Raw genomic sequence first — 57,463 nt, 5'->3', positions numbered from 1 at the left:
CTGGGATTGCGGATTCCAGGCCTCAATGCCGTCCACATCATACTTTGCCAGCAGGATGGGCCAGAACTCTTCCGGGTGGGGGATAACCACGCAGCCGCCCAAAGAACGCGCTTCCTCGATCACTTCAGTGGCCCGGTAGAAGAATTTGAGTGAGAAGTCGGCTTTGACCAGTTTTTTGACTTCCTTGATGTAAGCTTGAATACGGTTGATCAGGGTATCGCCATATTTGGGGCGCATGGCGTCAAAGTAATTCTTGAGTAATTTATTTTTGATGGAATCTTTGGGCACGCTGGACCATTCTTCATCAAGCATGGTCTGGATTTTGGTCACGTAGACCCGGACCATTTCTACGAGATCCTCATCCGCGCCAGTGGCTTTGGCTGCTTTTTCCACCCGGGCTTCAATGGGTTTGGTGATGCTGTCCATGTATTCGAAAAGCTGAGAGGAGCGGTATTTAAAAGTGTGGGCCAGCATGGACTTGAGTACATGGGCCTCTCTTACCTTTTCATTTTCAAAGTGGAGGAGCAGCTGAACTTTTTGATTAAAGCCGCTGGCGTAACAATCCACCTCCACTCCGGTGTAGTCCCCGTAACTCATGAGCACATTGTGCTGGGTGGGGATCATCAGCTTATCGTGCACGTTAGGAAACATCTTTTCCACGCGCTGGGAGATGTACTTGAAGGGCACGAATTCCGGGTGCCAGTGCACGGCCAGTAAATTTTCCTGTCTGCGGTAAATCCTAGTGGGAGTTACTATCTGCTCGATCTGCCAGTCAGCAAGATCGGTGGAAATGACTTCACGAAACAGTTGTCGGTCTTCATCAGATATTTCAGGGGAAACTTTTACTGCCGCAGGGCAGGATGCTGCGCTATTCATTATGACCTCTTATTTGTACCGGGAATGGCAGTGGGCGGTGATGCTGTTGATTTCGTCACAGGCTTTGTGGGCGGCTTCTACATCTGACTCATCGCACGCCTGCTGGAATTTCTCGCATGCTGCCATGTATTCGTTGTAGTATTCGTCGCCGTAGCCCTCAAAGCTGACCATAAGCCGGGAATCAGCTATGAACTCTTCCACTACTTCCGGCGGAGGCAAGGTTCCCGCATGCACGGATTTAAAAATAATCTTGAAGGATGCCTTCATCTGTTTTTTGAGATTTTTGAATTTAGGTTTACTGCTGTCTGGTTCCGCAGGAGTCGCCACCTCTGATTCGGGACACTCGTCTTTTGCCATGTGCGCAGACATGGGTTTGGCTGTGACTTTCACGGCAGTGTGTCCGAACTCATTGCGGATGTTGATTTTCAGCTTTTTGAACCCTTCGATCATCACAAGGTAGGCGTCGTCTTCCGAAGCCTCGCCTTCAAGGGCGTCTGCGATTTTACGCAGGAAAGCCGGAAGTTCTCCGGGCTCAATATATTTTTCAATTTTGCTTTTTTTGGCCATTCGTATCTCCTGATCCGCAGCTAAATTTAGAATGGATATGCTAAGTGTTGAATTTAAAGGAGCTACATAAATTTTTCTGAATAAGTATCGCGAAACTATGCAAAGTTTGCAACTTTTTGGTTGAATTGTATTTTTTTGCGGAGCTAAAACAGAAAAGACCCGCCGCTATATGACATAGCCGCGGGTCCTAAAAATTATTTGCAGAAGCTTAATCTTCAGCAATGGCAAGCTCTTCAAGATTCTTTCCTGTTTCCTGCTCAATGGCGGTCTTGATGCGCAGGGCGGTTTCTTTGCACTGTTTCAGTTTTGCCAGCAGCTGTTCATCGGAACAGGATTCGATCTTATGGTCATACATATATATAACCGTGACCATCTGGTCGCCTTTGACCAGTTTATCGGCAATAAAGACGATCTCTTTTTCCGTGACCGGAAGATCGCCGGAATAATCCAGTTCATTATGAGCAGCCACAATGTCTGCAACTTCATCATAGCCGTTCTCGCGTATAATTGCCGCTCCGGCAGCAGCATGGTCCGGTTTACCTTTGGCAATGTCATGCAGCAGGGCAGCAGCCGTAATCAGGGCTAGATTGGGCCCCCGGTCACGCAGCCATTTTAAATCGCGCCCGATGCGGCGGGCAACATCGCGCACCATTCGGGAGTGGATAATAGTCGCTTCCGGGGTATTGTTGGAGGCGAGGAGGGTTTCGCATTGTTCTGGGGTTGGGATCATTTCTGTTTCCTTTATTATGTTATGCTAAATTGTAATTTTACAAGTCATTCCACACCACCCCATACCGCGTACTCCTACCCCCACTATTGCTCTTAACCAACACCCCCACATCAACAAGATATTTCAAGTCGCGAGTTGCTGTAGCAGGTCCGCACTTGGCGATGCTGACGTAATTCTTGTTGGAAAGTCCACCAACAAATCCGTCCGGTCCGGCATCTAGGAGCTTATTGATTACTTTGCGTTGGCGCTCATTCAGCTGGGTGGTGGCGTGTTTTTTCCAGAAATCGGCCTTCGTTAAAGTATGGGCGATGATGGTCTGCGAATTGAGGATTGCTTTTTCGAGCATGTCTATGAACCAGAGCAGCCATGGGGTGATATCTCCATCTCCTTTCTGGGTCTGCTCAAGGATTGTGTAATACCCTTTGCGGTTACCGGCTATCTGGGCTGAGAGTGAGTAGGCGCGCCTTGATGTTTTTTCATCCTGCGCCATGGCTTGGTCGGTGATTATTCTGGCTAGCCTGCCATTGCCATCATCAAAAGGGTGGATGGTCACAAAGCGGAAATGGGCAATTGCCGCGCGGATGATGCCGTCTTGATCTCCGGGGGTATTGAACCAGTCCATGAAGGCGGACATCTCCTTTTCGAGCCTTTCAGCCGGAGGTGCTTCGTAGTGGACTTTCTGCTTGCCCGGTCTGCCGGAAATGACTTGCATTGTTCCGTCTTTGTCTGATCTCCATGCCCCGGTAGTGATGGGGGTGATTCCTGAATATCCCGAAGGGAACAGGGCTGCGTGCCATGCGAAGAGACGTTCATTGCTGAGTTTACCTGTATGAACCTGCGTGGCATCCAGAAGAATTTCCACCAGATTGTCTTCGTAACGTCCGACCTTGGGTATGCCTGCGTCTTCGAGTCCCAGCTTGCGGGCAACTGACGAACGTACCGATTGCGGGTCGAGTTTCAGCCCTTCAATTTCGCTGGTGCGTATTACTTCTGATTCCAGCAGGGAGGCTTCCGCTTCAATGATGAAGTTTTCATCAAGCGTACTGATTCTGCTGAGCAGTTCACCCTGCTTGCGCCTGCAAATACTGAGGCGGGGGAGCAGGACTTGGGCATCAAATTTAAGCTCGGGCCAGTGTGGCGATTGCCATATGTATTTTGTCATGAGGTGAATATCCGGGTTATTCTAATCAAAACGTGATTAGAATATGGAAGATAATCTGATCAAAGGCAAGCAAAAACCTCACTCCCCAACCCGCCCCTTATAAAACTCAATAAAATTCCGCACCAGCGGGGTCATGCGCTCTGGATTCCAGACCATGCCTATCTCGAAGGGATGCAGCTCAATTTCAAGCGGTTTTAGGGCGATGCCGTCCGGGATGGTTCCGGCGGAATCGCTGTTGAGGACCGTCCAACCCAGCCCGGCGGCTACGAAGACGTTTCCGGTGTGCTTGCGTTCGTATTGCATGCCTATTTTAAGCTCCAGCCCTGTCTCGCTGAACATGCGCTGCATCTCTTTTACGCGCATGCGGCAGTATGAGTCCGTGCTGCATATGTAGGGCAGCTGTGCGAGGTCTTTGAGGCTTAGAACGTCCTTCTGGGCGAGAGGGTGGCTTGCGGGGATTGCCGCGCATGAGGTGGACCTGTGCACGATCATGCTTTCAAGCCCGTGCAGGTCGACCAGCTTCATGGTCACAAAGCCCACGTGACGCGTTCCTTCTTTTACCGCATTGACCTGAAAATAGGTGTTCTCATCATGAAGGCTGACATCTACATCCGGGTAATCCTTGATGAAATCCCTCATGATTTCCGGGAATGCCGAGGACAGGGCCAGATAGATGAAGCTTATCTTGAGCTTGCCCGCTGTTCCGTCTCCCATGGCTTGCAGAGTTGTTTTGGAGCGGTCCATGATCGCCAGCATCTCTTTGGCTTCCTGAAGGAAGTAGCAGCCTTCTTCGGTTAGTTCCACTTTGCGGTTTGTGCGCTTGAAGAGGATCACTCCCAGTTCTTCTTCTATGTTCTGGATCTGCCTGCTGAGTGGCGGCTGTTGGATATGCAATTTTTCCGCAGCCTTTCCGAAATGAAGCTCCTCGGCAACAGCTTTAAAATAGCGAAGTTGGCGCATACGCATGATGATACCTTTTTGATATTAAAACGAGGTTAAATGGTATTGGATTCGTATTATACCTTGTCGTAACTTAAATCAAACACAAGTTGGAGGTACTCAAAATGTACGGATTGTATTTTTCAGGTTTTACTCGTCGGAGTGCTGTTGCGGCAATGTTTGTACTGTTTGTTTTGGTCTTGATGGCGGAACCTTCTTCAGCCGGGATGCTGGTGGCGGAAGGTAAGCGCAGTCACTACATCGCCAAACAGGAGGAGGGCATCGTTTATGTTGTCTACGGTGATGGAGAGTGGGTTCGTTTCGCGGACGGATTCGGGTATATTAGCGGCTTGGCCTTGTGTCCTGATGATTCACTCTATGTGCTGTCCAGATCGCAGCAGCGGATAATCAAGGTCGGTCCTGATGGCAGGATTGTGGCTGTCAGGAAACTCAGTGTGGTCCCGGAAACGATTTATGTTGACCGGGACGGGGAGGTGAAGTTTGTCCAGCGTAACGGAGTTGTCGTGGGGATTAATTAGGCTGTCCGGGCTGGAAAGCAAAAAAGGATTGAATCTTTCGATTCAATCCTTTTTTTTGAAAAGTGGCGTCCCCAGGGGGATTTGAACCCCCGTCGCCGGCGTGAAAGGCCGGTGTCCTGGGCCAGGCTAGACGATGGGGACGCATTTTAAATATGCACCTGCTTCAGTGGCCTGAATCACTTTTTACGAAGCCGGTTTTATATAAAGACTTGGCTGGCAAGTCGTTTTTACTAGATGGCGTCCCCAGGGGGATTTGAACCCCCGTCGCCGGCGTGAAAGGCCGGTGTCCTGGGCCAGGCTAGACGATGGGGACGCATCTAAAATATGTACCTGCTTCAGTGGCCTGAATCACTTTTACGAAGCTGGATTTTATGGGACGACCAGTCTGGCTGGTTGGTCGTTTTTACTGATGGCGTCCCCAGGGGGATTTGAACCCCCGTCGCCGGCGTGAAAGGCCGGTGTCCTGGGCCAGGCTAGACGATGGGGACGCATCTGTATATAAAGACCCGCTTCAGTAGCCTGATACTTTTGAAGCGGGTAAAATTTTTGCTGGCTGGGACACAAGGACTCGAACCTTGATTAACGGAACCAGAACCCGTCGTCCTGCCGATTGAACGATGTCCCAGCAGCGAGAGAACCTTTTATGTAGAATTAAGATTACTGTCAACTAGAAAGTAAATCTTTTTTGAAAAAAGTGAAGAGGGGAAGGTTGATTACTTCCCCGCCAAACAAACCGCATACTGAAAAAATCCCCTCTTAGTAATCGCTTTGTCGATCTTTAAAGCTTGGGTAAGCAGCGGGGAATCCTCATCAATGTTAACCAGTATATCGTTCAGTGCGGTGTGATAAATGGTTCCGCCTGTGGGGATAATTTTGGGGTCTGGAAGCAGTTCTTCCAGCGCGGGGATGATTGAAGCTGAGTCGGCAGCTTCAGACGGGTCGGCGGCGATCATTTGTTTTAGGGAAGGTCTTTCAACTCTGCGTGGGAATTTTCCTCCCAGCGGGTTGATGAAAATTTCATCGGGGAGATTTTTTCTGAAAAAGTTGATCTGCTCCAATTCCGCATCCGACCATTGGAACCGTGAACTTCCCACAAAGTCATTCATGTAGAATACACCGCCCGGACGCAGGCAGTCGTATGTCCGTGCAATGGCATCGCGGGCATTGAACATGTGGTGCAGGGAATTATCCCAGTGGATAAGGTCGAATTCTCTTGGCTGTGTTTCAAAAAAATCTTTATTGATGATGGTGACTCGCTCGCCAAAGCCAGCGCTTTCAAATCTCTGCTTGGCAAGCTCGCAATTCTTTTTGCTCAGTTCGTAGAGATAGAAATGATCAACCAACCCTTGCTTCACAAACTCAAGCTCTTTATGCGCTCCACCACAGCCTATTGAAAGGGCTTCTCCAAACGATCTACCTTGGAGCATTTCTTTAAGTAGAGACATGGGGCCTTGGCTTACCCCGGCCAAGGGGGGGCCGCAAATAATGCTGTTGATGTGGGAAATGATTTTTTCAGATTTCCACCATCGATCACGAAGAGGATTAGAATTTGCCCGTCTTTCGTCCCAGTGCTGGCCGATAGCTTTATGGATTTGTTCTTTGCTCATATTTTGCCCAGTAGAAGTGAGGGGTGATTTTCATGAATTGCATGAACAAATTTGCGCTGTCAACTTTGAGGTAATTCATTGGTAAGGGTAGTGGGAAGAGATTGGAAGCAAGGTTTCTTTTTAGGCTTCAAATACGAAAAAGCCCGATTCTTGCGAATCGGGCTTAGAAATTTCGTGGCGTCCCCAGGGGGATTTGAACCCCCGTCGCCGGCGTGAAAGGCCGGTGTCCTGGGCCAGGCTAGACGATGGGGACGCATCTTGAATATGTACCTGCTTCACGTTGGCCTAAAATCAAAGTGTGAAGCCGGATTTTTGGGTCAGACTTGTTCTGGCAGTTCAAGTCTTAATTTGAGTTGGCGTCCCCAGGGGGATTTGAACCCCCGTCGCCGGCGTGAAAGGCCGGTGTCCTGGGCCAGGCTAGACGATGGGGACGCATCTCAAAAATATGTTGTTGTTGGCTGGGACACAAGGACTCGAACCTTGATTAACGGAACCAGAACCCGTCGTCCTGCCGATTGAACGATGTCCCAGCAACGAGAAGAGTGTTTATTTGGAATGACTCTTCTTGTCAACAACTATTTTCGGAATACTTGGAATGTTCCGAAAATAAAATTATTACAGAGCTCTAGCAAGCGCGCGAGTCTGCTTTTTCATTCTGTTGATTCTGCGACGAAGCTGGCTGCGCTTTTCGCGACCATCAACAGCTTTTTTCTCGATACGCATTTCTCTCATCTTTCTTTTGATAGAGATAATCTGATCTTTGTAAGGAGAGACTGCGCCTTCTTCGTCTTCAATTCCAAGGTATTCCTTGATGTTGGAGATGATGGTCTCTTTGTCCATACCGGAAGCACCAGCGATCAGGGGCATTTTGTCGATGCAGAGCTGACGCAGGTCCTTGGTGGTCATTTTGTCGAGGGGCTTTTTCAGTTCAAGACTCTCGAGGGTGGGTGTTTCTTCACTCATGTTATCCTCCTTAAGGTGGGCTTTGTGCCCTGAAATATTATGATTTTTCAAAAAGGCGGACGTATTTTAAATAACATCTTCCGACCGCCGATTCTGGATCAAATTTGTCTTTCATCCCGCCTAATTTGCCGGGCTTTTTGATCTTTGCGTCCTTGAACTCAGTACGGTTTAATTCGTACCCGTCCAATGGAACCCTGCCGTTTAGCAGTTCGAACAGCACCTTGTCAAAGACTTCTTTACCAAAAAATGAATTTATTCGTTCAAGAATCTCTGGAGCGAAATATGACAGCTCTTGCGCGGCAACGGAATCCTCGGATGCGAGGATCAGGGTCCGTTTGCGGTGGCCCAGCGGTTTGGCGAATTCGGCAAGCTCGCCCATGAGTTCAGGCCATGCCTTCCAAAGTCTTGGAATCATAAGCTTGTATTCCCCATCCAGATTCGAGACATAGTCACCCATGGCTTCACCCATGTGCCTAGTCTGGCGTTGCCGGGGGTGGAATACCCGCTTGCGGGGACCGTTATATTTTTTCTTTGCTGCCATATTATATGATATACTCGTAATGTTTCTTTGGTGAAGGTTCTTTATACATTAAATCTTATCTTGGCAAAAGCTTTCAGGAGGACATAAGACACCATTCTTTATATTTCTTGCATCTGGCAAATTCTGGACAGTCTGATGGATTTAATCAAATCATATTCTTTTATTGCTTGACGCTTGCTGATACTGCGGGTAGTGCAAATTGAGATTTCGTTATATAAAGATGTCGTTATGTTTTGCCGATGGGGTTTTTGATGGAAATTTTGAAATTCAGTAAAGCTTTGTCCGATGAGATCAGAATCAGACTTCTGGCCATGCTTCGGGACAACGAGCTCAATGTAGGTGAGGTTGTGCAGGTTCTGGGTATGTCCCAGCCCCGTGTTTCCCGCCATTTGAAAATTATGCACGAGAGCGGCCTTCTGGAATCCAGAAGGGAAGGGCTTTGGAATTTCTACCGTCTGGCCCGTTCTGGCAAGGGCAATCGCTTTGCGGAATCCGTCAGCTGGCTCATTGAAAACGAACCCGAAGTGGAAGAAGACCGTCACCGGGTAGCCAAGGTGTTGGCCGAGCGCAACCTTGAGACCCGCAAATTTTTTGATGAAATTGCTGAGGACTGGGAGCGTTTACAGCGCGATGTGTTCGGCGAGTTCAATATTGATAGCGAGCTGCTTCATCTGGTAGATCGTTGTTCGGTTGGAGTTGATCTCGGTTGCGGTAACGGCTCTTTGCTGGAAAGCTTGCTTGCGAAATGTGACACAGTTATCGGAGTGGACAGTTCGCCCAAGATGCTGGAACTGGCTGAAAAACGTCTTGGTAATCATCCCGACGTGAGCCTGCGTATTGGCGAGCTTACCCATTTACCCCTGCGCGATTGGGAAGCTGACCTGACTTTTATTTCCATGGTTCTGCATCATTTGCCACGCCCGGATAAAGCTGTTGCAGAGGCTGCGCGAACTCTTTCAAGTGGTGGGAAGTTGGTTATTGCCGATTTTCTGTCACACTCAAACGAGCGTATGCGCAGTGAATTCGGTGACCGCAGGCTCGGTTTTACAGAAGACGAGCTTGGCGGTTGGGTGAAGGATGCAGGTCTTGAATCCGTCAATATCCGTCGTTTTCCCGTAAATGAAGGACTTACAGTCCTTGTTTATATATCAGAGAAAAAATAGTTAAATTTTGGAGGATACAATGCTTAAAGTAGATTCTAAGCTTGATTACAAAGTTGCTGACATTTCCCTCGCTGACTGGGGTAACAAAGAAATGCAGCTTTCCGAGCGCGAAATGCCCGGTCTCATGTCTATCCGTGAAAAATACGGTAAAGAGAAGCCCCTCAAGGGCCTCAAAGTCATGGGTTCCCTGCACATGACCATTCAGACCGCAATGCTCATCGAGACACTGTACGCTCTCGGTGCTGACATTCGCTGGGCTTCCTGCAACATTTTTTCCACTCAGGACCACGCAGCCGCAGCCATTGCAGCTAACGGTACTGCAAAAGTATTCGCATGGAAGGGTGAAACCCTCGAAGAATACTGGTGGTGCACCGAGCAGGCTCTTACCTGGCCTGACGGTTCCGGTCCTGACCTCATCGTTGATGACGGCGGCGACGCCACTCTGCTCATTCACCACGGTGTAAAAGCAGAAGCTGACGCTTCCATCCTTGATGAGAAGACCGACAACAAGGAATTCCAGTGCGTTCTGGATCGTCTGAAGCTTTCCGTTGCCGAGAATCCCGGCAAATGGACTGCTATTGCTAAGCAGATTCGCGGTGTTTCCGAAGAAACCACCACTGGTGTACACCGTCTTTACCAGATGCAGGAAGCAGGCGAACTGCTCTTCCCCGCAATCAACGTTAACGATTCCGTTACCAAGTCCAAGTTCGACAACCTTTATGGTTGCCGCGAGTCCCTCGCTGACGGCATCAAACGCGCTACTGACGTAATGATCGCCGGTAAAGTCGTTGTTGTTGTCGGTTACGGTGATGTTGGTAAGGGTTGTGCTCAGTCCATGCGCGGCTTTGGTGCACGCGTTTTGGTTACTGAAGTTGACCCCATCTGCGCGCTTCAGGCAGCAATGGAAGGCTTCGAAGTATGCCCCATGGCTAAAGCAGTTGAGCGCGGTGATGTTTTCGTTACCTGCACCGGTAACTACCACGTTGTAACCGGCGAGCACATTTCCAAAATGAAAGATGAAGCAATTATCTGCAACATCGGTCACTTTGATAACGAAATCGAAATGGGCTATCTCGAAGACAGCAAGACTGCCAAGAAGATCGAAATCAAGCCTCAGGTTGATAAATGGGTTATGGAATCCGGCAAGTCCGTCATCGTTCTTGCTGAAGGCCGCCTTGTAAACCTCGGTTGCGCTACCGGACACCCCAGCTTTGTAATGTCCAACAGCTTCACCAACCAGGCTCTTGCACAGATCGACCTCGCTAAAAACGAGTACGAACCCAAAGTAATGATCCTCTCCAAGAAACTCGACGAAGAAGTTGCAAGACTCCACCTCGAGCGTCTCGGTGTAGAGCTTGAAGTTCTTACTGAAGAGCAGGCCGGTTACATCAACGTTGATGTTGAAGGTCCTTACAAGCCTGATCACTACCGTTACTAAGATTTAATGTCCCCTAGGGGATGTTGATTTGAATATAAGATTCCGCAGTGCTTTGGTGCTGCGGAATTTTTTTATTTAATACATTTCTCCTTTACATTTACCCCATAATAAGTCACTAACTCCCACCTCGGCGTGACTGGACGCATATAAAGATCGCATTCCTTAAATCGGAATTTTCGCTCCATTTTTCGGAGCCCTTATCCTCTACGTTCCAGAGATTATTAAGTATTCGGAATAATTTCCGCAGCACGGTTGCCGTCACGCGCAGCCGTCAGATACAGTCCTATCACCACGGATATATTTGTGAGTTTTAAACAATTTTCTTTTGACCGGCGCATCATGGCCGGAATCAATGCTTGCGGCTATGAAACGCCGACCCCCATTCAGGTAAAAGCCATTCCCGAAGTTATCAAGGGGCGCGATGTAATGGGCCTTGCCCAGACCGGAACCGGTAAAACTGCCGCTTTTGCCCTGCCCATCATGCAGCGTCTGCTGGAGAATAAATTCTCCGGTCAGGGACCTGTGCGTGTGCTGGTGCTTGCGCCGACCCGTGAACTTGCTTTGCAGATTCATGAAAATTTTATGGAGCTGGGCGTTGAGGCAGGAATCCGCAGTGCCGCTGTTTTCGGCGGAGTGGGAGCCATGCCCCAGATTCAGGCTGCCCGCCGTTCATCCGTTGTAGTCGCCTGTCCCGGCAGACTGCTGGACCTGCTGAATCAGGGCGTGATCAAGCTGGACAAGCTGGACACCCTTGTGCTGGATGAGGCAGACCGCATGCTGGACATGGGTTTTTTGCCGGACATCCGCAAGATAATGTCTCGTCTGCCTAAGCGCCGCCAGAACCTTCTTTTTTCCGCAACCATGCCCCACGATATCCGTGAACTGGCGGACAAGATTCTTTATAATCCGGTAACCGTGCAGGTGGCGAATACCGCCCCGGCCAAGACCGTGGAGCATGTTTTTTATCCGGTCAGCCAGCACTTGAAGAACAACCTGTTGTTCAGAGTTCTTGAGCAGACTAAATACGAGAGCATGCTTGTTTTTACCCGTACCAAGCACAAGGCCAAGAATTTGGCTCGCAGGCTTGCGGCGCGCGGACATAAGGCTACCTTTTTGCAAGGTAATATGAGCCAGAATCAGCGTCAGCGTTCTCTGGACGGATTTCGTGACGGAACCTTCAAGGTTATGGTTGCAACAGATATTGCAGCGCGCGGAATTGACTGCGATCGCATCTCCCACGTGATTAACCTTGATGTCCCCGATACCGCAGAGACCTACACTCACCGCATCGGCAGGACCGGCCGTGCTGGCCGTAGCGGCAGCGCATTTTCATTCGTTACTCGTGATGACCTGCGACTTATGCGCGAAATTGAAAAGGCTGTGGGCTACTCTATTGAGCACCGCGAACTGGAAGATTTTGATTACGATAAGCCTAACACCCATGCGGATCAGAAGAGAGGCGCTCCTCGCAGGGCCGGCGGCAACTCCGGTAGAGGGGGCGCAAAACGGTCCGAAAGAGGACCTGGAAGACGTTCTGAAAGGAGTTCTGAAAGAAGCTCGGAAAGAGGTTCTGAAAGAAGTTCTGAGAAAGGAGCCGGTGCAGGTGGTGGCGGGCGCAGTTCGCGTAGTTCGCAAAAACGAAAGTATGGAAAATCTTCAACAAGTAGTGAAGATAGCGGACAGCGCAAGCCGGGCCGTCCTCCAAGAAGAAGACGCCGTAACGTGCGGAGTTCTTAAGTATAATTTTTGATTTAACTACAGACGTGTAATGCTTTTTCAAAAAAACATTTTATTTTTGAAATATTTTTCTTGACTTTTGCATGGAAGTAGTCAAACACTGTTTTTAGTTTCCAACGGCCTCTTTGAAGGACGTTGGTTTTAGTTTGAACAGGTATATCAAGGAGCAGTGTACGCATCTTGTACGCTGCCCTTTTATTTATACCTGACGCACCTGCGTGAAAGTTTTTTACATTTTTTTAGGAGAATTTTTAATGTCCAAGAACATCTATGTCGGTAACCTGCCCTGGTCTGCAACTGAAGACGAAATCCGCGCTGCTTTCGAAGCTTTCGGTGAAGTTGTATCTGTTAAACTCATCGAAGACAGAGAAACCGGTCGTCCTCGTGGTTTCGGTTTTGTTGAAATGGAAGACGCTGGCGCAATGGAAGCTATCGACAATCTGGATGGTAAAGACTTCGGCGGTCGTAACCTCAAGGTTAACGAAGCGAAGCCCCGCGCACCACGCCCCCGCTGGTAGTCAATATATAGTTTGACTGTCTTTTTTTGAGCAAGCAATTGCTCCTAAGCCCGTTTTTCAGTTGAAAGGCGGGCTTTTTTGTATTTTTAGCTGATCTTCATTTCGTTATAATTTTCCCGGTTTCTGCGAATAATATTTCTCACCTGACTATCATCTTCGGAGTTTTTATATGTTGCGCAAGATCATCATATGTGTCTGTCTTTTGTGTATTCCTTCCATGGCTTATGCTCAGCCTTTCCATGTGCGCACATCATCCTTTGTGCCCATACAAGGCGAAACAGTCTTCAACGGTAAGTATCTTGCTGACGGAAACAGTACTACCGGGTGGATAGAGAACAGTGAGGGCAGCGGGGCCGGGGAGTGGGTTCAGTTTTTCTTTCCGGCACAGGTTATTGTGGATTCTGTTTACATTGTGAACGGGATTGATGCCGGGCTGGAACATGGTAAGGTTAACCGGGTTAAAGATGTTGCTATTTCATTTTCGGGGGGGCAGCGGCAGGAGTTTACCCTCATGGATTCAGATAAAAAGCAGAATCCCAGAATCCGTAAATTCCCCACTACCAGCCTCGGTTTGAATATCCGTTCTGTATACAAGCATGGAAATGTTGAGCAGGCAGGGGTTTCCGAGGTGCTCATCGAGTATCACCGAATCACCCCTGATGAGATTGCGGCTGCCTCCGCTTCCAAAAAAGGAAAGTTTGATACTTCCGCAGTTGGCGAAGCTGTGGTGGTCAAGCCCCGTAAGATGAGTACGGAGGAAAAGAAAGTCCTTTATGAAAAGATGAGTGATCTTGAGAAGAAGCAGGCTGTGCTTGATGAAATGAAAGTCTTTTTTGACAAGTTCTACACAAATTTTGTGACCATCAATGAAGAGTATCCGCGTATGTTTACGCAGGATCAATTTTTGCTTGAAAGCTCCACCTTTGAGAATTTCCGGGCCATGCTGCAAAAACGCAAGGTACTCGATAAATATCAGCAGGCGATAGTTTCAACTTCGGGTTTGCGCTTCAGTATCCGCACCCTGACCCCCACGCAAGTGGAACTTTGGGTTAAAGGAGATTACACGGTTATCTACAACATGCAATCGCATCAGATAACGGAAAATTCTCTGTTTCACTTGAAGAAAGAATATGGGGAATGGAAGGTCAAGAATAAGACCGAGTTTTAAGCAAAAATCCGGGGGATGATATTAAGTCATCCCCCGGATTTTCATTTTATGTAGCGAAGCTTATTAAAAGTTTTTGAAGAGTCCAGAGAAACTTTTTTCAAAAAGTTTCTTTGGTCCCCGAAGGGCCGCCGGAGGCATTACCTAGTATGATGGGACCAGTATTCCACATTCGGGCTGAGATGCAGCAGACCGAATTCCTGCCCAAGCTCAATGAGCAGTACTGCGGCGAAGCAGACAATTAACACCATGCCTGAATATTTGCGGATGGAGCCTTGGGGCGCATATCGCCAGACAATGAATCCCGGCAGGATTCCGAAAATGATGCATTCTCCGACTCCGCCTACCAGATTAATAGCTATGAGGAAAATATCTGGATAAAGCAGGCCGACCAGAAGCGGAGGTAGAAAGGACAAACACCAGACCGCAGTCTTGTTGCTGATACCGAAATTGTTGGAGGTGAGGTCGCGCATGAAGCTTAGCAGGGCGGTTCCGTTAGCCATAAAGGCGGTGGACATGGCCACAATGGCGAAGATCAAGGCTACATAGGTGAATACCGGAGTTTGCAGCAGCTTTTCCAGCGGGATGGTGGCTGGATCGTTATTGCCAAAGGCGGTAATCAGGTCGATGTGGGTTTCCGGGTTGGAGAGTGGAAGTGCGCCGAGTACCACCACCAGCCAGGTGATGTTCATGACCATGCCGATGGTTGTCCCTCCGATGATGGCAGTTCGGATTTTTTTTCGGTCATGCTCAAGGGTACGGCAGATACTGGGAATGATGTTGTGGAAATGGAAAGCCATGAGTAGCACTGGCAGCCCTGCTGGAATATAAGTCCAGTCCAGTTTTTCAAGATTCGGTGCGGAAACATCGGGAACAACCATAAAGACGAGCGCGCCGAAGGTTATCCACATGATGGTGACCATGTAGGGCGTGCATTTCTTCATCATTTTCATGCCGAAGGCAGTCATTCCGGTAACCAGCGCGAAATAAAGGATCATGACCACAGACTTGGGCAGGGTGGATTGCAGGCTCATGATAATGGCCGAAATGCCGCAGAGATAGGCCACCAGCACCCCGTAAAGAATTATCAGGTTGGCAACGATGGTTACCCATTTACCGGCGTTTCCCAGTTCCTGATGGAAAAATGTTGGCAGATCGGCGTCTTCGCTGGTGGTCAAGCTCTTCTGTTCTGAGTAGATCAGGGCGGTGTAGGTCATGAGTACCCACATAATCAGAGTGGCGGCAACGGAAGGGTAGAACCCTGCGGCACAGAGATTAACAGGCAGGGCGAGGATGCCCGCGCCGAGCATATTTCCCACAATCACGAACATCATAGACAGGGCGGAGGCTGATTTTTCCTGCGTCATTCGTTTCTCCTGATGCAAATATGTTTGAAAAAAAGCCCGCAGAGCAGAAGCTGTACGGGCTTTAGAATGGTTTTATTCAGCAGTTTTAATAAGGTTCAGCGGATGGGTGTGAACCATGGCTTCGGGTGAGAGGGCTTTATCAAGTGCTTCTTTGGACATATAGCCTTTCTCAATGACGATGTCATAGACTGAGCGTCCGGACTTGAGGGCCTCGTTGGCAACCTCGGTTGAATTCTCGTAGCCGATGTAGGGGTTAAGTGCAGTGACCAGTCCGATGCTGTTTTCCACATAGCCCCGGCAGACATCTTCATTGGCAGTGATGCCGGAGATGCAGCGGTCAGCCAGAGTGCGGAAACCCCGGCGCATGATGGTCAGAGAATTAAGCAGGCTGGCAGCAATGACCGGTTCCATTACGTTCAGTTCAAGCTGTCCACCCTCAGCAGCCATGCTTACGGTTACGTCACTTCCGATAACGGTGAAAGCTATCTGGTTGACCACTTCCGGGATGATCGGATTGACCTTGCCGGGCATGATAGAAGAGCCCGGAGCCATGCGTGGCAGGTTGATTTCATTGAGTCCGCAGCGCGGTCCTGAAGAAAGCAAACGCAGGTCGTTGCATATTTTAGAAATTTTTACGGCTACGCGTTTAAGTACACCGGAAAGCTGCACATAGGCTCCGGTGTCCTGAGTAGCTTCAACAAGGTCCGGGGCCAGTTCAAGGTCGAATCCGGTAATTTCTTTAAGCTTTTCGGTAACCATCTGGGCGTATTTGGGCGGTGCGTTCAGTCCGGTGCCGATGGCCGTGCCGCCCATATTGATTTCGCAGATCAGGGCTTTTGCTTCGCGCACGCGCTCAATATCTTCCCCGACCATAACCGCGTAAGATGTGAATTCCTGTCCAAGAGTCATGGGCACTGCGTCCTGAAGCTGGGTGCGACCCATTTTTAGGATATGGGAGAACTCCTTGCCTTTTGCAGCGAAGCTTTTCTGCAAATATTCCATGGACTCAATAAGTTGGTCCATTTTGGCGATTAGGGTCAGCCGCAGACAGGTGGGGTATACGTCATTGGTGGACTGGGCCATGTTGACGTGAATATTGGGGTGCAGGTTGTCGTATTCACCGCGCTTGAAGCCAAGTTTTTCTAGGCCTATATTGGCGATGACTTCATTGGCATTCATGTTCGTTGAGGTACCGGCTCCGCCCTGAATGATATCCACTACGAACTGTTCATGGTGTCTATCGGCGAGCAGTTCGTCACAGGCAAAAGCAATGGCCTTGGCTTTGTCGTCTTCCAGTTTGCCCAGATCAAGGTTGGTCAGGGCTGCGGCTTTTTTAATCTGAGCCAGTGAGTAGATTATGTGCGGATAGTGGGAGATGGGGATTCCGGTGATGCGAAAGTTCTCGGAAGCTCGCATGGTTTGAGCCCCGTAAAGGGCATCTTCGGGAACTTCCTTTTGGCCTATGCAGTCATGCTCATTACGAAATTTCATTTCTTTCTCCAAAGAATTGTATTGTGGGTGTTTTACGGGGTGGAGAAAGTACCGTGAAATAAAAAAGGCGGCACTATATCCTCCCGTTGATTTCGTTTTATCATATCGGCCTGCGGGGTCAATACAACTATTTGAAATCTTTATTTACACACGGTTCGTAGGAAAATGTGCCGTTTTTGTAAAAAATGTTGAAAAATTTAAAATGAAAATCCGTTTTTGCCTTTATTCTTGGCCTTGTACATGGCTTCATCAGCAATGCGGATAAGTTTTTCCTTGTTTTCGCTTTTGTCCGGGAAAATACTGATTCCGATGCTGACTCCGATTCTGTACACTTTTTCACCTACATAGAATGGTGCACGCATGGAATCAATTACTCGCTGGGCAACCACTTCAATTTCATTGCGTGTCCCTACATCCTGTAGGATAAAAATAAATTCGTCGCCGCCGATGCGTGAAAGGGTATCGCTTGTACGCAGGCAGTCGCTGAATCTTCCGGAAACTTCTTTGAGCACGCTATCCCCGGCCATATGCCCAAGTTCGTCATTTACCTGTTTAAAGTTGTCGAGGTCGGCATAGAGAATAGCAACTTTCATGCGATTGCGTTTGGCATGGGAAATGGCTTGCTTCAAGCGGTCATCAAAAAGGACCCGGTTGGGTAATCCGGTCAGGTTGTCGAACATGGCCAAACGGCGCATGGTTTCTTCGTGTTCCTTACGGTCGGAGATATCCATGAGAAAGCCGTCCAAGCGCAGGATGTTTCCGTTCTCATCTTTAATGGCCATGATGGTTTCGCTGGCCCAAAAGGTGGTTCCGTCCTTGCGTTTGTGTCGGGCTTCAAAATTGTTAGTGTGTTCGAATTTGTCGAGAATGGTTAAAAGTCGTTCCCGTTCCTCCGGCAAAAGATAGCAATCCGTTGAAATATCATTAGTTTCATTAAGGAACGATTTTGGTGAATCGTAGCCGTAATATGCAGCCATCTGGCTGTTGGCATTTATAAATTTTCCCTGTGGTGTAGTCTGGAAAATTCCCAGCGGAGCGGTGGTTACCAGTGCACTGTAATTTTCTTCAGCCTGTTTCAGAGCTTTTTCCTCGTTTCTGCGGTTAGTAATATCTATTATGAAACCGACCATGCTTCCTTCATCTGGAAGTCTGGTCCCTTTTTCATAAACCCAGCGTTCACTGCCGTCGCTGCGAATTATACGGTACTCATGCTCGAATGGTTTTTTTTGGCTGAGGGACTGGCTGATTCCGTTTTTAAGTCCAGTGCGGTCATCTGGATGAACCAGATCGTAGTACATACTTTTGCCGCCCTTGAGGAAGTCTTCTGGTTCATATCCAGTCACCTTGCGAACCTTGGAACTGATATAATGCATTTCATAGGGCTGGACTATTTCGCATTTATAAATGATGCCCGGTGCATTTCCGGCAATGGCTTCAAAAACATTGTCTTTGCTTTTGAGTTCCTTGTTTTGTCGGAGAAGAAGTTGTTGTGACCTGTGATAGTAAAAGAAAAAGATTATGGCAAAGAAGAGCAGGAATAAAAAGACAAGCATTGCCGATCTTATGGCCCTTATGGAAGACATTGAACTGGTCGCGTCTGTTTCAGGGGCGGAAATAGCGACAACTAGCTTCATTTCTCCGAAATGGACATTGTGCCATGCAACCAGTTTTCGTTCCACTCGCTTATTTCTTTTTACAGTGAAAGAGTACTCCCCGGTGCCGTAAGGTTCATGGAGCATGCGAGAGTCTATTTTGATCAAATCCTGATAACCCTTATGCAGGGAGAATACATTTTTACCTTGTATTTCAGTTTCTTGATCAAAGACAACCGTCCCGGATCCGTCGACAATGTATCCTGAACCAAATTTTCCTATTTGCAGAGGGGTAATGTATTTGTCCGTTAACTGGGCCAGATCAATCACAATAGTGAGAATTCCTGCAAAATGGTTGTCAGACCATATGGGCATAAGCAGTCCGGCGAAGCGTATTTTCTCATTAACCACAGGTTTAGGGGTAATGAATCCAGAGTGCATACCAGATACTGCTGAGTAATATTTTTCGGTCCATTCCTGTGCTATGCGATGAGCCTGGACTAGTTTCGGAGAATTGATTTCAGAATTGAGAGGTTCGATTTTATCTACGGGATTAAAGCTGATCAGGGTCAGGGCGGTTAGATCATTCTGTTTGATTTTAAACAGTTTCTTTATAGATTCTGCGGAACGGTTTCCATTGATGAAATCCACCAAGGAGTATTTGGCCATAGTTGAGGTTGATTCAATAATATTTCCTAGCTTGTCTTCCAGAGCTGTGGCTACCAGCTTGGTTTGCAGAGCCTGTTGTTCGTTGAAGATTCTTTCCTGATCGTGGATGGACATGGTGTCCAGTTTTATGCACAGATAGCTGGCTATGCTCAGGATCATAACTAGAGGGATTATAAGCCTGAGCGGAATCCATTTTTTGAAAAAGTTGTCTTTTTTTGCTGCTAGAATCAATTTTTTCTCCGACTGTACATTAAAATAAATCAGTTGTTTATCTGTGATTTTGTTTTTAAATTTCTATTTATTCCGTCTGCTACATATACTGCTATTCCGCTCCAGATAAAGGCGAAAGTGACCATTCTTGCCGAGCTGAAAGGCTCATTATAAACAAAGACACCTAACATGAGAGCCAGTGTGGGGGCGATATACTGCATCATTCCCAGTGTAATCAGCCGCAGCCTGCGTGCTCCATGGGCAAAAAATATGAGCGGCAGGGATGTTGCCGCGCCTGTTCCGAGTAGGAGTAAGTTCTCTATAGTATTTATTTTGTATATACTTATTTCCCCTGAAAAAGCCAGCCACACAAGATAGGCCGCAGAGGCCGGGGCAAGTGCTGCTGTTTCTATAAACAGACCCGGCAGGGATTCAACTTTCATTACCTTGCGCACCAGTCCGTAAAAAGAGAATGTTATAGCAAGAGTCAATGCTATATAAGGAATGTGTCCATAATCAATTATAGAATAGATGACTCCACAGGCTGCGAGTAAGATAGCGATAACCTGAAGCCTCTCCAGCCTTTCTTTTATAAAAATGAAACCGAGCAGCCCGTTCATTAGCGGGGTCATGTAATAACCCATGCTGGTATCCACTACGTGTCCGTGGTTAACTGCCCATATATATACGAACCAGTTGGTCCCGATGAGGCAGCTGCTTATGGTCAGCAGAAGCTTTCCTTTTCTATCCGCAAGGGCGTTTTTGACCTCTGCCCAACGGTTTTTGCAGGAAAGCAGAATTCCTACAAAAAACAGCGACCAGACAATTCTATTGCAGAGCAGTTCAAGGGCCGGGACTTCTTCAAGTGTTTTCCAATAAATAGGGAGGAGCCCCCACATAACGAATGCTGCGGCGGCATAAAAGAGCCCATCGTGAGTGTCTTTATTCATTTTCCGGTCCGGTATTATATTAATGAGGCCGGAAAGATATTCCAATCCCTTGTCTCTTGCAACTGGCTAATTGTTAAAAGGGGGCAGGAAGTAATATATTAGGTACTGATGTCGATGCAGAGGATTGGAGATTTGGGGGTGTCGTCCATTTTTGTGGAAACAGTGACGCAGTTGTTGCCGGAAGCCAGAGAGATGTATGGAGCAGTGGTATGCCACTGGGTTCCTGATCTAATGGTCAGGTAATATTCTTTCAGGGAATGGTCTGCACCTGCCGGGGCTGGCTGATAAATTAAGCGTCTGTTTTCTTTAAGCTTGCACGGATTGCAGATGGTCTCAGAGATCTGCACTCCGTTGGTATCAAGAATATATGCACATTCGATGTTCATATTTTCGGTGATGAAGGCTGAAAGTGTTGAATTTGCGGTGGCGGATGTTTTGCTTATGAGTGCTTCGCGCAGCTTTTCGGCCATTCTTTTGTAGCTGTTTTCCATTCTTTTCTGGCTGTTAAATTTTTCCAGAACATGGGTTTTGAAGCGTGAGGCTAGAAACTTTACAGGATTCATATCTGTGTTGATAGCTATGGCTGCGGGGGCTGGTTTGCTGAAGAAGAATCCCTGAAAGACATCTATGCCGAGGCTCATCAGGGTCAGGGCTTCTTCCGCTGTTTCAATTCCTTCGGCCAGCGGCAGACTTCCTGTTCTTTCGGCAAGGCTGATCAGGGAACGGGTTACTTCCAGATTATGAAATTTGGTATTGATGTCTGTGATGAGGGATCGGTCTATTTTGATGATGTCCGGCTTCAGGGACGGGATGCGGTCAAGGTTGGAGTGGCCTGTTCCTACGTCATCAAGGGCAATGAGAAATCCGTGTTCGCGGGATTTGCTTACAAAAGATGTGAGGGCTGCGTCGCTTCCGGCTTTTGATTCAATGATTTCAAGGATGATGTTGTTGGCGGGGATGCCGCATTCAGCAGCCATTTTTCCGGTTAATCCGTAACCGAAGGTTTTCTCATTGATGATGGCCGCGTCAATGTTTACGGACAGGAGTAATGACCGATTAGTTTTTGAAATGGGTGCAAATGTTTCAAAGGCTTTCTTGCGGCAGGCCCGGTCTAGTTCGGTCAGTGTTTCGATCTCATCGCACATGCGGAAAAGTTTCACCGGGGGGATGTTCTCACCTGTGTGTGGATTTATTGCACGGGTCAGGGCCTCGAATCCCAGCAATCCCTTGCGGTTCATGGAGATCAGCGGCTGCAATACGGTGGTTAGACAATCGTTTTCAATCAGTTCGGAAATAGATAATTTTGAAGTGGTATTCATACATGCAGTCGCTTTTTTATTGTTTACAGAATCCCCTACCCGATTATCACGGATGCAAAGAGTTACTAAGAGGTTTTGGAATTTATAAATCTTTTTTCAAAATTTTTCAAAAAACGGCCGAAAGGGTGGGAAGTCCCTTTCGGCCGATGGGTCCGATGGAGGTGGGCATCGGACCGGGTGACCGGGTTTGTCTGCCGATGATGAACCCGGTCTGCTGTACACTAATTGGGGTTAGAGTGATATTTTAAAGTGATTCTTCGCCTGTTCTGATTCTGATTGTCCGGTTTAGATCCTGTACAAAGATAACACCGTCACCTTCTTTTCCGGTCTGGGCGCCGGCCTTGATGGCTTCCAGTGCTCCTTCGACTTTGTCTTCGTTCAGTCCGATTTCAATGCGTACTTTTTTGAGCAGATTAACTTCCATTACTACGCCGCGGTAGGTTTCTGTGAATCCCGCCCCTCTACCGGAGCCGAGGATGTTGGTTACCGACATGGTGTAGATGCCTTTGGCGTAGAGGGCCTGCTTTACCGGGGTAAGGCATTCGGGCCTGATATATGTGATGATGAGTTTCATTATATTCTTCCTCTCTTTGTGATGGTTCGATTATTCATTGGAGAAGATCTGGAAACCGTTGTAGGATTCCATGCCGTGTTCGCTGATGTCGAGGCCCTTCATTTCTTCTTCTGCGGAAACTCTGATGCCCATGGTTACCTTGGCAATGGTGAAGGCGAGGAACCCTGCGCCGAATGCCCAGACAAAGCAGGCTGCAATACCGATGAGCTGGGGGGTGACCAGTGCAAATCCACCGCCATAGAAGAGGCCGCCTGCACCGTCGTTAAGGGCAGGAGAGGTGAACAGGCCGCAAGCCAGTGTTCCCCATGCACCGCAGACGCCGTGTACGGAAACCGCACCTACCGGGTCGTCGATCCTGAGAACTTTATCAATGAACTCAATGGAGAGTACTACCAGCATACCGGCGATGATTCCGATGATGATGGAAGCAGCGGGAGTTACAGTTGCACAGGCGGCGGTGATGCCGACCAGTCCTGCCAGCGCGCCGTTACAGGTCATGGAGATATCAGGCTTGCCGAATCTGAACCATGAGGTGAACATTGCGCCGAGGGTACCCGCACAGGCGGAGAGACTGGTGGTTACAGCGATGAGGCCGATGGAGCCGTCCGCAGTGGTGGTGGAGCCGGGGTTAAAGCCGAACCAGCCGAACCAGAGGATGAATACACCAAGGGATGCCAGTGGAATGTTGTGGCCGGGGATAGCCTTTGCTTTGCCGTCCGCAGTGTATTTTCCGATACGGGGGCCTAGAACAATGGCACCAGCCAGTGCGATCCATCCGCCTACGGAGTGAACTACGGTTGAGCCTGCGAAGTCCATGAATCCCAGACCTTCAAGCCAGCCAGCACCGGAATCGCCGAGCCAGAGAGAGCCCCATGCCCAGTGACCGGAGATGGGATAGATCAGCCCGGTCACTATGGCGGTTACGAGGATGTAACTGCTGAATTTAGTACGTTCGGCAATACCTCCAGAGACGATGGTTGCTGCGGTGGCTGCAAAAACAGACTGGAAGAACCAGAAGGTTAGGGTCCACTGGGAGCTGGCGTCGGTTAATCCGGTCCCGGACAGACCGAAAGCGGAGGTTCCGACAAATCCGCCTGCATCAAGGCCAAACATAAGGCCGAATCCGAACAGGAAAAAGATGATCGACCCGGCAGAAAAATCGAGAAAGTTTTTCATCAGGATGTTGCCTGCACTTTTGGCGCGGGTGAATCCTGCTTCAACACATGCAAATCCTGCCTGCATAAAGAATACGAGGATAGCAGCGAGAAGTGTCCAGAGAATGTTACCGTGTACCTGAGACATGGCTTCTTCAGCAGCGAAAGCTGCGGAAGGTGCCGCCAAGAGCATGAGAGTTGCGAGGGCCGGAATTTTGCGGCCAACCAGTGAACAGTTAGTAGTCATACAGTCCTCCTTAGGGATGTAGTTTGCTTCAAGGATGGATTTTTTAAAGCAGGGACTGTGCCAAAACTTTAAGTGTCTGAAATGATTAGTAAAGTTTTGGGTCAACCCAAGAAAGATGATTACAAAAATGTATTTTTGCACTTTTTTGTCGTATGTAGCTGGGGCGTAAATTACAAAAAGGTTAAATCTGTCTTTGGTGATGGTCTAAATGGCGAGAGTAAATTACAAACGTCGTCTATTATATTAATGATGGTAATAAAATAAAGAAAGTTGTTGACAATTTTTTCAGGACCCGGTTAGGTTACAGCCATGCAGACTTTTAACACCCTAGGCACCGGCCTCTCATATTTTTTCTACTTTTTTTATTTTTGGTGCACCCACGCTTGTGGTCTGGTGGAGGTTTGCTCGTTGGAAAAGTAGAAACGAAATAAAGCAAACGACCTCTACAAAAGGGCCGCAGGCGAGTTATCGCCGGCGGCCCTTTTTTTTTATTCGGGTCGCCATAAAGGGAAGCGGATCTTGGAGAACTTAGAGGCAAACTTCAGGAGAAATTAAAATGCAGATTGGTAAAAGTGTAAGAATGGAACGGATCATTAACCGCAATACAGGTCGGTCCATAGTTGTTCCCATGGACCACGGTATCAGTGTCGGCCCGCTCAAGGGACTGCGCAATATGCGCCGGGCGGTTAACGATATGGTCAAGGGCGGAGCCAATGCCGTGCTTATGCACAAAGGTCTTGTCCGCTGCTCTCACCGAGAAGAAGGTGGCGACGTCGGCCTTATTGTTCATCTTTCCGCATCCACCTGTCTTTCCCCTCTTCCCAATAAAAAAACTCTGGTCGGTACTGTCGAAGACGCACTTCGTCTTGGTGCGGATGCCGTATCCGTCCATGTAAATCTCGGTGATGAATCCGAAGCCCAGATGCTTTCCGATCTCGGTGAAGTTGCTTCCGCAGCTACCAGCTGGGGTGTTCCGGTACTGGCCATGGTTTACGCACGCGGCCCCCAGATCAAAGATGAATTCGATCCTGAAGTTGTGGCCCACTGCGCCCGTGCAGGTGAAGAACTGGGTGCCGACATCGTAAAAGTTCCCTACACCGGGGATATTGAATCTTTCAAAACCGTGGTCGAAGGCTGCTGCATTCCGGTTGTTATTGCCGGAGGACCCAAGCTTGATTCCACTCGCGACTTCTTACAGATGGTTTCCGATTCCATCGAAGCTGGCGGAGCCGGACTTTCCGTTGGTCGCAATGTTTTTCAGCATGAAAACCGCGTGAAACTGATGGAAGCCTTGCACATGGTTGTTCACGAAGACGAAACTGTTGATAACGCTCTCGCCCACATCGGTGAATAGTTGCCAGTATCTGGTTTAAATTTAGGAAAAGGAAAAATGAAAAAAATTATATTCAAAGCGATCCCGTTCGAAAAGAATCTTGTGAGTCTTGCTCTTGAATCGGGTGTGGACGCTATCCTGACCAGCCCGGAGCACAAGGAAACCATCGAGGGATTGGGCCGCGTTACCGTTATCACCCCGGAAGATATGCCCGAGGTTGCCATCAACGAAAAGGCTGACGAAGCTGTTGCGGTTGATCTTGACAAAAAAGGCAAAGATGTCTGCCTTTCCGCAGGTTGGGAAATTATCCCGGTTGAAAATTTGCTGGCCCAGATTGATTCACTGGCTCTCGAAGCTGAATCACTTGATCGCGCAAGGCTCGCTGCCAGCGTTATGGAGCGCGGCGCAGACGCTATCGTGGTTACTCCTGAAGGTGCTGCTGATCTTAAGCAGATTGTCGCTGAACTGAAACTTTCGCAGGGCAAGATGGAACTCCAGAAAGCAACCGTTACCAAAATCGAATCTGCCGGACTGGCTCACAGGGTCTGCGTGGATACCACCTCCAAGCTCAAGAAAGGACAGGGCATTCTGACCGGAAATTCTTCCGCCTTCACTTTTCTCGTGCATGCTGAAACCGAATCCAACCCCTACGTTGCCGCGCGTCCTTTCAGGGTGAATGCGGGAGCTGTTCATGCCTACGCGCTCATGCCCGGTGACAAGACTACTTATCTCGAAGAGCTTCGTTCCGGTTCCGAGGTTTTGGTTGTGGATAAAAGTGGTGAAACTTCCGTTGCAGTTGTCGGACGCAGTAAGCTTGAAGTCCGGCCCATGCTGCTCATCACTGCCGAGGTTGAAACCCCTGAAGGTCCGGTTTCCGGCAAGGTTTTCCTCCAGAATGCCGAGACCATCAGAGTTGTAAACGGTGACGGTGAGCCTGTAAGTGTGGTAACACTGAAAGAAGGCGACGAAGTTCTTTGCCGCATTGACGATGCCGGACGCCACTTCGGCATGCGCATCAAAGAAGAAATCTCAGAGGATTAATAGTAAAATGTCACAGTCCAGCAAAACAAATCTTGGCGACCTGCGGGTGGAAATTGATTCCCTCGACAGTGAAATTCTTGAGCTTCTCAACAAGCGTGCCGCTGCGTCTCTCGCAGTTGGAGCCATCAAAGCCGGATCTTCTGATCAGATTTTCAAGCCCTTTCGTGAACAGGAAGTGCTGCATGGTCTAATCAAGCGCAATCCCGGAACTCTCCCCCCTGAGCACCTTGAAGCAATTTATCGCGAAATTATTTCTTCTTCCCGCAGGCTGCAAAGGCCTGAGCGTGTGGTCTATCTAGGCCCCGAAGGGACATTTTCATATTTTGCCGGATTACAGCACATGGGACGTCAGGCTGACCTGCTCCCTAAAAACAATTTTGAAGATATTTTTGTGGCCGTATCCAAGGGCGAAGCCGACTTAGGCATCATCCCCCTTGAAAATTCGCTTAAGGGCACGGTCGGACAGAATGTTGATCTGTTCATGCGTTACCCGGTGTACATTCAGGCCGAGCTGTATCATCGCATCAGCCACGGTATTATGACCAAGGGTGCCGACATCAGCGAGATCAAAACTGTCTATTCACACTCCAAGGCACTAGAGCAATGCACCGGCTGGCTTCGGGCCAACATGCCCGGTGCAGAGCTCGTGTCTGTGGAATCCACTGCCAAGGCTGCTAAGATGGTTTCTGAAAGTGACGAGCCGGTTGCAGCAGTCGGTCATCTAAAGCTGGCCAATCTTTTTGGTCTGCATGTAGTAGCCGAAGCTATTGAGGATTTGCCCGACAACTGGACCCGATTCCTTATCATCGGGCCCAAGCCCGGACAGGAAGACAAGCGCGACAAAACTTCTCTGCTTTTCACCACCCCGGATCGGCCCGGTGCATTGGTTGAGGTCCTTAATGAACTTTCCGGGCACAGTATCAACATGACCAAGCTGGAATCCCGGCCCGCGCTCGGCGAAAAGTGGAAGTATATGTTTTTCGTCGATCTGCAAGGTGATCTCGGGGCCGAAGAGCATGAGTCGCTCATCGAAGATCTCAAGGCCCGCTGCCTGACTTTTAAAATTCTCGGCAGCTATCCAGCAGGGTCGCAAGACGGCAGTAAATTTTAAGTTTTTAATAAAGAATTTTTACTAGGCTTAATAAGCCAGGAATATATAAAATGACTTCTGAGAATGTGATCGTAATTAAAGCTCCATCATCCAAATCTTTGTCCCATCGGGCTTTGATTGCCGGGGCTTTGTCTGAAGGTTCCACTGTTGTTCTTGATCCTCTGGACAGTAATGACATCAACCGGACTATGGATTGTTTGACCACCATGGGTGCTCAGTTCAATATAGATGGTACTGCTACTACTGTGACAGGTATGGACGGTGGCCCCAAGGGCGGCGCAAAAGAACCTGCGGTTCTGGAAATGCGTGATTCCGGCACCACCTGCCGTTTGATCACTGCGCTGGCTGGCGCGGGTAAGGGTCTTTTCCGGGTGCAGGGAACCCCGCGCATGCATGATCGTCCCATCGGGGCACTTACCAGTGCGCTGGAATCTCAAGGCACCACGGTTACTTTTTCCGATAAAGATGGTTATCCCCCGGTAACCCTTGAAGCTGGCGGTTTCAAAGGTAAGGAAATGGATATTTCTCTTGAAGAATCCAGCCAGTACCTTTCCGGCCTGCTGCTCGGAGCACCGCTGGCGGATGATACTACCATCATTAATGTGACCGGTAAGAAAGCGGTTTCATGGCCTTATGTGGCACTGACCCTCAACGTAATGGAAGATTTCAGAGTAAAGTTTGAGGTTCAGCTTAAGCAGAATGGTGTATGGAAAAAGACCGATTGGAGAAAAGTTGAGAAGGTCACTCCCGGCGAAATCCGTTTTGTTGTCGAGCCTTCAAAGTTTGAGCGTGATGAATACCGGGTAGAGGGTGACTGGTCCAATGCTTCCTATTTTCTCGCAGCTGGTGCCGTAGGCAACAATCCTGTGAAGATTGAAGGAATGAACGTAAATTCCCTTCAAGGTGATCAGGCAATCATGTACATCCTTGAGTCCATGGGCGCTAAGATCGAAAGCGATGATCATAGTGTGACTGTCTATCCCTCACAGTTGCACGGCGTAGAAGTGGACATGGGCAAATGTCCTGATCTGGTGCCTACCGTAGCAGTGGTTGCAGCCTTTGCGGATAGCCCGACCACAATTACTAATGTAGCTCATCTGCGCATCAAGGAATGTGACCGCCTCGAAGCAAGTGCTGCCGAAGTCATGCGTGCGGGCGGAAAAGCTGAGATTACTGATGATTCCATCACCATTATCCCGGCTCCGCTCAAGAAAGGTGAGCGCATTGTTTTCACCACTTACGATGATCACCGTTTGGCCATGTGCACTGCGATTTTTGCCATGGCGGGCATTGAATCAATTCCCGCAGAACCGGGATGTGTAGCAAAATCTTTCCCCGGTTTTTGGGATGAATGGGAAAAAGTTAAAAAAGGAAATGGTTGTTAGCCATGGAGTGCGAGTTCGAAAAAATACATAGCGTAGCCGTCATCGGGTCCCGTGGACAGATGGGTGGTTTCCTTGCGCTTACTGCCGAACGAGCGGGAATGATGGTCTACCGTTTCGACACGCCACTCGATGAGGAAAAGATGGCCCGCCGTCTGCCCGATACCGATCTGGTGATCCTGTGCATTCCGGTGACGGTTATGGACGAGGTGCTGCCTGTCGTTATTCCGCACATGAAAAAAGGCGCAATTCTTTCTGATGTAGGCTCGGTGAAAGGCCGCCCGGTGCAGCAGATGACACGGTCTTATGACGGACCTGTGGTCGGGACCCATCCTTTGTTCGGCCCGGTGATTCCCACTGATTTCGAACCCACAGTAGCCCTTGTAGCCGAGCGCGAAGAGGATAGGCCTGCCATGCTGGCTGTGAAGGATTTTTTCGAACGTCTCAATTTCGGTGCTTTTGAATCTTCCATTGAAGAGCATGACAAGGCTATGGCTATGATTCAGGCCCTGAACTTCAGTTCCACAATTGCTTTTCTGGCCTGTTCACGGGAAATTCCCAATATCAAAAAATTCATAACCCCATCTTTCAAGCGCAGACTCGAATCCGCGCGCAAGATGGTCACTCAGGACAGCGATCTTTTCGGGACTATTACTGATGCCAATCAGTACAGTCAGGAAGCGACTCGTCTGTTCCGTTCTTTTCTTTCCCTAGCAGCAGCAGGTGATATGGATTTGCTTGCAGACCGTGCTTCTTGGTGGTGGCGTGACAACAATACCTAGGGAGAAGTGCATCTGAAAAAGATAAAGACCGCGTTCTCCCTGAACGCGGTCTTTTTTTTATATTAAAAATTGGTGTGAGCGATTACAATTAAAGATAAACGGAGAAATTTAAGATGAAGATTGAACTTACCCAGTACGGCAAATGGTTGCCTGCTGATACGCAAACTCCGATCAGTCTGTATCTAGGACTGGTAGGCGATGCGCCGGGGATTCTACTGGAAAGTGCCGAGGTTGATGGTAGGCTAGGACGATATAGTCTAATAGCCTGGGATTTCAGACTTAAACTTTCGCCCATGAACGGCAAGCTGTCTGTGGAATGTGCAGATTCCAGGCTTGCCGGGCTGGCAACTTATTCAGGTATGGATTTTCTGGAGGGAATGCGTGCGGTCATGAAGGCACTGCATTTGAATGCGCAGCCGGAAGTGGGTGAACTGCCTGCCCTGACCCGTGGTCTTTACGGAACTCTGGGTTACGGAATCGCCGGAATGCTGGAGCCGAAGCTCAAAGACAAGCTGCCTGCAGAAGATGCCGAGGTCCGTTTGGCACTGCCGGGTAAGGTTGTTCTTTTTGATCACCTCAAGCACAGCTGCTGCTTCTTATCCATAGATAAGGATGCTGAACTTGAATTCAGCCCTCCTGCTTTCGGTGCAACCTGCGCGCCCACCAATGTAGGTGATCCGGTGGCGGTTCCGGGTAAAGAAAAATATATGGAAGGGGTCCACAAAGTTAAGAATTTGATTGCCGAGGGCGAATGTATTCAGGTGGTTCTTTCCACTCGTTTTTCAGCACCTTTTAGCGGCAATTCTTTTGATCTTTACCGTAGACTGCGTCAGGCCAATCCTTCTCCGTTCATGTTTTATATGAAGTTCAGCCGTGAGGAAATCCTGCTCGGTTCTTCCCCTGAAGTTATGGCTCGCTGTGAAAAGGGCAGGTTGGAAGTTCGGCCCATTGCCGGAACCCGTCCGCGCGGTAAGGATGCTGCCGGGGATCGTAAATTTGCTGAAGAGTTGCTCGCTGATCCCAAGGAAATTGCGGAGCATGTCATGCTTGTCGATCTGGGTCGCAATGACCTTGGACGCATTGCCAAGCCCGGTTCGGTTTCCGTGGAGAAGTTCAAACAGATTGAATACTTCAGCCACGTTATGCACATCACTTCCTATGTGGAAGCTGATTTGCGTGACGACCACGATGCCATTGATGTGCTTCAGGCGACATTCCCGGCGGGAACTCTTTCCGGGGCACCCAAAATCCGGGCCATGGAAATCATTTCCGAGATTGAGGAAGTTCCGCGAGGTCCTTACGGCGGCTGCATAGGTTTTATCGGTCTGGATAAAGATACCGTGAACCTTGATACCGGAATTACCATCCGCTCCATGTGGATTCGTGACGGCAAATGCCATTGGCAGGCCGGGGCCGGGATCGTTTATGATTCCGATCCTGAAATGGAATGGAAGGAATGCAACAACAAAGCAAGGGTTCTCAAGGAAATTTTGCAGTCGGAGGGTGGTGATGTTTTTACTCGTGGATAATTTTGATTCGTTTACCTTCAATCTGGTGCAGGCTTTCCAGCAGCTAGGAGCTGATCCGCTGGTGCTGCGCAATGACCGCGAGGAAATCCTAGAGCTGGCCGAGTCCGGTAAGCTTGAGCGGGTCTGCCTTTCCCCCGGTCCCAGTACCCCGGAAAACGCAGGCCTTTCCCTTGAATTTTTGTCCCGGCTGCCCAAGGAAATCCCCGTACTCGGTGTTTGTCTTGGTCATCAGACTTTAGGTCATTTTGCAGGAGCATCAGTGGTGAGAGCCGGACGCATCATGCATGGCAAGACTTCCGACATTTATCACAAAAATGAAGGTCTCTTCACAGGCTTGGACAGCCCGTTCAACGTCTGCCGCTATCATTCCCTTGTAGTCAACGTGGATGAAGCACCGGACAAGCTGGAACTTACCGCATGGACAGATCAGGATGAAGTCATGGGCTTGCGTTACAAAGATCGTCCATGGGCCGGATTGCAGTTCCATCCGGAATCAATCCTCAGTCCGGATGGACCGAAGCTCTTAAAGAACTTTCTGGACGGAAAGATTTAAACTCTATCATTATATATAGAAGGAAATAAAAATGTCACAGATTATAAGCGAAGCCCTGACCGCTCTGTCGTCTGGTCAGGACCTGACCACCGAGCAGGCTGATGCGGTTTTCGAAGAACTTTTTTCCGGCGACATGACTAAAGCGCAGGCCGGAGCACTGCTCATGGGGCTGCGAACCAAAGGCGAGACAGCTGTTGAAGTTGCTGCGGGCGTACGCGCGGCCCTGCGTGAAGCCAAGTTGATTAAAGGCATCAATAGTTCGTGTATTGATACTTGCGGCACAGGCGGCGATGGCTCCAACAGTTTTAACTGTTCAACCGCTGTAGCAATTTACCTAGCCGATATGGGCTATCTGGTTACTAAACATGGCAATAGGGCGGTTTCATCTTCCTGTGGCAGTGCTGACGTGCTGGAAGATCTGGGTGTTTCGCTGGGCACTACAGTGAATGAAGCCCGCGATGTTCTGCTGCGGGACAAATTTGTGTTCATGTTTGCCCCCAATTACCACCCTGCCTTTGGAAAAATTGCCCCAATCCGTAAAGAATTGGGAATTCCGACCCTGTTTAACCTCATGGGTCCCCTGCTGAATCCCGCTCGTCCCACCCACCAGATTCTGGGCGTGGGCAGGCCGGAGATTCTGAGGCTTATGGCTGAAGTGCTGGTGCTGACCAATGTGGAAAAGGCTTACGTTATTCATGGCGCGGGTAACTTTGACGAGCTGACTCCGTTTGGTGTGAACGAAGCCATTCTGGTTGAAGACGGCAAACTGACTGAAGTACAGATTGATCCCGCTGCCTACGGATTTGCAGCAGCCAAACCCGAAGATGTGGCGGTTCAGGACCGTCCCGAAGCATTGGCGACTATTCGCAAAGTTTTGAAAGGTACTGCCCCGCAAGCCATGCTTGATATGGTTGCTCTGAATCTCGGTGCAGCCATATCAATTCTGGATGGTGTTTCCCTGGAAGAGGGTATGGAAAAATCCAAAGCCAAGGTCGCCAAAGGCGTGGACAAGGAATACTAGGCCATGCTTGATAAATTTAGAAAAGCAAAACAGGCCGAACTCGATATGCTTGCGCAGATGCAGGGTGAAGGAAAAAAGTTTACTCATTACGCGGGCGAGCGACTCTCTTTTGCCGATGCCATCCGCCGCGATGAAAACGGGCTGAAAGTCATTGCCGAGTATAAGCGTGCTTCTCCTTCAAAAGGTGACATCAACCTTGGGCTGAGCGCGGCAGAGGTTGCCAAGATGTACGCGGCTGGAGGTGCTTCGGCTATTTCCGTTCTTACGGAAGAGGAGTACTTCAAGGGTAGTCTTAGCTATCTTGATGAGATTAAATCCAGCGGATTGCCCATGTTGCGCAAGGATTTCCTTACCGACCTGATGCAGATTGAGCAGACTTTGGCTACCGCGGCGTCGGCACTACTGATCATTGTGCGCATGTTCGAGGATGACGGTTATCTCAAGGAGATGATTGAGCGCACCCATGCTGCCGGACTTGATGCGGTGGTTGAGGCTTTTGACGATGTTGATCTCAAAAGGGCCAAGCAGGCCGGGGCACGGATTATCCAGATCAACAACCGCGATCTTGATAACCTCGGCATCGATATGAACCGTTCCATTGAGTTCATTAAGCTTAAGGAAGAGGGCGAAATATGGATCTGCGCTAGCGGAATCAGTGAGCCGGAGGACTGCGCACAGATGAACGAGTTGGGTTACGATACGGTACTCATCGGAACCTCAATCATGTCCAGCCCGGACCCGCAGGCCAAGCTTGTCGCGCTGGTAGCCAGGGGCAGATCGTGAGTTTGCTGGTCAAGGTTTGCGGGATGACATCCGTAGAAGATGCAGCCATGTGCGAAGAGCAGGGCGCGGATTTTCTGGGATTTATCTTTCATCCCTCCAGCCCGCGCAATGTGGATGCGGATTTTGCCCGTTCTATCAAAACTGGCGGGGCAAAAAAAGTAGGCGTGTTCGTCAAGCAAAGCGCAGCGGAAGTTATTGAAATCCTGAAAAACGGTAGCCTTGATTTTGCGCAGCTTCACGGCGGTCAGAATGAAGAATTCTGCAAGGCCGTGGGCAAAGAGCGGGTAATCAAAGTGCTCTGGCCGCAGAAATATGAGTCGCTAAAAGAACTTCAGGCGGATATTGACCGTTTCGCTCCTTACTGCACTTACATGCTTTTTGATGCTGGTAAATCCGGCGGCGGGCAAGGGAAGTCTATGGAATTCGATGTGTTCAAAGATGTAACTATTCCGGTCCCGTGGTTATTGGCTGGAGGGCTTTCCGCAGAGAATCTGTCAGATGCTTTGAGCACAGCAAAACCGAACGGTGTTGATCTGAATTCCGGAGTGGAATCAGAGCCGGGTAAAAAAGATAAAAATAAACTGGGCGCGGCTTTTGCGGTCATGAATCGTTAGAAATAAATTGCCACATAACACGGCGAAGCCTAATAAAAAGTTTTGGGATTCTTAAACCCTTTTTCAAAAGGGTTTAAGGCCCCCGGCAGGGTCGCCGAAGGCATATAAAATAAGGATAAGATTATGAAACGTGGATATTTTGGAGATTTCGGCGGACAGTTTGTACCTGAACTGCTCATGCCTCCGCTGCTTGAGCTTGAAGAGGCCATGGAAAAAATCATGAAATCCGATGAATTCCAGCAGGAATTCACCCGCTTGCTGACTGATTTTGTCGGCCGTCCCACCGCACTTACTCATTGCGCAAATATCTCCCGTGAACTTGGTTTCAACCTCTGGCTCAAGCGTGAAGATCTCGCCCATACTGGCGCACATAAAGTTAATAACACAGTGGGGCAGGCCCTGCTGACCAAAATGATGGGCAAGCCCATGATGCTGGCTGAAACCGGGGCCGGACAGCATGGCGTGGCAACTGCAACCGCTGCCGCGCTGCTCGATCTTGAGTGCGAAATCTATATGGGCGCATTGGATGTGAAACGTCAATCTCATAACGTACGTCGTATGGAACTTCTCGGTGCTAAGTGCATTCCTGTGGAATCTGGAACTCAGACTCTTAAAGACGCGATCAATGCGGCAATGCGGGTCTGGATCGCCAATCAGCGCACCACCCATTACTGCTTTGGTACTGCTGCGGGAGCGCATCCCTTTCCTTTGCTGGTGCGTGAATTCCAGTCTGTCATCGGTCGTGAAGCCAAAGCCCAGTTCAAGGAAAAAACAGGTGAGCTGCCTTACATGGTCGTAGCCTGCGTGGGCGGCGGTTCCAATGCCATCGGTATGTTCCACGAATTTGTAGAAGAAGAATCAGTCAAGATTGTCGGTGTTGAAGCTGCGGGAACCGGGGAACCGGGTTGCACCAACTCCGCTCCTATCAACCTCGGAACACCCGGTGTGCTGCACGGCATGAACACTTTGCTGCTCCAGACCGAGGAAGGACAGATCCTGCCTTCACATTCCATTGCCCCCGGGCTTGATTATCCCGGCGTCGGTCCCGAACATGTTCATCTGCATGATATCGGTCGCGCCCAGTACGGCACGGTTAATGACCATCAGGCACTTAATGCATTTCAGATGCTTTGTCGCAAGGAAGGTATTCTGCCCGCACTGGAAAGTTCCCACGCAGTGGCATGGGTGCTGGAAAACCGGGATTCCATCCCCAAAGATGCAAACGTTATAGTCAACCTGTCCGGTCGCGGCGACAAGGACATGGGTATTCTTGAAGAATACCTCGCCGAGCACGGCAAATAGCAGGCTGTTGAAAAACAGCGATCTGCGTCGTTGCTTCAAAAAGTTCAAATTCTCACGTACGGGGAGTACGCTTCGGCCTTGAACTTTTCTCACGTCTAGCATCTCACCATTTTTGAACAGCCTGTGTTTTGTTTTTTCAACAGGCTAATGAGGGAAATATAAAATGAGTATTACCAAACTTGCAGATAAAATTAATGAAGCTAAAGCTGAAGGGCGCATCGGACTGATTCCGTTCCTGCCCGGTGGATATCCTAACCGTGAGCAGTTCTGGAAAGAAATCCTTGAACTGGATGAAAACGGTGCGGATGTAATTGAAATCGGCATGCCGTTTTCCGATCCCGTGGCGGATGGTCCAGTGGTCGAGGCCGCATCCCTCAAGTGCCTTGAGGACGGCATTAACCTGAAATGGATTCTGGCCGGACTTTCCGAGCATCGTGCCAAGATCGATGCCGGGGTGCTGCTCATGGGCTACTACAATCCGGTGCTGCAATACGGGCTGGAAAAGTTTGCCAAGGATGCACAGGCTGCCGGGGTCAACGGGCTGATCATAGCCGATCTTCCTTTTGAAGAAGGTGTGGAATTCCGTGATCTGCTCGCCAAACATGACATAGCGCTCATTCCGCTGGTGGGCCTCAATACCGAACCTGAACGTATGGCTCTTTATTCCAAGGGCGGCAACGGTTTCTGCTACTACGTATCAGTTCTCGGCACCACCGGGGGGACAGTTTCCATTCCTGAAGAAGTAAAAAAAGGTCTCGCCAAAGCACAGGATGTTTTTGACATTCCGGTTGCGCTCGGTTTCGGTCTCAAAGAACCTTCCCAGCTTAAAGAATTGGACGGGCTGGTAGATGCGGCGGTATTCGGATCTGCGCTGATTCGGCATATTGATTCCGGGAAGAGTAGTGCTGAATTTATGAAGGTTTGGAAGTAAGAATTGCCTCCGGCGGCCAGAGGAAAACCCTTTTGCAAAAGGGTTTTCCTCTGGACTCCTTTCCCAAAACCTTTTGATAGAGCTTCGCCGTTTTATTGGGCAGATTTGCTGTTAGCAGGAGAAATTATGAGTCAGGATGAATTTACCAGAAAGGCAAAGGAATGGGATAGTAACCCGGAACGCAAGCGCATTGCGGACGAATTTGCTGCTGAAGTGGAGCAGGCAGTTGACTTTACGGCTGAAAGCAAAGTTCTTGATTTTGGTTGCGGAACCGGACTGGTCGGCCTGCGTTTCGGTAAAAGAGTTAAGACTTTATTCGCACTAGATACCTCAGCAGCTATGCTGGATATGCTTAATGCGAAAATTCAAACTGAAGATTTCGGTAACGTGCGGGTCATCCCGGTAGCGCTCCACGAAGCGGGCATCCCGGAGGAATCGCTCGATGCGATCTTTACTTCCATGGCTATGCACCATGTTGAGGAACTGCCGGAAGTATTGGAGCTGATGGGAAAATTGTTGAAAAATGACGGACAGTTGGTAATCGGGGAACTCCTTCCCGAAGACGGCAGTTTCCATGGGGATAATGTTGTGCCGTACAATGGCTTTGAGCCGGAGGAACTGGCCGTGATGGTTGTTGAAGCTGGATTTTCTGCCGCAGAATATCATGAGCATGGCATCTACAACAAGCCCGATAAAGAAGGCGTTGTCAGACAGTACGGGACTTTTGTGCTGGTGGGGCGGAAGTAACTCCTACCCCTCCAAATACCCCCGCTCAACCATCCCGGCCGTATCCTTAAAGCAACCCATGGCGGTGAGCATGTGGGTGAATCCTAGCTTTTTATAAAATTTTTCCTTGCCCGGAACGGAGTAGAGGATAACATTGAGCGGCTTTAGCTTTTCCAGCATGGCGGTCATGATCTGCTTGCCGACTCCTTTGGATTGGTATTCCGGGAGGACGCAGAGGTCGTAGAGTGCGGCCTGAAATTCGCCGTCAGTGATGGCGCGGGCAAAGCCGATGAATTCATCGCCGTCCTTGGCAAAACAGACCAGCTCGCTGTTGGCTGCGGCCCGGGCCAGCTTTTCAGGATCACGTGTTCCTAATGGTGCTTTCTCGAATATTTCCGCTATTTTCTGCCAGTCTATATTTTCCAGTTCGAAGCTCAGGGTGATGTTCATCAAAACCTTCTTTTTCTATCCGTTAAGTCTGTTTTGTCGGAATCGTCATTATAATTTTGAATCCCTGCGTGCTGTTTTCAGCTTTAATTTTCCCTTCATGGATGCGGACTATCTTCTTGGCGGCAGCAAGTCCCAAGCCTGAACCGGGAACATCCTGCCCTTTGAGACGGTGGAAGGGATTGAATATTTCCTCAAGATCTTCCTGCGGGATGGGGGCGTGGGTGTTGGTTACTTCAATTCTGACTTCAGTTCCATAATGGTAAAGTTTTACCGCAACGGTTCCTTGCTGTTCAGTGTACTTGAAGGCATTGCCCAGAATGTTGTCCATGACGATATGTATGCCGCTACGTTTGCAATTGTTGAGTTTTATTTCGGCAAGTTCGGTTTCAAGATTAAGGCTGTTGCGCTCGACAATATGTTTATATTGCTCCAGCAGATCGGTTATCAATCCTTTCATGTCGGCAGTTTCGTTCAGGACCGGTGCTTTGCGCATGTCCAGTTTGGAGAATTCTATAATTTTGCCGATCAGTTCATCCATATGGGTTATTTCAGCCTGCATGCCGTTGACAAAAGTATCGCAGCCGGAAGTGTTGCCTCCCTCAATCCGCTCCTTGAGCATCTCAAGGGAAATTCGCATCCTCGCCAGCGGACTGCGCAGCTCATGGGAAACATTGGCGGTCAATTCCCGGCTGGATTTGACCATTTTTTCCAGTCCTTCGGCCATGCTGTTAAAAGCCTGTCCCAGTTCGGCGACTTCGTCTTTGCCTTTGATTTCCACTCGTTGCTTCAGGTCTCCCCGGCCCATTTTAGATGCTGATGCAGTCAGTTTCTTTAGCGGACGGATTACACGCCTAGAAACCGGTATAAGAAAGATTGCCGCCAGAATTGTGAGTACCAATTGCGCCCGCAGAAACCAGCTTTCTTCATCAAATTTGGGGAAGGAATGGAAAATATGGAAAGTAAATGGATATCCTTCAGGAAAGTTGGCCGTGTATACCCCATATACTTTTTTTAATCCTTTGTTGCGCCTTTTGTAGACGTAGGCCCCTTCATTCGATTTGGCTAGTTCACCGGAGGTATAGCTGCTTATGTTCGGGATTACCTTTGTGGAGGAAGCAATTGTTTTTCCATAGGGGCCGGTTATCCAGAGGTCTGCTTGCAGAGATTTGCTGAGAGTTTTCAGCAGCGGGGTAAGGGCTTCCCTTTCGTGTTCTGTGGAAATATGGGTGGGGCCGAGTTCCATTTCAGCTAGGTTTTTAACTGTGATCAGCTGCCGTTCTATGTGGTTGACTCTTGGGCTTTGCGACCACGACGCATGGATCAGCCCGAACAGAATCAGCTCGGAAAGAATTAAAACCAGCATGAAAGAGAGAAAAAATTTAAGGTAAATACGGCTTATTTTCATTATTCGCTCACGAACATGTATCCGGTTCCCCAGACGGTTTTGATGCGGGATTCATGATCCTGATAGGGCTTTAAAAGCGCACGCAGTTTGCTGATATGTACGTCAATGGAGCGGTCAAAGGCGTTGAAATCTTTGCCCCAGACCGAAGTCATCAGGTCATCGCGGGTCATGGGCTGTCCCGGATTTTCCATTAATGCTTTGAAGAGTTTGAATTCTGTGGATGAAAGCTCCACGGATTCCCCTTCGATTTCCAGTTTCTGGTGTGCCAGATGAAGGATTACTCCGGAGACTTTGATTTGCCCTGAATTTTGAGTCGCGGGCCGATCCGGCTCCTGCGCCCGGCGCAGCACTGCCTTGATGCGGGCCAGCAGTTCGCGGGGATTGAAGGGCTTGGAAATATAGTCGTCCGCACCAAGTTCTAAACCCACGATGCGGTCCGTGTCTTCACCTTTAGCAGTGAGCATGATTACCGGGACATTGGAATGGGGGCGCAGTTCGCGCAGAACCTCAAGGCCGTCCTTGCCGGGCATCATGATATCGAGGATTACGATTGACGGAGAAGAATTTTTTACTTCATCAATGATACCTTCCCCGGAAGGAAGAGTGCTGACCACGTAACCGTATCCTTCAAGGTATTGGGTCAGCAGGTCCCTGAGTTTTGCATCATCATCAACTATGAGTACGGGATATTGTTGTTCCATTTTTTCAGGTTACCCATGTCCGCCTGCGGGTGGAAGGGGCGGGCACTTATTTTTACATTTGTTTACATCTTTTAGCATCAAACTAATACTCTTTTGCTTCCTTGCAGGTATTAGAATTAAAAATGGAAAGCAACCGGACAGCGCATAAAGCACCATCCAACCTTTTTCTTGCGCCTTGCATCTGGCACTTTCTAAGCTGTCTGGAATTAAAATAGGAAGTAAAAATATGCCCTCATTCAAGTTGAAATTAACAGTGATCTGTATGCTGGCTGTATTCGGCCTTTCCGCATGCTCTCCGTTCAGGCCGGACCCGCGTCCCAATCTGACGCTAGGGGTTCCGCCTCAATATGAGCTATACTCCAGTGAACCGCGCGAGATGGGTAAATGGTGGGAAAGCTTTCATAATGAAGAGCTTAACCGTCTGGTGGAAGAATCTCTGCAAGCGAATTTCAATGTACGTGTTGCTTGGGCCAAGCTACGCCAGCTCAGAGCCACTGCTGTGAAATCGCGGGCTGATCTTTATCCCAAACTGGATGGTAAAGGGACTTACACCAACTCCCGCTCCGGCAATGACGGTACCGAAGGTTCCAAGGGATCGACTTCAACGGATTCCCATAAGCTGGGACTGGCTGCTTCATATGAATTAGATCTTTGGGGTAAGATTGAGGCCAATTCAGCTTCCGGTGAACTTGATTATCTTTCTTCACGTGAGGATGTTAATTCCGCGGCCATGACCGTTGCTTCCGAGGTTGTGAAACGCTGGCTGGAAATCCAATTGCAGCGCAAGAAAAAAGCGATCTATCAGAAGCAGTTGGAAAGTAATGAAACTTATCTTGAACTGATCGAACTCCGTTTCCGCAATTCTCTTTCCACAGCTCTTGATGTTTACCAGCAGCGTGAAACTGTAGCCCGTACCAAGGCTCTGATTCCACCGGTGCAATCTCAGGAACAGCTTAAGCTGCATGAACTTGCCTATCTGCTGGGCCGCCCGGCCGGAACTCTTGATATAGCTACTGCTGATTTTCCGAACCTTCCCGATCTTCCGGGATTGGGGATTCCTCTTGATCTCCTTGCCATGCGCCCGGATGTGCGCGCATCAGGCTTGAAGCTGCAATCTGCGGACTGGGCCGTAAGTGCTGCCAGAGCTGACCGATTGCCTTCCATATCTCTTTCAGCGGAGGCTATGCTTTCCAGTGCCCAACTGGCTAATATTTTTTCCGGCTGGATGACTTCATTGTCGTCATCAATCGTCGGGCCTATCTTTGATGGCTATAAGCGCAAGGCTGAGGTTGAGCGCACAAGGGCCGTGGTTGATGAGCGTATGCTTAACTATAAGGATACAGTCTACACTGCATTCAAGGAAGTTCAGGATTCGCTGGTTCAGGAAAAGTGGCAACATGAATATATCGTAGCCCGTAAGAAGCAGCTTGAAGCCGCAAAGCTCAATCTTGATGAAGCAGGGTCCCGTTATTTACAGGGGCTGGAAGATTACCTGCCTGTGCTCAGTGCTCTGGTCAGCGTGCATGATCTTGAAATTAATATTGCTCGGGATGAGGCTGATCTGCTTAGCTACCGGGTTTCCTTGTACCGTGCTCTCGGCGGAACATGGACCGGCTCTCTTGAAGACGGGGCTGAACTTAAGCCCGAAGCCGACGACGAAGCTGCAATTGTTGCTGTTGAAAAACTGGAAAAACAATCCATTCCTGCACAGGAGGGAATTTAGATATGGCTAAAAAAATATTTTATTACATAAAGCAGATAGGGATTAAGGGAATTCTTCCTTTGTTGATAGTCGGTGTGGCTGTTCTTGGGGCTAAGGCTTTGATCGCCACTAAGCCCGTGGCTAAGAAGAAAGCTCCGGTGGTTTCTGCACCTTTAGTTAACGTCAGTACGCTGGTGGTTAAAGATTTTCAGGTCTGGACTCCGGTCATGGGGACTGTGGAAGCTGCCCGTGAAATCAGTCTTGAACCGCAGGTTTCCGGAAAGGTTATCGCTGTCAGTGATTCATTTATTCCCGGCGGATATTATGAAAAGGGTGCGGAAGTGCTGCGTATCGATCCACTGGATTACGAATTGGCAGTTAAGCAGCAGGAAGCCGTGGTTACGGAGGCTGAATACAACCTCAAGGTTGAAAGCGGGCACCAGCGTGTGGCCGGACGGGAATGGAAACTGCTTAAGAAATCTTCCGGCGGAACCACTCAGGAAGCGGAACTTGCCCTGCGTAAACCCCATTTACAAAAGGCTCAGGCCGACCTGACTTCTTCCAAAGCCAAGCTTAAACAGGCTCGTCTTGATCTTTCCCGTACCCGTGTGAAAGCTCCCTTCGCCTGTATGGTGGTCAGTAAGAGTGCTGATCTTGGAGCGCACCTGAGTCTCAATGAAGCAATTGCATCGGTGGTGGGTACTGATGAATTCTGGGTAGTTGTTTCCGTTCCTGTGGACCGTCTGGGCAGCATTGATACCCCCTCTGCGGCAAACGGCTTCAAAGGTTCCAAGGCCCGTGTGGTCATGGGCAGCGGAAAGACTGCCGTCGAAAGGGATGGGGAGGTGCTTCGCCTTCTGCCTTCGCTGGAATCCAAGGGACGCATGGCCCGTGTGATTGTTTCAGTCAAAGATCCTTTGAATATCAAAGGCGGAGAAAAGCGTCCTTTGTTGCTGGGCAGCTACGTGAATGTTTATATCGATTCTGGAAAGCTTGAGGATGTTATTGCCATTCCACGTACAGCTTTTCGTGATAACAACACCGTCTGGGTGATGAAAGATGGAGGTCTGCTGGATATCAGGACTGTTGATCCGGTCTGGCGCGACCAGGATTATATTTACTTGGATACCGGTGTTGCTGCCGGGGAAAAGCTTGTTGTTACCGATATTTCAGCTCCTTTGCCGAATATGAAGCTTCGTGAGAACGGTTCCGGTGCCATGAAACAGAAAATGAAAGGCTCCAAATCCAAGAAGGTGAACAGCAATGGCTGAGCAGAATAAAAAAACAGGGCCTATTGCATGGATGGCCGGGAATCCGGTTGCCTCCAACCTGCTGATGATTGTCCTGCTGGTCGGCGGACTGGTCATGGGATTTAATATCAAGCAGGAGGTTTTTCCGGAATTCACTACGGATTCGGTTACTGTTCGGGTCACCTATAGCGGGGCCAGCCCGGAAGAGGTGGAGCAGGGCATTGTTCTGGCTATTGAGGAAGCCATTATCGGCGTCGACGGTGTTAAGGAAGTAGCTTGTACTGCGGCGGAAGGCAGCGGAACCGTTGTTGCTGAAGCGATTGAAGGTTACGACCTGTCAAAGCTTAATGATGATATTAAAAGTGAGGTGGATCGGATCACCTCATTCCCTGAAGAAGCCGAGGACCCGGTGATCAGCGTTTCTTCGCATAAACGCAGTGTACTTTCGCTGATGGTTTATGGTGATACTGACCAGTTGGCCCTGCGTAAAGTGGCTGAACAATTGCGCGAGGAGTTGATCGGCGATCCGGGTGTTACGCAGGTGGATCTTGCTGAGGTCAGCGGCTTACAGATTTCCATCGAAATTCCTCAAGATAAGTTGCGTGCTTATGGCTTGACCCTTACCGATGTGGCGGACTCCTTAGCTAAAACTTCCGTGGAACTTCCCGGTGGCGGCATCAAAACCGAGGGTGGGGAGATTCTTGTCCGTTTCAAGGAACGCCGGGATTATGCCCGCGAATTCGCACGGGTTCCCATTGTTACCGGGGATGACGGTACACAGGTGCTGCTGGAAGACATTGCTGTGGTCAAGGAAGATTTTCAAAATGAAGACATCATTACTACCTTTGACGGCAAGCCCGCAGTGAGAGTTGATGTCTACCGTATTGGTGAGCAGACCCCTATCGGGGTGTCTGATGCCGTACATGCCCAGTTGGAGACCTTTAACCGCAGCCTTCCCGCCGGGGTGCATGTCAGTGTACGTAACGATATGTCCGATGTGTATCGTGAACGTATGGATCTGCTGCTCAAGAACGCTTACATGGGGCTCGGTCTTGTCTTTATTTTTCTGGCCCTGTTTCTTGAACCCCGGCTTGCTTTTTGGGTTTCCATGGGAATCCCTATTTCTTTTTTGGGGGGGATGCTTATTCTTGCCCCGGCTGGTGCAAGTATCAACATGATCTCCATGTTCGCTTTTATTATTTCACTTGGTATTGTTGTGGATGATGCCATTGTGGTCGGTGAAAATGTTTATTCCATGCGTCAAGAAGGTATGAGCTGGATTGATGCGGCTTGCGAAGGGGCTAAGCGTATTGCTATGCCGGTTACCTTCAGTATTTTGACTAACATTGTGGCTTTTATGCCCATGTTTTTCGTACCCGGCGTAATGGGTAAGATCTTTAAGGTTATCCCGCTGGTGGTCATAAGCGTCTTCTTTATATCGCTGGTGGAATCCCTTTTTGTGCTTCCCGCCCACCTCGGACACGGCAGTGAGCGCAAGCCCGGCAAGATCATGTCGTTTATCATGCATTATCAGCAGAAAATTTCCAATGGCTTGCTCCGCTTTGTACATAATATATACAGGCCCTTTCTGGATCGGGCGGTAACTCTTCGGTACCTTACCGTGGCTCTCGGTATGGCCTGCCTGATCCTTGCCTTTGCTTATATTAAAAGTGGCAGATTGGGATTCACCATGTTTCCGAAAATTGAATCCAATTATGCCTATTTGACCGTAGACCTTCCTTACGGCACAGCCAAGGAAGTTACCCAGAAGATTATGGCGAGAGCTGTTTCCGTTGCCGAAGAGGTTGCTGCTGAAAACGGCGGTGATCAGTTAGTAGAAGGGATTTACGCCAAGGTAGGTGGCTCCGGCAGGCGGTCAACCAGCGGCAGTCATGTGTTCAAGGTACAGGTTTTTCTTACCGATGCCGACACAAGACCTATTCATACCGATGAATTCGTGCAGCAATGGCGGCGTAAGCTTGGTCCTCTTGCCGGGGCGGAATCTGTTTTGTTTGAATCCGACCGTGGTGGGCCCGGTTCGGGAAGCTCGCTTGAAATCGAATTGAGCCACAGTGATATTGAAGTATTGAAAAAGGCTTCCGCTGATCTGGCGCAGGCCTTGAGCGCCTATCCCAAAGTTAAGGATATTGATTCTGGCTATTCTCCGGGTAAACGGCAGCTGGATTTCGAACTTCTGCCCGCAGGACGCAGCCTTGGCTTGACTTCGCGTAATGTTGCCAACCAGATTCGTGCTTCTTACTACGGAGCTGAGGTCCTCCGGCAGCAGCGCGGGCGTAATGAAATCAAAGTCATGGTCCGTTTGCCTGAAAAGGAAAGGGCTTCAAAATATGATTTTGAAGAGCTGATGATCCGCACCCCGGACGGGATAGATGTTCCTCTGCGCGAGGTGGTAAAAATTAAAGACGGCAGGGCATACACTTCCATTGACCGTCGTAACGGACGCAGGATTGTTTCTGTGGAAGCGGATGTAAAGCCGCGGAAAGAAACGTCTCAGATTGTAGCTGACGTTGTGGCTAATGTTATACCGCAGCTTAAATCAAATTATCCCGGACTGGGCTACTCCCTTGAAGGGAAGCAGGCCGACATGCAGGAGAGTACCAGTGCTCTCATCTCCGGTTTGCTTATGGCAATGATGTGTATTTATGCTTTGCTGGCCATTCCGTTCCGCAGCTACTTCCAGCCGCTGATCGTCATGTTCTGCATTCCTTTCGGCATTGTCGGGGCGGTTATCGGTCATGCCCTGCTGGGCTACAGCCTGAGCTTGATGAGTCTGTTCGGCATTGTTGCGCTTTCCGGGGTTGTGGTTAACGACTCGCTGGTTTTCATCGATTACGTAAATATCCAGCGACGCAAGGGGCATTGTGCCTATGATGCCGTGCTTGAGGGGGGAACAGCCCGTTTCCGGCCTATTTTGCTGACCACCCTGACCACTTTCGGGGGGCTGGCACCTATGATCCTTGAAACTTCGCGGCAAGCCAAATTCCTGATACCCATGGCGGTATCCCTCGGGTTCGGTATTCTGTTCGCTACCGGTATCACTTTGCTGCTGGTTCCGGCATTTTACCTGATATTCGAAGATATACGTCTGCTTGTGCGCAGGATTTTACGCCTTTCAGATGAAAATCTACATGCTGACGGGGTCACCGAGCATTCTCCGGTCACCAAGTGTGAGCATAAACCTGAAAAGTATTAATTAAAAATCCCGCTAGGAATATTCCAAGCGGGATTTTTTTTGCCAGTATAAAAATGTTAAAACTATTCGTTCGGTTTCTTCTTGTGGATAATTAATGCCGAGACCAACGCAAATCCCTTGGCAGCAACAAGCACGGTCAGGCTGAAACGGAATTCAATGATGCTTAAATCCTTAATTCCGTTGGAGCCGTGCTCCAGCAGCCATCCAATGAGCGGCTGGGCTAAGGCACTTCCCCCGATGAGGAATGTATTTACGAACCCCAGCGAAATCCCGTCCGCGCCTTTGGGACTGATATCATTGCCAAAAGCGTAGGCCACAACGTTTCCTGCACAGCAGAATCCGAGCAGAAGCATAAGGCCGAACATCGCAGCATACGGAATGTTCGGTACATAAACTACCGTTGCCATGCATAAAAGACCTCCTGCGGAGGCAATGATCATGGGGATTCCCCTTTTACCGATATGGTCGGAAAACCAGCCGAAAAAGAAGCTTCCCGGAATGGCCCCGACGAAAATCATTGAAACCATGAAGGCTGCATCGGTGGTGGAAACATCATAAAGTTTGGAGATAAAAATTGGTCCCCAGAGTGCTCCGAATCCGGTGTAGGCCATGTTGATGGTGGCGGCGTAGCCACCGTTCAGCCATGCGGAAGGGGTCTTGATGATTTCTATCAATACCGGGAGCGTTGCAGGCGGTTTTTCTCGGGGTGCTGTCTGCTCCTGCCCGTTATCTGGGCGGTCTTTGATCATGAAGATGATGAGCAGAAAGATCAAACCACCGAATGCGGCAATGCCGAGCAGGGTGTTCTCCCAGCCAAAGCGGTTGACTGATTCGGTCAGGGGGGCTTCCCCCATTACCGCGCCGGACATGCCGATGATGTTGGTCAGCCCGACCATTGTGGCGAATTTTTCAGGTGGAAACCAGTTATCCACCAGTTTGAGGCAGGATACAAAGGAAAATCCTGTTGCGGCCCCTAGGATAATCCTGACCCCAATGGCTTCCATAGGGGTGGAAGTGAAGGTGAATAAGGCTCCGGCACAGGTTGAAATAAGAGCGGCCACAGCCAGTGGACGGTGGGGGCCGAAGCGGTCAGTCATCATTCCGATGGGAATCTGCATCATGGCGTAGGAGTAAAAATACACCGAAGCTATGAATCCCATGGAGGCGGCGCCCACATTAAAGTGGGCAGAAAGGTCTTTGACCATTGCACCGGGTGCAACCTGCTGCATGTAATCGTAAAAAAAGTACAGGGTCGCAATGCCCCATACTGCCCAAGGTAGAAGCTTTTTTTGAGGTGCGGATTCGTTAGTCATTATTCATCGCGATAGGTCACTTTTTCCAGTGCATAAATTATATTCGGGTCATATTGCGTGGACTCACTGTACAATATTTTCAGAGCCTTGACTGTGGGCATGCTTTTTTTTCCCGGTCTGCCCATGGTCATGGCCACGTATGAATCAACCGCTCCGCAGAGTTTTCCAAGCCAGGAAAGGTTTTCGTTGGTTACGCCTCTCGGGTAGCCGGAACCGTCCATTCGTTCATGGTGCTCGAGAATTGCGCGCAGTGAAGTTTTGCTCATGCTACTGGTCAGACTCAGTATTTCTACTGAACCGATCGGGTGCTGGCGGATTCGTTTTTGCTCATCCAGGGAGAGGCAGAATTCCTTGCCGAGAACGAATTCCGGTAAGTTGCATAATCCGATGTCACACAGGAAAAGAGCGAAAAGAGCATCAATGAAAATTTTTATATCCGGCTTTACTTCCCGGGTATGCAGCAGCAGGGCGGCTCCGATGATTCCGTTGGAGAGGGCTTTATTGACCAATGAATGGTTTGAGTCCAACATTGGGATCATCAGCCAGAGTAGTTCGGGGTTTTCGTGGAGCAGCTCCCCCACGGACGTAAGGGTATCCTGAAATGTATTGAAGTGCAGTTTGATTGAGTCTGAGTATATTTTATCCGCACTCTCTTTTAGGCCTTCCAAGAGTAAGGTCGCCAGTTCCTGCTCGGGGATAGAGTGGGAAATATCGCAGATAACCGTGGGTAGATGAGATAAAAAATAAGGCCTGCACGAGTTTATATCTGTGAATTTAATAAATATTAAACCCCGCTCACAAGCTTCGGTGATAGCTTGTTTGTCTGCGGAAACAATAGCTTTCCCCGGTATGGTAATGGGTGTGAACCTGCCATTGGAAGAGTTCATCCTGTACAGGCTGAACGGAAGATTGTTTTTGGGAAGCAGCTTGAAGATGGCTTCAGTTATGGAGCAGAAGCTTTCTTCAATTAATTTAGAGTCATTCACAGCATTCATAGCTGACCCACCTCAAAATAACAGCATTGATCAAATCATTAATGCGATACTAGTAGTTAAAATTCCGACCTTGCAATATGCTTATCATTAAACTTGATAAAAACGCAATATCTCAGCTTGTTAAGAAGGTTACAGGAAAAAGATGATTTATTGAGAGAAATTATCATATAAATAGAGAGTTTATAGTGGGAATAGTTTGACCGGTAGTGGTATTTGCGGATAGTTAATTATTGGAAAATATATTTTTTACAGTGTAGTTTAGCCGCTTGCCATCGTTGCCATACTCGGATTATGTTTAGCTGTTGTCAGGTTGATAACAGAAAAGCCTTTCGATCTGATATTTTCATGTTACATTTTTTTTAAGATTTTTATTGGTTGCGAAATAATCGTTTCCCCTTTCAAATCTGGGGAAAAGTCGGGAGATAGTTTGGATAGTCTGTTCAATCCGTCATCGATCGCCGTTGTGGGCGCTTCATCAGTTTCCGGGAAAATAGGAAATACCATCCTGTCTAACCTGCTGAGTGCCGGATATGCCGGTCGCCTTTATCCGGTAAATCCGCGAGGTGGAAGTATTTGCGGTCTTGAAGCATGCAAGAGCATTTCCGGGATCGGTGGTCCCGTGGATCTCGCTGTTGTTGCAGTTCCGCGAGATTCGGTCCTTGGTGCTTTCCGCGAATTATTGGAGCTGGGTGTCGGTTCTGTGGTGATTATTACCGCAGGGTTTAAGGAAGTAGACCATGAGGGTTGGCTTCTTGAAGTAGAGCTTGCAGAGCTGGCAAAGAAAAACGGCGTAAACCTGCTTGGTCCTAATTGTCTCGGGGTGATCAACTCCAGAGGCGGGGTCAACGCTTCTTTTGCCACGGGTAGTCCGCTTCCCGGCAGTATGGGGTTTTTTTCGCAGTCCGGCGCACTTTGCGTTGCTGTGCTTGATTGGGCCCTTGGTTCAAAGGTCGGTTTTTCTAAATTTATCAGTCTCGGCAACAAAGCTGTGATCAACGAAGCCTCCATGCTGGAATATCTGGGCAATGATCCTGATACCAGAGTGATTCTTGGATATGTGGAAAATATCGAGGATGGCCGGGAATTCATGGCACAGGCCGCAAAAGTCTCCATGAAAAAACCGGTGTTGATGATGAAGGCCGGAACCACTCCAGCCGGGGCAAGGGCTGCTTCTTCTCATACCGGGGCCATGGCCGGTTCCGATCAGGCTTGTGATGCCGCTTTTCGTCAGTCCGGTGTTATCCGGGTGGAGAAGCTGGATGAACTTTTCAATCTTGCCAAGGCTTTTTCCGTACAGGAATTGCCTCTGGGACCGAATCTGGGCATTGTAACCAATGCGGGCGGACCCGGTATTCTCGCTGCTGACGCCTGCGGTGAATCGGTTATGCGTATGCCTACTTTTTCCCCTTCCACAATCGGTGAATTGCAGCGCATGCTTCCGGGCTATGCTTCGCTGTACAACCCGGTGGATCTCCTCGGGGACGCAGATGCTGGTAGTTACAGTCGCGCGGTGCGTATCGTAGGGCACGATCCTGCGGTAAATAGCCTGCTGGTAATCATTGCTCCTGCGTTTAATCTTGACCTGACCGAGGTTGCCAAAGCCGTGGTCGAGGGCATGGGCGAAGTCAGCAAACCCGTATTCTGCTGCCTTATGGGCCGCAAAAACAGCGGACCGGCCCGAGAAATTTTTGCAGATGCCGGAATTCCGGTATATGACTTTCCCAAGCAGGCTGTAAGGGCCATGGACTGTATGCATAAGTACGCAGTCTGGAAAGGGCGTCCCCCGCGTACTTACATTACCCCTGAGCATGATGTTGAAGCGGCCCGTGCAGTGGTGGACAACGCTCTTCGGTCCGGACGTTCCGAATTGGTGGAATTTCAGGCTCGGGATATTGTTACCGCTTACGGGTTGCCCACCCCGGAATCTGATCTTGCCCGTTCCGGTGACGAGGCTGCGGCAATTGCCGAGCAGCTTGGCTACCCGGTAGTGCTCAAGATCGCTTCCCCGGAGATTTCGCATAAGTCAGATGTGGACGGTGTCCGTGTTGGTTTGAATTCCGCAGAGGAAGTAAAAGCCGCTTTTTGGGACATTGCCGCCCGGACCCAGCGTTTGCGTCCGGAGGCCTATATTGCAGGGTGTCTGGTGCAGCAGATGGCTCCGCCTCAGTCTCGCGAGGTTGTTGTTGGTTTCCGCAGGGATAAGCAGTTCGGACCTTTGCTTATGTTCGGACTGGGCGGGGTTTACGTTGAGATTTTGAAGGATATTTCGTTCCGACTCGCTCCTCTTTCTGTTGAGGATGCCGGGGACATGGTTCGGGAAATCCGATCTTATATGTTGTTGAAAGGAGTCAAAGGGGGCGAGCCCGTTGACTTTGGAGCGATTACCGATGTTCTGATCAGGATGTCGTGTCTTGCAAATGATTTTCCTGAAATTTATGAAGCAGAATTCAATCCTGTGCTTGTCAGCTCGGACGAGGCTCTGGTTGCCGATGCCCGGATGACTGTTGTTGATATTTCCGCAGATGCGGGTAGGCAGCCGGATGAGCGCGAATAAGGAGGCATAGATGGTAAGTATATATATAGGTTCCACCACCGGATATTCCGGTAAGAACCTTTTGGCCATGTCACTGGGACTTAAATTCCGCAACAGCGGTTTTAACGTGGGTTACATGAAGCCTGTAGGGGCTGTCCCCCATATGGACGGCGACACTCCCGGAGACGCTGATGCGGCTTTTATCCAGCAGGTTCTCGGATTGGAGCAGGACCCGGCCAAGGTTACCCCGGTGCTGGTCACCCGCGATTTTACCATCAAGGCTTTTTCCGAAGATATGGGTGATCTAATGCCTTCCATTGTTGAATCTTACGAAGAGCTCAGCAGTGATAAAGATGTCATGATCATCGGCGGTTCCGGCAGTTACCTGAGCTCCGGTACTTATTGCGGAGTAAGCGGGCCTGATGTCTCGCGTGCCATGGGTGCCAAGACCATTCTGGTGGATCGTTACAGCAGTGAACTTCATTACGATTATGTGCTGCGGGTCCAGAAGGAACTTGGCGATGATTTTCTCGGTGTCGTCTTCAATGATGTGCCTGAACATTACATGGATGAGTTGACCTCCCTGATTGTTCCTTTTCTGAAAAAGCGTGGCGTCAAAGTACTTGGGGTTATCCCTCGCGACCCGCTCATGGGTGCCATCAAAGTCAGTGATCTCGCCGAAAGGCTTTTCGGGAAGATCATTTCTGCCCATGCCAAGGCCGACCGGGTAGTAGAAAATTTCCTCATTGGAACCATGCAGGTGGAGAACTTTATCACTCATTTCAGGCGACACAAGAATTCTGCCGTCATTGTCGGCGGGGACAGGGCAGATGTTCAACTGGTGGCCCTTGAGGGTAATTGTCCCTGCTTGATCCTGACCGGTAATCTTTATCCCAACGATATTATTCTGACTCGTTCTGAAGTCCTTGAAATACCGGTCATTGTCGTACGTGATGATACCTATGCCGTGGCCAAGAAAATGGAAGCTATTCAGGAAAGTTATAAACTCCGGGATATGATCAAGATTAATCACGGGGCGGGACTGGTTAATTCTGAATTGGATTATGACTATATTTATGATGAACTGGACTTATGATTACCTCTTGCTTTGGTAGGTAATATGTCCTACTATTAAAGTAGGAATAAAAAAATCGTTAACTTCACCTGATCGTTAGATAGAGAATGTTTTTTGTTGGATGAAAGTTGTCTATCTTCTTGAAAAGTATTGATATTTGTTGAGGGTGGTAGTCCAGTAAATGGGCTGCCACCCTTTTTATTTTGAAAAAAATCCTCGCCCAAACCCCCCGGATGCTATTGTCCTACTTTGCAAAATGTGCCAATTAACTTGCAGTTATAAGGTCGGGCGGGTCGCCGGCCTTGGTGTGACGAGGTTTGTTTCGACCAAAGACGGGACTATTTTGTTGGTTAGAAAACTAGGGTGCGTGGCACCCTGAAAACCGAGCTGATTCGGAATATTGGCGGATAGACCGGATCTTCGGAATGAGGAGGCGTGAGATGCCTGATGCGTCCACGTGGGATTGGAATCCCGGTAGGCGAGAGGTCCAGGACACAGGTGCCTGGTCCGATAAATTTGAGTGGGTGGAAGAATTCCATGCCAGCCCCGACGGTGAAAAGGTCGGTGCTGTTGTTAATAAAGGCGAATTGGAATTCACTGCTTGCGTCAACGGTGAGATTTGGGAAGAAGCATACGACAGGATTTTCTACCCCAAATTTGCGCCTGACGGCAGATTCACAGGTATTGCCCAGCAGATGGGTGAGTGGACTCTGGCGGTTGACGGTAAGCACTGGCCGGAAATGTACGGCTATATCTGGAAAACAACTTTCGGGCCCGATGGTACAATTGTCTGTGCAGTACAGCAGGACATGACATACGCTATGGGTGTCGATGGTGTTCTCTGGGAAAACTTTTTTGAAAACGCAAACAACTTCACCGTAGGCAGTGACGGTAAATCCACCGCAGCTGTTGTTCAGGTTAAGTCAATGCCGCAGGCTGACATCGAAACCTTTCAGAAAGGTATCTATACAATAGCTGTAAACGGCACTGCTTGGGATAACGTTTTCATGAACTGCTACACTCCGGTGTTTGACGCCAAGTGTGAAAAAGTTGCCTGCCAGGTAAGAAAGACTCTCTATGATTACACCATCGCAGTCGATGGCAAGATCTGGCAGCGCGAATTCCAGTGTGTCTGGGCCCCCAGTTTCAACCCCGCAACAGGTGCTCTCGTAGCTCCCGTTCGTCTGGGCGGAAAATGGGGTATGGCTCAGGACGGCGAATTGATTTGGAAGAACAACATGGCCAACTGCTGGCATCAGCAGTTCAGTGCTGACGGTTTCAAGCTTTGGGCTATCGTAGCCCCCACCTTCGGCAGCTTTACTGTTGCTGTGGACGGAAAGCCTTGGTCCATCACCGCTCCCGTGGTTATTGATTTGGCTGTTAGCCCCGACGGAAACCGCGCCGCAGCACTCGCTAAAGACGATAAAGCTTACACTGTATTGTGTGATGGTAAAGTCTGGCCCGGTGTTTATGAAATGGCTTGGCAGCCTGTTTTCAGTCCTGACAGCAGCAAAGTTGCTGCCAAGGTTGAAAAGAATGGCCGCTACACCGTTGTTCTTGATGGTAAAGCTTACGGACAGGATTTTGATCAGTGTTGGGAACCTGCATTCAGCCCCGACAGCTCCAAAGTTCTTATTCGTGCCATTGACGGTGGAAAGTATGTCCGCATCGTTGCCGATGTAAACGAATTCTAATCCGGAGGAATTACAAATGAATAGTGCTTACGCATTTGTTGTCGGTCCTCTGGCGTGGTTCGCCTGGGGCGTGTTTGTTCTCGGTTCCATATACAGAATCGTTTCCATGTATCAGCTTGCAAAAGCCAAGGACGGCTCGTCCTTGCACTACATGAGCTTTAAGTGGGGATTCCGTTCCATTATGGCATGGATGAATCCTACTGGAACCCTCGGTTGGCAGCGCAATCCCTGGACTGCGATGGTAACCTTTGTGTTTCATATCTGTCTTGTTATTGTACCCCTGTTCCTGTTGGGACATGTGGTTCTCTGGGATCAGTTCTTCGGCATCAGCTGGCCTACTCTCCCAGATACTATTGCTGACATCATGTCTATCGTGGTTGTCGTCTGCTGTGTATATTTCGGCGCGCGCCGTTTTTTACAGAGAGATGTAGCATACCTGACCACCGGTAAAGACTGGATCGCACTGGCAGTTCCTGCCCTTGTTTTCCTCACCGGTGTTCTCTCTTACCACGAGATCGGTAATGCCAAGGTTATGCTTATTCTGCATATCCTTTGCGGTGAAATTATGCTCATGAGCATTCCTTTCACCCGTTTGAGCCACATGCTGTTCGGCCTGTTTACCAGAGCCTACATGGGATCCGAGTTCGGTGGCGTTCGTCGCTGTAAGGACTGGTAACCAATTCCCGCAAGGAGTACTGAAAAATGACATTCGACAGGAAAATCGAAGACGTAGGACTCAATCGGGGTGTTTCCCGCCTGACTCCTGAGCGTATCGAAAATACTCTTAAGCAGGTTGTTGAAGGAGAAGCCGGCGCCAAGCTCAAGCTTTATGCTGAAACTTGCATGCGTTGCGGTATGTGCTCCGAAGCCTGCCATTACTATATGTCCCATGAGGGGGACCCCAGCTATTCACCTGCTGGTAAGGTCCACAACACTTTGGGCAAGATTCTTCGTAAGAATTATAAACTGACTGCTGATGAAGTCTACGAAATGGCGCAGGTGGCTTACACTGAGTGTAACCTTTGTCGTCGCTGCGTACATTTCTGTCCGCTCGGTATTGATACCGGTTACATCATGAGCATGGTGCGCCGCATGTGCCACAAGCTCGGTGTAACTCCTCAGTACATTCAGGATACCGCGCACTCCCATTCCGCAACCATGAACCAGATGTGGCTCAAGGATGACGAATGGCCGGATACCTTGCAGTGGCAGGAAGATGAAGCCCGCGATGAAATGCCCAACCTGCGCATTCCGCTGGATAAAGAAGGTGCGGATATTTACTATTCCGTTATCGCTCCGGAACCCAAGTTCCGTACCCAGCTGATCTATCAGGCTGCATACATCTTCAACGAAGCCGGTGTTGACTTCACCATGCCCACTGAACCGGGCTGGGATAACTCCGACATGTGTATGTTTACCGGTGACTTTGAAATGATGGGTCGTCTTAAGAAACGTCATTTCGAATCCGCTCTCGACCTTAAGGTCAAGCGCATCGTAATGGGTGAGTGCGGTCACGCATTCCGCTCCATCTACGACCAGGGTAACCGCTGGGACGCATGGGAAATGTACCCCATTGAAGTTGTCCACTCCGTTGAGTTCTTCTGGGAGCTCTTCGAAGCTGGCAAGATCAAGCTGCGTGAGAAGTTCAAAGAGCCTATCACTGTGCACGATCCCTGTAACATCATCCGTGGTCGCGGTTTGATGGAACAGTCCCGCAAATTGGCTCACGCTTTGTGTGAAAACGTTGTTGAGATGACTCCTAACCTTGAGCATAACTATTGTTGTGCTGCCGGTGGCGGTGTCATTAACTGCGGTCCTCCGTTCAAGAACGTCCGTATGAAAGGTAACAAGATCAAAGCCGAGCAGCTCAAGGCAACCGGCGTGAATACTATTCTCGCTCCTTGTCATAACTGCCACGGCGGACTTGAAGACCTCGTTCATTATTATGAGCTCGGTATGGACATTAAGTTCTTCGGCGATCTTATCTATGATCTCATGGAAAAGCCGGAAGAGTAGGAGGAAGATTACAATGATGAAAAGAGTATTCTCTATTGCGGTCATTGCCGCCTGTGTCTTTCTCTATATGATTCCCGCGTTCTGTCAGGAGGACATCACCTCTCTGCTGGACCCGGCTTTCCCCAAGCATGAAAGACCTGCTGCCGTGTTTGCGCATGATGCGCATAATGAAATGGCCGGTATCGATGATTGCGCTGTATGTCACCACGTCTGGGAAGACGGAAAGATCGTTGAAGACGAAAGTTCCGAAGACCAGAAGTGCTCTGAATGCCACGCAGTTAAGCCCGAATCCGGTAAGACCGGTCTGCGCAATGCTTACCATAAGCTTTGCAGCGACTGCCACGTCAAAGAAGATAAAGGTCCCGTTTCCTGCGCTGGTTGCCACCCCAAAGGCGGCTCCGCTCCCGCAGCTCACTAGGATCTGATCGTATATTAAAAAAAGGCCGTCCCTTGGGGCGGCCTTTTTTTTGCTGGAGAGGTAAAGGAAATGTGCCTTTTGGATTCTATTAGAGAGGATAAAGGTTAAAAATGCCATTTACCTTGAAGAGGAGCTTATTATATAGAATATGGATTATGAAAAAAATAGCCATCATCATGCTCCTTATTGTCTCTGCCTGTGTCCCCAAGACCGCTGAGAGGTCAATGTTTCTCAAGCAGGTCGATCCTGTTGCCATGCGTATGGTTTTGGCTGAAATGCCTAAGGGGGCAGAGCTTCATACTCATTTGTCAGGCATTCCATACGCTGAAAATTATTTGAAGTGGGCGGCTGATGATGGTGCGTGCATACATGAATTGAGCGGCAGCATCGTGGCTGGGCCATGCGTAAACGGTACTGTTGCAGCAAAGGAAGCTTACAGGCAGCCTGATGTCTGGGGTAGGGCGGTTGATGCTCTTTCTGTCAGGGAAGGCATGCGCGATAATCGTATGTGGGGGCATGATCGCTTTTTTGCTACGTTCGGCAGATTTGGAGCGGCGAAACGGGATAAAGGCAGGTTGCTGGCCCATGCAGTGAAGCAGGCGGAGCGGGATAACGTTCAGTATCTTGAGGTTATGCTGTCTATTTACGGTCCCCAATGGGTCAGTCCCTGGGCTGCCGAGGTTGGCTGGAATGGAAAAGCAGACGAGTGCTTTGTTCGATTGAAACAGGCTGGGCTCTTCAAAGATATGGATTCGGCTCGCAAGGAGCTTGGGCGGGCTGAGCGCAGGCAAAGGCAATTGGTCGGGAATGGTCCGGGCAGTGCTGTAAAAGTCCGTTACATTAATCAGATTTTCAGAGGTGCTGAGCCAGCCTACGTCTTTGCCCAGATGGCTTGGTCATTTGAACTTGTCCGACGTGATCCGCATGTTGTTGGGCTTAATATGGTCGGTCCTGAAGATGGACCTATTGCCGCGCGAGACTATGCCCTGCACATGGATATGCTGGATTTCTTTCACTCAAAGTACCCCGATGTGCCTATCGCGTTGCATGCAGGAGAACTGACTCCTACATTGACGACTCCTCAAGCCCTAGCGAATCATATTAAACTGGCTGTTACCAAAGGTCATGCCCGCAGGATAGGCCATGGCGTTGGCCTTGCTTATGAGACTGCGCCTTTGAACACTTTGGCATTGATGCGCCAGAAGGACGTGGCCCTTGAAGTCTTGTTGGGCAGTAATGACGTAATACTGAATGTTTCGGGCAGAGATCACCCTTTGAATTTTTACTTGAAAGAAGAGGTTCCTGTGGTGATTTCTTCCGATGATATGGGAATTGCGCGGTCAACACTGACTGATGAATACGAACGCGCTGTAGCGGATCAGGGGCTGAATTATCTAGCAGTAAAGCGAGTCGTCCGGAATTCGTTGCAATATTCATTTTTGGAAGGACAGTCTTTGTGGGACAATGCAACGTCTTTTAAGATGGTGCCCGCATGCTATAGAGATGACCAGCCGGATCTGGATTGTGAAGCCTTTTTGTTAAGCAGCGAGAAGGCAAGAGAGCAGTGGAAGCTTGAGGAAAAGTTGAGCAGGTTTGAGGATTCTGAAGTCTTTAAACGCTTTAAAGAGGATTACTCGAAACAGATATCAACAATAATCGAAAAAGGTGTTGACGCGGGACTTGGTTTTCTCTAGAACCTCTTCCTCGGCTGTTGAAGCCGGGAAGTTGATGCGCTTCGCGCTTTGATCATTTGATTTCGCCTCCGGCGGCCAAAGGGACTAAGCCCCTTTGGAATCCCTGACTGGGCTTAGGTTTTAGCTTTGAAGTTGTGGCAGTAATCCTGAAAGGAGCACGGCAGCGGAAGGGCGGATTTATGAAGAAGTTAAGATCAGAAAGCTTTGAAAAAGCGGTTGACAAACGGATCGGGTTTACATAGATTCCCAATCCGCGCTGAGCGAAAGCAAAGCACTGAGATCATTGAAAAAATATTTTGCGAGAACATTGAAATTAATGATTGACAGCGGCGGCTGAGTTGATTAGCTTCCGTCTCCGCACTGAGCGAAAGTAAGGT

50 protein-coding genes and 7 tRNA genes (1 of these 57 cut by a window edge) are annotated in these 57,463 nt (G+C 49.2%); 30 read left to right on the top strand and 27 right to left on the bottom strand.

The annotated features are described in order from the left end of the window. From D0S45_15645 to D0S45_15625, 5 genes are all read right to left on the bottom strand, one after another. Positions 1 to 876 carry the 5' portion of a hypothetical protein gene (locus D0S45_15645; protein ID TIH13221.1) on the bottom strand. 267 nt of this gene lie to the left of the window's left edge, so 876 of the gene's 1,143 nt are visible here — the first part of the coding sequence; its start codon is at positions 874 to 876; its stop codon lies beyond the left edge, outside the window. A gap of 9 nt (positions 877 to 885) precedes the next feature. Then, positions 886 to 1,443: a GAK system XXXCH domain-containing protein gene (locus tag D0S45_15640; GenBank protein ID TIH13220.1), complete on the bottom strand. Its 558-nt coding sequence runs from the start codon at positions 1,441 to 1,443 to the stop codon at positions 886 to 888. A gap of 208 nt (positions 1,444 to 1,651) precedes the next feature. Beyond that, a complete protein-coding gene (locus D0S45_15635; protein ID TIH13219.1) occupies positions 1,652 to 2,173 on the bottom strand; it encodes an HD domain-containing protein in 522 nt (173 codons plus the stop codon). Between the two features lie 37 nt (positions 2,174 to 2,210). Further along, complete coding sequence (locus D0S45_15630; protein TIH13218.1) at positions 2,211 to 3,335, bottom strand: Fic family protein; 1,125 nt, start codon at positions 3,333 to 3,335, stop codon at positions 2,211 to 2,213. A 78-nt stretch (positions 3,336 to 3,413) separates the two neighbouring features. Next, on the bottom strand, positions 3,414 to 4,301 hold the full coding sequence (locus D0S45_15625) for a LysR family transcriptional regulator (protein ID TIH13217.1): 888 nt from the start codon (positions 4,299 to 4,301) through the stop codon (positions 3,414 to 3,416). A 98-nt stretch (positions 4,302 to 4,399) separates the two neighbouring features. Between D0S45_15625 and D0S45_15620 the strand changes: the two genes are divergently transcribed. Beyond that, complete coding sequence (locus D0S45_15620; protein TIH13216.1) at positions 4,400 to 4,813, top strand: hypothetical protein; 414 nt, start codon at positions 4,400 to 4,402, stop codon at positions 4,811 to 4,813. Between the two features lie 63 nt (positions 4,814 to 4,876). On the opposite strand, the gene D0S45_15615 is transcribed toward D0S45_15620, so the two are convergent. The 10 genes from D0S45_15615 to D0S45_15570 all read right to left on the bottom strand — a co-directional run bounded on the left by D0S45_15615 (position 4,877) and on the right by D0S45_15570 (position 7,924). Then, a tRNA-Glu gene (locus D0S45_15615) sits at positions 4,877 to 4,954 on the bottom strand. Between the two features lie 94 nt (positions 4,955 to 5,048). Then, a tRNA-Glu gene (locus tag D0S45_15610) sits at positions 5,049 to 5,126 on the bottom strand. Positions 5,127 to 5,223: 97 nt separating this feature from the next. After that, a tRNA-Glu gene (locus D0S45_15605) sits at positions 5,224 to 5,301 on the bottom strand. Between the two features lie 62 nt (positions 5,302 to 5,363). Beyond that, positions 5,364 to 5,438, bottom strand: a tRNA-Gln gene (locus D0S45_15600). Between the two features lie 88 nt (positions 5,439 to 5,526). Continuing rightward, entirely contained in the window at positions 5,527 to 6,420 is an 894-nt protein-coding gene (locus D0S45_15595) for a class I SAM-dependent methyltransferase (protein ID TIH13215.1), read from the bottom strand. Positions 6,421 to 6,595: 175 nt separating this feature from the next. After that, positions 6,596 to 6,673 (bottom strand) — tRNA-Glu (locus D0S45_15590). A gap of 101 nt (positions 6,674 to 6,774) precedes the next feature. Then, a tRNA-Glu gene (locus D0S45_15585) sits at positions 6,775 to 6,852 on the bottom strand. 23 nt (positions 6,853 to 6,875) lie between these two features. After that, positions 6,876 to 6,950, bottom strand: a tRNA-Gln gene (locus tag D0S45_15580). Between the two features lie 85 nt (positions 6,951 to 7,035). Beyond that, entirely contained in the window at positions 7,036 to 7,383 is a 348-nt protein-coding gene (locus tag D0S45_15575) for a hypothetical protein (protein TIH13214.1), read from the bottom strand. Between the two features lie 37 nt (positions 7,384 to 7,420). Next, positions 7,421 to 7,924: a DUF721 domain-containing protein gene (locus D0S45_15570; GenBank protein ID TIH13213.1), complete on the bottom strand. Its 504-nt coding sequence runs from the start codon at positions 7,922 to 7,924 to the stop codon at positions 7,421 to 7,423. A gap of 251 nt (positions 7,925 to 8,175) precedes the next feature. Between D0S45_15570 and D0S45_15565 the strand changes: the two genes are divergently transcribed. The 5 genes from D0S45_15565 (at position 8,176) to D0S45_15545 (ending at position 13,948) form a co-directional block, all read left to right on the top strand. Beyond that, entirely contained in the window at positions 8,176 to 9,087 is a 912-nt protein-coding gene (locus D0S45_15565; GenBank protein TIH13212.1) for a methyltransferase domain-containing protein, read from the top strand. A 19-nt stretch (positions 9,088 to 9,106) separates the two neighbouring features. Further along, positions 9,107 to 10,525 carry an adenosylhomocysteinase gene (locus D0S45_15560; GenBank protein ID TIH13211.1) on the top strand — a complete coding sequence of 473 codons (1,419 nt, stop codon included), beginning with the start codon at positions 9,107 to 9,109 and terminating at the stop codon, positions 10,523 to 10,525. A gap of 303 nt (positions 10,526 to 10,828) precedes the next feature. Then, positions 10,829 to 12,262, top strand: coding sequence for a DEAD/DEAH box helicase (locus D0S45_15555; protein TIH13210.1), 1,434 nt, complete (start codon positions 10,829 to 10,831; stop codon positions 12,260 to 12,262). Between the two features lie 254 nt (positions 12,263 to 12,516). After that, complete coding sequence (locus tag D0S45_15550) at positions 12,517 to 12,780, top strand: RNA-binding protein (protein ID TIH13209.1); 264 nt, start codon at positions 12,517 to 12,519, stop codon at positions 12,778 to 12,780. A gap of 169 nt (positions 12,781 to 12,949) precedes the next feature. Continuing rightward, a complete protein-coding gene (locus D0S45_15545) occupies positions 12,950 to 13,948 on the top strand; it encodes a hypothetical protein (protein TIH13208.1) in 999 nt (332 codons plus the stop codon). 137 nt (positions 13,949 to 14,085) lie between these two features. Here the strand turns inward: D0S45_15545 and D0S45_15540 are convergent, their stop codons facing one another. The 7 genes from D0S45_15540 to D0S45_15510 form a co-directional block, all read right to left on the bottom strand. Then, positions 14,086 to 15,312, bottom strand: a complete 1,227-nt coding sequence (locus tag D0S45_15540) for a tryptophan/tyrosine permease (GenBank protein TIH13207.1) — start codon at positions 15,310 to 15,312, stop codon at positions 14,086 to 14,088. A gap of 72 nt (positions 15,313 to 15,384) precedes the next feature. Beyond that, entirely contained in the window at positions 15,385 to 16,803 is a 1,419-nt protein-coding gene (gene aspA, locus D0S45_15535) for an aspartate ammonia-lyase (GenBank protein ID TIH13206.1), read from the bottom strand. A 197-nt stretch (positions 16,804 to 17,000) separates the two neighbouring features. After that, positions 17,001 to 19,295 (bottom strand): diguanylate cyclase, encoded by a 2,295-nt coding sequence (locus D0S45_15530; GenBank protein TIH13205.1) that lies wholly within the window; start codon positions 19,293 to 19,295, stop codon positions 17,001 to 17,003. Positions 19,296 to 19,324: 29 nt separating this feature from the next. After that, entirely contained in the window at positions 19,325 to 20,224 is a 900-nt protein-coding gene (gene rarD / locus D0S45_15525) for an EamA family transporter RarD (protein ID TIH13269.1), read from the bottom strand. A gap of 98 nt (positions 20,225 to 20,322) precedes the next feature. Continuing rightward, entirely contained in the window at positions 20,323 to 21,543 is a 1,221-nt protein-coding gene (locus D0S45_15520; protein TIH13204.1) for an EAL domain-containing protein, read from the bottom strand. A gap of 244 nt (positions 21,544 to 21,787) precedes the next feature. Continuing rightward, on the bottom strand, positions 21,788 to 22,117 hold the full coding sequence (locus tag D0S45_15515) for a P-II family nitrogen regulator (GenBank protein TIH13203.1): 330 nt from the start codon (positions 22,115 to 22,117) through the stop codon (positions 21,788 to 21,790). Between the two features lie 30 nt (positions 22,118 to 22,147). Beyond that, positions 22,148 to 23,518, bottom strand: a complete 1,371-nt coding sequence (locus D0S45_15510) for an ammonium transporter (protein TIH13202.1) — start codon at positions 23,516 to 23,518, stop codon at positions 22,148 to 22,150. Between the two features lie 81 nt (positions 23,519 to 23,599). Between D0S45_15510 and D0S45_15505 the strand changes: the two genes are divergently transcribed. The 14 genes from D0S45_15505 (at position 23,600) to D0S45_15440 (ending at position 36,647) form a co-directional block, all read left to right on the top strand. After that, positions 23,600 to 23,782, top strand: a complete 183-nt coding sequence (locus tag D0S45_15505; protein ID TIH13201.1) for a hypothetical protein — start codon at positions 23,600 to 23,602, stop codon at positions 23,780 to 23,782. 292 nt (positions 23,783 to 24,074) lie between these two features. Beyond that, positions 24,075 to 24,872, top strand: coding sequence for a fructose-bisphosphate aldolase (locus D0S45_15500; GenBank protein ID TIH13200.1), 798 nt, complete (start codon positions 24,075 to 24,077; stop codon positions 24,870 to 24,872). Between the two features lie 36 nt (positions 24,873 to 24,908). After that, a complete protein-coding gene (locus tag D0S45_15495) occupies positions 24,909 to 25,892 on the top strand; it encodes a 3-dehydroquinate synthase II family protein (GenBank protein TIH13199.1) in 984 nt (327 codons plus the stop codon). 7 nt (positions 25,893 to 25,899) lie between these two features. Continuing rightward, positions 25,900 to 27,003: a prephenate dehydratase gene (gene pheA / locus D0S45_15490; GenBank protein TIH13198.1), complete on the top strand. Its 1,104-nt coding sequence runs from the start codon at positions 25,900 to 25,902 to the stop codon at positions 27,001 to 27,003. A 50-nt stretch (positions 27,004 to 27,053) separates the two neighbouring features. Next, positions 27,054 to 28,388, top strand: coding sequence for a 3-phosphoshikimate 1-carboxyvinyltransferase (aroA, locus tag D0S45_15485; GenBank protein ID TIH13197.1), 1,335 nt, complete (start codon positions 27,054 to 27,056; stop codon positions 28,386 to 28,388). 2 nt (positions 28,389 to 28,390) lie between these two features. Next, the gene (locus D0S45_15480) at positions 28,391 to 29,167 is read left to right on the top strand and encodes a prephenate dehydrogenase (GenBank protein TIH13196.1); all 777 of its coding nucleotides are present in this window, start codon (positions 28,391 to 28,393) and stop codon (positions 29,165 to 29,167) included. 113 nt (positions 29,168 to 29,280) lie between these two features. Further along, positions 29,281 to 30,696, top strand: coding sequence for an anthranilate synthase component I family protein (locus tag D0S45_15475; GenBank protein TIH13195.1), 1,416 nt, complete (start codon positions 29,281 to 29,283; stop codon positions 30,694 to 30,696). Then, entirely contained in the window at positions 30,677 to 31,249 is a 573-nt protein-coding gene (locus tag D0S45_15470) for an aminodeoxychorismate/anthranilate synthase component II (GenBank protein TIH13194.1), read from the top strand. The genes D0S45_15475 and D0S45_15470 overlap by 20 nt, the downstream gene beginning before the upstream one ends. 31 nt (positions 31,250 to 31,280) lie before the next feature. After that, entirely contained in the window at positions 31,281 to 32,270 is a 990-nt protein-coding gene (gene trpD / locus D0S45_15465) for an anthranilate phosphoribosyltransferase (protein TIH13193.1), read from the top strand. 3 nt (positions 32,271 to 32,273) lie between these two features. Further along, entirely contained in the window at positions 32,274 to 33,053 is a 780-nt protein-coding gene (locus tag D0S45_15460) for an indole-3-glycerol-phosphate synthase (protein ID TIH13192.1), read from the top strand. 23 nt (positions 33,054 to 33,076) lie between these two features. Beyond that, on the top strand, positions 33,077 to 33,667 hold the full coding sequence (locus D0S45_15455; GenBank protein TIH13268.1) for a phosphoribosylanthranilate isomerase: 591 nt from the start codon (positions 33,077 to 33,079) through the stop codon (positions 33,665 to 33,667). A 123-nt stretch (positions 33,668 to 33,790) separates the two neighbouring features. Further along, on the top strand, positions 33,791 to 34,969 hold the full coding sequence (gene trpB, locus D0S45_15450; protein TIH13191.1) for a tryptophan synthase subunit beta: 1,179 nt from the start codon (positions 33,791 to 33,793) through the stop codon (positions 34,967 to 34,969). Positions 34,970 to 35,132: 163 nt separating this feature from the next. Beyond that, positions 35,133 to 35,900 carry a tryptophan synthase subunit alpha gene (locus tag D0S45_15445; GenBank protein ID TIH13190.1) on the top strand — a complete coding sequence of 256 codons (768 nt, stop codon included), beginning with the start codon at positions 35,133 to 35,135 and terminating at the stop codon, positions 35,898 to 35,900. Between the two features lie 126 nt (positions 35,901 to 36,026). Then, entirely contained in the window at positions 36,027 to 36,647 is a 621-nt protein-coding gene (locus tag D0S45_15440; GenBank protein TIH13189.1) for a class I SAM-dependent methyltransferase, read from the top strand. A 3-nt stretch (positions 36,648 to 36,650) separates the two neighbouring features. Here D0S45_15440 and D0S45_15435 read toward each other — a convergent pair whose 3' ends face one another. Genes D0S45_15435 through D0S45_15425 form a run of 3 tightly spaced genes read right to left on the bottom strand, consistent with a single transcriptional unit; the run spans position 36,651 to position 39,182 of the window. Beyond that, positions 36,651 to 37,076 (bottom strand): N-acetyltransferase, encoded by a 426-nt coding sequence (locus D0S45_15435; GenBank protein ID TIH13188.1) that lies wholly within the window; start codon positions 37,074 to 37,076, stop codon positions 36,651 to 36,653. A 22-nt stretch (positions 37,077 to 37,098) separates the two neighbouring features. Beyond that, positions 37,099 to 38,481 (bottom strand): sensor histidine kinase, encoded by a 1,383-nt coding sequence (locus D0S45_15430; GenBank protein ID TIH13187.1) that lies wholly within the window; start codon positions 38,479 to 38,481, stop codon positions 37,099 to 37,101. Beyond that, positions 38,481 to 39,182 carry a DNA-binding response regulator gene (locus D0S45_15425; protein ID TIH13186.1) on the bottom strand — a complete coding sequence of 234 codons (702 nt, stop codon included), beginning with the start codon at positions 39,180 to 39,182 and terminating at the stop codon, positions 38,481 to 38,483. The genes D0S45_15430 and D0S45_15425 overlap by 1 nt, the downstream gene beginning before the upstream one ends. Positions 39,183 to 39,408: 226 nt before the next feature. Here D0S45_15425 and D0S45_15420 point away from each other — a divergent pair, with 226 nt between their 5' ends. From D0S45_15420 to D0S45_15410, 3 genes are read left to right on the top strand one after another with little or no spacing between them, the layout of a single operon-like run. Further along, entirely contained in the window at positions 39,409 to 40,905 is a 1,497-nt protein-coding gene (locus tag D0S45_15420; GenBank protein ID TIH13185.1) for an efflux transporter outer membrane subunit, read from the top strand. Positions 40,906 to 40,907: 2 nt separating this feature from the next. Next, entirely contained in the window at positions 40,908 to 42,155 is a 1,248-nt protein-coding gene (locus D0S45_15415) for an efflux RND transporter periplasmic adaptor subunit (GenBank protein TIH13184.1), read from the top strand. Next, positions 42,148 to 45,348 (top strand): efflux RND transporter permease subunit, encoded by a 3,201-nt coding sequence (locus tag D0S45_15410; protein TIH13183.1) that lies wholly within the window; start codon positions 42,148 to 42,150, stop codon positions 45,346 to 45,348. Before D0S45_15415 ends, D0S45_15410 begins: the two co-directional genes overlap by 8 nt. Before the next feature lie 62 nt (positions 45,349 to 45,410). Here D0S45_15410 and D0S45_15405 read toward each other — a convergent pair whose 3' ends face one another. Both D0S45_15405 and D0S45_15400 read right to left on the bottom strand, forming a co-directional pair. After that, positions 45,411 to 46,661, bottom strand: a complete 1,251-nt coding sequence (locus D0S45_15405; GenBank protein TIH13182.1) for an MFS transporter — start codon at positions 46,659 to 46,661, stop codon at positions 45,411 to 45,413. After that, on the bottom strand, positions 46,661 to 47,656 hold the full coding sequence (locus tag D0S45_15400; GenBank protein ID TIH13181.1) for a metal-dependent phosphohydrolase: 996 nt from the start codon (positions 47,654 to 47,656) through the stop codon (positions 46,661 to 46,663). The genes D0S45_15405 and D0S45_15400 overlap by 1 nt, the downstream gene beginning before the upstream one ends. A gap of 427 nt (positions 47,657 to 48,083) precedes the next feature. On the opposite strand from D0S45_15400, the gene D0S45_15395 reads away from it, so the two are divergent. The 7 genes from D0S45_15395 to D0S45_15365 all read left to right on the top strand — a co-directional run bounded on the left by D0S45_15395 (position 48,084) and on the right by D0S45_15365 (position 57,086). After that, positions 48,084 to 50,210 carry a CoA-binding protein gene (locus tag D0S45_15395; GenBank protein TIH13267.1) on the top strand — a complete coding sequence of 709 codons (2,127 nt, stop codon included), beginning with the start codon at positions 48,084 to 48,086 and terminating at the stop codon, positions 50,208 to 50,210. 10 nt (positions 50,211 to 50,220) lie between these two features. Beyond that, positions 50,221 to 51,285, top strand: coding sequence for a phosphotransacetylase family protein (locus D0S45_15390; GenBank protein ID TIH13180.1), 1,065 nt, complete (start codon positions 50,221 to 50,223; stop codon positions 51,283 to 51,285). A gap of 419 nt (positions 51,286 to 51,704) precedes the next feature. Continuing rightward, positions 51,705 to 52,958, top strand: a complete 1,254-nt coding sequence (locus tag D0S45_15385; protein TIH13179.1) for a WD40 repeat domain-containing protein — start codon at positions 51,705 to 51,707, stop codon at positions 52,956 to 52,958. Between the two features lie 16 nt (positions 52,959 to 52,974). After that, entirely contained in the window at positions 52,975 to 53,634 is a 660-nt protein-coding gene (locus D0S45_15380; protein TIH13178.1) for a nitrate reductase, read from the top strand. 26 nt (positions 53,635 to 53,660) lie between these two features. Then, on the top strand, positions 53,661 to 54,974 hold the full coding sequence (locus tag D0S45_15375) for a (Fe-S)-binding protein (protein TIH13177.1): 1,314 nt from the start codon (positions 53,661 to 53,663) through the stop codon (positions 54,972 to 54,974). Between the two features lie 13 nt (positions 54,975 to 54,987). Continuing rightward, entirely contained in the window at positions 54,988 to 55,392 is a 405-nt protein-coding gene (locus D0S45_15370) for an acidic cytochrome c3 (protein TIH13176.1), read from the top strand. A gap of 155 nt (positions 55,393 to 55,547) precedes the next feature. Continuing rightward, positions 55,548 to 57,086: an adenosine deaminase gene (locus D0S45_15365; protein TIH13175.1), complete on the top strand. Its 1,539-nt coding sequence runs from the start codon at positions 55,548 to 55,550 to the stop codon at positions 57,084 to 57,086. Positions 57,087 to 57,463 lie beyond the last annotated feature (377 nt).

This window comes from Marinifilum sp. JC120 (genome assembly GCA_004923195.1).
Classification (GTDB): Bacteria; Desulfobacterota; Desulfovibrionia; order Desulfovibrionales; family Desulfovibrionaceae; genus Maridesulfovibrio.
Note: the sequence above shows the minus strand (reverse complement) of the source record. Positions and strands in the feature narration are given on the sequence as shown.

What these genes read in the sequence shown, in the direction of transcription:
- D0S45_15405 (TIH13182.1), bottom strand. Translation starts at nt 46,661, where the DNA reads ATGACTAACGAATCCGCACCTCAAAAAAAGCTTCTACCTTGGGCAGTA.
- D0S45_15545 (TIH13208.1), top strand. Translation starts at nt 12,950, where the DNA reads ATGTTGCGCAAGATCATCATATGTGTCTGTCTTTTGTGTATTCCTTCC.
- D0S45_15470 (TIH13194.1), top strand. Translation starts at nt 30,677, where the DNA reads ATGTTTTTACTCGTGGATAATTTTGATTCGTTTACCTTCAATCTGGTG.
- D0S45_15620 (TIH13216.1), top strand. Translation starts at nt 4,400, where the DNA reads ATGTACGGATTGTATTTTTCAGGTTTTACTCGTCGGAGTGCTGTTGCG.
- D0S45_15510 (TIH13202.1), bottom strand. Translation starts at nt 23,518, where the DNA reads ATGACTACTAACTGTTCACTGGTTGGCCGCAAAATTCCGGCCCTCGCA.
- D0S45_15425 (TIH13186.1), bottom strand. Translation starts at nt 39,182, where the DNA reads ATGGAACAACAATATCCCGTACTCATAGTTGATGATGATGCAAAACTC.
- D0S45_15420 (TIH13185.1), top strand. Translation starts at nt 39,409, where the DNA reads ATGCCCTCATTCAAGTTGAAATTAACAGTGATCTGTATGCTGGCTGTA.
- D0S45_15495 (TIH13199.1), top strand. Translation starts at nt 24,909, where the DNA reads ATGAAAAAAATTATATTCAAAGCGATCCCGTTCGAAAAGAATCTTGTG.
- D0S45_15410 (TIH13183.1), top strand. Translation starts at nt 42,148, where the DNA reads ATGGCTGAGCAGAATAAAAAAACAGGGCCTATTGCATGGATGGCCGGG.
- D0S45_15505 (TIH13201.1), top strand. Translation starts at nt 23,600, where the DNA reads ATGATTAGTAAAGTTTTGGGTCAACCCAAGAAAGATGATTACAAAAAT.
- trpD (TIH13193.1), top strand. Translation starts at nt 31,281, where the DNA reads ATGTCACAGATTATAAGCGAAGCCCTGACCGCTCTGTCGTCTGGTCAG.
- D0S45_15480 (TIH13196.1), top strand. Translation starts at nt 28,391, where the DNA reads ATGGAGTGCGAGTTCGAAAAAATACATAGCGTAGCCGTCATCGGGTCC.
- D0S45_15415 (TIH13184.1), top strand. Translation starts at nt 40,908, where the DNA reads ATGGCTAAAAAAATATTTTATTACATAAAGCAGATAGGGATTAAGGGA.
- D0S45_15575 (TIH13214.1), bottom strand. Translation starts at nt 7,383, where the DNA reads ATGAGTGAAGAAACACCCACCCTCGAGAGTCTTGAACTGAAAAAGCCC.
- D0S45_15445 (TIH13190.1), top strand. Translation starts at nt 35,133, where the DNA reads ATGAGTATTACCAAACTTGCAGATAAAATTAATGAAGCTAAAGCTGAA.
- D0S45_15515 (TIH13203.1), bottom strand. Translation starts at nt 22,117, where the DNA reads ATGAAACTCATCATCACATATATCAGGCCCGAATGCCTTACCCCGGTA.
- D0S45_15390 (TIH13180.1), top strand. Translation starts at nt 50,221, where the DNA reads ATGGTAAGTATATATATAGGTTCCACCACCGGATATTCCGGTAAGAAC.
- aroA (TIH13197.1), top strand. Translation starts at nt 27,054, where the DNA reads ATGACTTCTGAGAATGTGATCGTAATTAAAGCTCCATCATCCAAATCT.
- D0S45_15375 (TIH13177.1), top strand. Translation starts at nt 53,661, where the DNA reads ATGACATTCGACAGGAAAATCGAAGACGTAGGACTCAATCGGGGTGTT.
- trpB (TIH13191.1), top strand. Translation starts at nt 33,791, where the DNA reads ATGAAACGTGGATATTTTGGAGATTTCGGCGGACAGTTTGTACCTGAA.
- aspA (TIH13206.1), bottom strand. Translation starts at nt 16,803, where the DNA reads ATGAAATTTCGTAATGAGCATGACTGCATAGGCCAAAAGGAAGTTCCC.
- D0S45_15640 (TIH13220.1), bottom strand. Translation starts at nt 1,443, where the DNA reads ATGGCCAAAAAAAGCAAAATTGAAAAATATATTGAGCCCGGAGAACTT.
- D0S45_15440 (TIH13189.1), top strand. Translation starts at nt 36,027, where the DNA reads ATGAGTCAGGATGAATTTACCAGAAAGGCAAAGGAATGGGATAGTAAC.
- D0S45_15385 (TIH13179.1), top strand. Translation starts at nt 51,705, where the DNA reads ATGCCTGATGCGTCCACGTGGGATTGGAATCCCGGTAGGCGAGAGGTC.
- D0S45_15365 (TIH13175.1), top strand. Translation starts at nt 55,548, where the DNA reads ATGAAAAAAATAGCCATCATCATGCTCCTTATTGTCTCTGCCTGTGTC.
- D0S45_15625 (TIH13217.1), bottom strand. Translation starts at nt 4,301, where the DNA reads ATGCGTATGCGCCAACTTCGCTATTTTAAAGCTGTTGCCGAGGAGCTT.
- D0S45_15565 (TIH13212.1), top strand. Translation starts at nt 8,176, where the DNA reads ATGGAAATTTTGAAATTCAGTAAAGCTTTGTCCGATGAGATCAGAATC.
- D0S45_15635 (TIH13219.1), bottom strand. Translation starts at nt 2,173, where the DNA reads ATGATCCCAACCCCAGAACAATGCGAAACCCTCCTCGCCTCCAACAAT.
- D0S45_15435 (TIH13188.1), bottom strand. Translation starts at nt 37,076, where the DNA reads ATGAACATCACCCTGAGCTTCGAACTGGAAAATATAGACTGGCAGAAA.
- D0S45_15500 (TIH13200.1), top strand. Translation starts at nt 24,075, where the DNA reads ATGCAGATTGGTAAAAGTGTAAGAATGGAACGGATCATTAACCGCAAT.
- D0S45_15430 (TIH13187.1), bottom strand. Translation starts at nt 38,481, where the DNA reads ATGAAAATAAGCCGTATTTACCTTAAATTTTTTCTCTCTTTCATGCTG.
- D0S45_15595 (TIH13215.1), bottom strand. Translation starts at nt 6,420, where the DNA reads ATGAGCAAAGAACAAATCCATAAAGCTATCGGCCAGCACTGGGACGAA.
- D0S45_15630 (TIH13218.1), bottom strand. Translation starts at nt 3,335, where the DNA reads ATGACAAAATACATATGGCAATCGCCACACTGGCCCGAGCTTAAATTT.
- D0S45_15370 (TIH13176.1), top strand. Translation starts at nt 54,988, where the DNA reads ATGATGAAAAGAGTATTCTCTATTGCGGTCATTGCCGCCTGTGTCTTT.
- D0S45_15400 (TIH13181.1), bottom strand. Translation starts at nt 47,656, where the DNA reads ATGAATGCTGTGAATGACTCTAAATTAATTGAAGAAAGCTTCTGCTCC.
- D0S45_15570 (TIH13213.1), bottom strand. Translation starts at nt 7,924, where the DNA reads ATGGCAGCAAAGAAAAAATATAACGGTCCCCGCAAGCGGGTATTCCAC.
- D0S45_15475 (TIH13195.1), top strand. Translation starts at nt 29,281, where the DNA reads ATGAAGATTGAACTTACCCAGTACGGCAAATGGTTGCCTGCTGATACG.
- D0S45_15520 (TIH13204.1), bottom strand. Translation starts at nt 21,543, where the DNA reads ATGAATACCACTTCAAAATTATCTATTTCCGAACTGATTGAAAACGAT.
- D0S45_15460 (TIH13192.1), top strand. Translation starts at nt 32,274, where the DNA reads ATGCTTGATAAATTTAGAAAAGCAAAACAGGCCGAACTCGATATGCTT.
- D0S45_15380 (TIH13178.1), top strand. Translation starts at nt 52,975, where the DNA reads ATGAATAGTGCTTACGCATTTGTTGTCGGTCCTCTGGCGTGGTTCGCC.
- D0S45_15560 (TIH13211.1), top strand. Translation starts at nt 9,107, where the DNA reads ATGCTTAAAGTAGATTCTAAGCTTGATTACAAAGTTGCTGACATTTCC.
- D0S45_15550 (TIH13209.1), top strand. Translation starts at nt 12,517, where the DNA reads ATGTCCAAGAACATCTATGTCGGTAACCTGCCCTGGTCTGCAACTGAA.
- D0S45_15455 (TIH13268.1), top strand. Translation starts at nt 33,077, where the DNA reads ATGACATCCGTAGAAGATGCAGCCATGTGCGAAGAGCAGGGCGCGGAT.
- D0S45_15540 (TIH13207.1), bottom strand. Translation starts at nt 15,312, where the DNA reads ATGACGCAGGAAAAATCAGCCTCCGCCCTGTCTATGATGTTCGTGATT.
- rarD (TIH13269.1), bottom strand. Translation starts at nt 20,224, where the DNA reads ATGAATAAAGACACTCACGATGGGCTCTTTTATGCCGCCGCAGCATTC.
- pheA (TIH13198.1), top strand. Translation starts at nt 25,900, where the DNA reads ATGTCACAGTCCAGCAAAACAAATCTTGGCGACCTGCGGGTGGAAATT.